The sequence below is a fragment of the Capnocytophaga canimorsus genome, from assembly GCF_002302565.1.
GTDB lineage: Bacteria > Bacteroidota > Bacteroidia > Flavobacteriales > Flavobacteriaceae > Capnocytophaga > Capnocytophaga canimorsus.
The window spans coordinates 2,325,001-2,382,671 of the sequence record NZ_CP022382.1 but is presented as its reverse complement, the minus strand read 5'-3'; the positions used below and the strand labels follow the sequence as shown (position 1 = coordinate 2,382,671).

Below are 57,671 nucleotides of genomic sequence, written 5' to 3'. Positions count from 1 at the left end.
GGTAAAACTGTACCACTTGATTTGTAATTTTATCTGTTAAATCCTGTGTCACTTTTTCAGGACGACACAAATTTTTATAATATTTTATATGATGGATAAAACTTTATCGATAAAATATATAATTAACTACTAATAAATTTTATACTTGTAAAAAACATTAGCATTTTATTCATAAATATCAATCTCTGTTATTCCATAATAATAATATGATATTGAAGAATCATCTTTAATATTTTTAAATATTAAAGCTTTTGCTTTAATAGCTACATTAAGATTTATAGCAACATCTCCATTGTCGGAAGTCTTCATTGTTGCTAATTTAACTTCTTGATCAAATTCGTTTATTACATAGACATCAATAGAAGTAAAATATCGTCTGTAGTCTAGTTTTTTAAATCTTCTTGCTATATTTATAGACTGAATATTTTTAGTACCTCCAAAATCTATTTTAATTTGATTTTCGGAAGATATAACTCCATAATTATTGCTTCTATAATTATTATCAATAAAACTTAATGGACTCCAAATAGGTTTTAATGTAGTTAATCTCATACCTGATTTAATTATAGGAGAACCTATAGGCTTTTGTCCTAAATATAAATTATTATCTTCTGAAAAGTCTGTATTCAGTACAACCAATATATTGTCTGGTAGTGTATAGCTTTTATCTCCTATTTTAGCCACTACCTGAAGAGGAATCTGATAATTTTGCCCCTCTGTCAAATTTATTGTATTTAGTTTCCAATTAAATTTTATTTCATCTTTTAGACTAAAATCAACATCCTTTGGTAATGTTCCCTCTACACTTTCAGGTGCCATATTGGGCACATTTAGGTCTGACCTTTGTAAAGACAACGTCAATTGATCTGCTAAAACTCTTGATATTGATAAAGGTATTTGTATATCGGTTGAATACATATCATTCCCTAATATTAGGTTTTTCGCAACCCTTGTAGGATATGTGAAAGATATTTCCTCATTGTACACTTTAAAGATCAATCTTTCTTTAGTATCTAATAATTTTACAGAATCATCACTTGTCTTTAAAGAAAAAGGGACAACTAATTTGCCCTTAAAAGTTGGATTATTTGCTACGGAAACAACAAACTTTACAGATGTTTCTCCTTTTGAAATTACTTTTGTTTTTTCAGTAAATGGAATAAGATCCTCTGTACCTAAATCATAACCTAAATAATCTTTTTTGATTGATTCGAATAATTCAGAATCATATTGGAGAGTTACATTTAAATCCTTTTCCAAAGGTTTAAGAATCTTAACTTCAATTTCCTGCTTATTTTCACCAGAAATAGGTAACCCCCCCAAAGACAACATTGGGAAATTTAATTCAGTAGTTTCAATTAAAGCATAATTAAAACGAGGATCATAACCTAAGCGATTACGAATATCTGCATCCTTAATTTTAGAATCTACCTCCCAAGATTTATCCAAATTTTTAACAACTTCAATATTGTCCTTTTGACAAGAAAACAGCATACCAAGGGAAGCTAATATAATTAATTTAATATTATTTTTCATTTGTATAAATTATTATGGTTCAACTTTTTGCAAGGTTTCAGAAGGAAAAATTACATTATGATGCCATTCATCAATACCGTATTCTTCTGGTTTTACAATTTTATGATAAGATTCTCCATCTTGAACTCCAAAAGGAGAATTCCTCGTAGCTTTATGTAGCTCTACAACATTTTCATATTTAGTAACATCATTATATTTATTTTCAAAATCAATAGGCAAATAAGCAACCAAACCATCGGAATCGGGATCTATAGGATTATACAAATCAGCATTAATTTGGGCTTCTGTTAAAGCTTTACTCCAAACACGTACCTCTCTTAAAATATGAGAGACAGAATAAGACATCTGAGGATTGAAAACGCTCATAGTGGTGTCTCCTTTTAGTTTAACATTTGGCATTATAAATGTACGCACGTGCTTACCATCAAGATATATTTTAACTCTATGATCTTTGGTTTTCACATAAGTAACCTGATACCATCTTTTAGTTTTAATCTCTAATCCGTCAGTTGCAAATTCTCTAACTTTGTCTGCCAAGTTAACATCTGTTGGATTGATACGGCTATACCAATTGTAACTCAACATAGACATGTTATAAATACTACCTTGATAGGCTCTAAAAAAGTCAAACATAAAAAGGCTTGGAGTGTAAACTCTTCAGATTCAGGTATTTTAGGATCAAATTTTATTTTAGGTGCATGTCCTTCCTTTATATGAGCTACTGAAGTAATTACAGGACGTTGCAACGCAACCAAAGTTTTATTGTTAGACAGAACTTGCTTTACCGAAGTTGAAACAATATTTAGTGGAATCGCATATTTCACTCCTAATGAATATGTTTTAGGATTTAAAACACCTATTTTAACTCCAACTTTAGAAGAGATTTTTCCTTCCTTGATAGTTATGGTAAGAGATCCGTTTTTTGAAAAATTTTTAGGATTCTCTACCTCATATAACTCCACTTCTGAGGCAGGAAGCATCTTAAAGTTAGTTGTATTTTCTTGATTATATTGCTTTAAAAAATCATCAATGCTTACAGTTATTTTCTCGTCTTTTTTTGCTACCAAAGCTAAACGAGGTTCTATTTCAACAGTTCCTCCTAATTTTCTGTCTACATTCATTGTTGCTTTTTCTAATGACATATAGGCAGAGTTATGAAACTTTATATCCGTAGATGTTTCATCAAGAGTTTCTTGACATCCTACACTTCCTAATAAAAGGGTTGTAAGTAATGTATTTAAAATAATCTTCTTCATATTTCAGTGATTTTAAGGAATTACAATTAATGGTTCAGATTCTTTGAAGTTTGAATATGATTCACGAGGATCAGCAATTCGAATAATCTCACGTGTAATAGCGTGATTATGATAGTTGCGAGTTTGGTTAATCATCTTTAAATAGTTTTTTAACTCAGGTGTTTTATTTCCACTATCATAATCTAACTCTCCGTGGTAGAATCCAAATCCCCATATTTTCTTTTCTTTAATAGCTTTTCCTTTCTCCCAAAATCTTTGAAACCCATCCGAGGAACGTTTGGTTTGGATGTCTAATCCTGCAGAGTTGTAATACACTCCTCCAAGTTGTTTTATATGTTCCCCAACACCAGCAACTTCATAATCTTGCATAAAGTGTTTGTCAAAATATTTTCTGAATTCATTATCATCTCCAAAAACAACTGGTGATGTACCACAGGGAACATCAGCACAAAAATAATAACGCTTTGTTAAGTAATCATTAGGTAGATAAGGCTTGAATCTGTCAATGAAATCTTTTTCATTTTCATGAAAACCTTGAGTTGAAGTTTCAAACAAAGCACGAATGTTATTTTCTCTATCTTGTTGAGTTTTTACAAAGAATTTATCTCCTACAGGACCAAAGTACTTCGCCATCTCACGAACAAACTTATTGATATTTTCATAATTATTGTCTGACACCATCAAGCTATGTCCTTGTTTTGTAACGGTTTTGTGATCGCCACAAGTCTCCCAATCCACATCGTAACCATCAAGCCCGCAAGCAATAATAAAACGAGACAAATCACGAGCATAAATTTCTGACCATTTCTCATATGAAGTATCGAAAGGATATTTTTTACGGAAATAATCCCAGCCATTAATTTTTCCCTCTTTATCACCTGGAATTCCTAAACCAGGACCTGATGTTTGCCAACATAGGAGAACAACGCTTCCTTTTTTATGAAACATTTCAAGATCTTTCTTCATATTTTCACTAATTTCTTGGGGACCTTTACTAAATCCTCCCCCCCAAAGCGAAATACAAGCAACAGTATCTGGGATAGCTTGAAGCCAAGATGAGGCAATCCCTGGAGTTGCCTGCCAGCGTCTAGAATCATACCAAAAATAAAACATAGGTTTTTGCCCTACAGCGTCTCCTCCATTAAGCCAAGCACGACGCTTATACTCTCTTAACTGAGCCCAATACTCCTCCAAAGCTAACTTAGCTTCATTTGTAATTTCAGCTTCTTTTTGCCATTTGAAATTATCCCTTACTTCTCGTAAATTACTTAAAGCAACCTCTTCAAATTTTTCAGCATTAGACTCTGTTTCTGTCCATTTACTACAAGCCATCAAAGACAGCAATGTAATGGTAATTAATATATACTTTTTCATAATTATTATTTTTTATTTTTTTTATCCCACCAAACATTAGTAGCTGAATCATCAGGGCCTTCTAAAAATGTTTTAGCTTGTGTTACATTATCATTATTCAATTCAAACTCTTTACGAGGAAACGGAAAGCGACGCATTCCTAAATCTTTTCCGTCTTCAGTAACATTTTTTGCATTTACATTACTCAAATTAAAAGGAACTTTGAACATCCTTGGATATCCTGTTCTTCTCCACTCTGTCCAAGCCTCAAATCCATTAGGGAAGATAGCTAAGTATTTTTGAGTGATGATTTTTTCTAATTTTTCTTCGTCATTAGCAGAATCATCCCAAGTTTTTGCAACTTTACTAACAGCAATTTGATTATAATCTGCATTTTTATAATCTACATAATCAGCAGGTTTTTCACTTCCCTGTAAATATTGCTGTGCTTGAGTTTGTGTAAGTCCATTTTCTAAGAAAGAAAGTTCAACTCCCTTTTTATAAAGACTTTCCACACTCCCTTTTGAATTAAAACCAGCCAAAGCAGCTTCTGCTAATAAAAAGTATACTTCTGACGCTTTAAACAAATAAGTAGGTGTGTCTGTTGAAACATTTGGAGTAGAATAATTTTCATAAACGTCAGCCCCTGTTTTATTATCAATACCTGAACGAACTGCATAGTAATTATCAGTAAAATCTTCATTACCTTTTGATTTTCCTTTTTTGAAATACTTTTCAATACGAGGATCGTTGTATCCTTTTAGGTATGAATAAATGGTAGCTCCCATTTTTAACTCTCCATATCCGTCCATAATCACTAAAGAATTATGTAAAGTATATTTTCCATTTGAAACAAGTTGAGCAACATCATCTACACTCTCTATAAGTCCAGCAGAACTATTAACTGCTTTTTCAACATACATTCTTGCCAAATTTTCATCAGCATATCGTACTCTCATAGCCAAACGAAGCATCAAAGAATTTCCTAATTTAGCCCATTTCGATAGATTCCCTTGGTAAAGAGGATCGAATCCTTCTAACACCTTATTCCCTAAACCAAAAGAAACCATTTGATTAACGGATTGGTCCAATTCTTTTAAGAACGTTTTATAAACAACCTCCTGAGTATCATATTTAGCCTGTTGCTTCCCTGGTTCTAAGTCATTATAAGGAATAGGACCGAACAAATCAGTTGCTCTATGCATACCCAATACTTTGACAACTCTTGCAACGGCATACATTGTTTTAGAAATTTCATCCTTTTCAGTATAGATTATTTTTCCATCAACTGCACTAACATTGTGAAGAGTACCCTTAATTTTAAAGTATTGGTTCATAATATCTACCATCAAAGCATCAAATGTACCATTAGCTCTTTTGTCACTTACATAAAAGCTTGTTTGATTTAATCCTCCATCCCAGTGATTTCTACCAGGAGAAAAATATCCTGCCCAGTTATCGGCAGACATATTCTGAACTACTTGATAGTTATTAGCAGGATCTACCCCAGTTCCTGTAGGTATAGGAGCTTGTATCAAATTTGCAAACAAACCAGCAGAGGCTAAACCATCCAATTGGGATTGTTCGTCATTAGGGAGTAATTTATTTGTATTTATTTCTTCAAAGTCTTTAATACAAGAAGATAAACCTAAAAGTACTCCAAAGGTTAAAAGAATATTTTTATTTATCATTTTCATCTTTGTAGGTTTTTAAATTAAAATTGAAGTTTCAAACTTAATCCGTAAGTTCTCATTGCGGGAGTCATAAAAAGCTCTGTTTGAGCATAAGTTCCCACTCCAAAAGAGAGTTGAGGGTCGAATGGGGCCTTATTGTAAATCATCCATAAGTTTGTTCCTATAAATCCAAAAGTAATTCGCTTAATTCCATTAGAAATTAACTTTCCATCAAAAGTATAACTTAAGGAAGCTTCTTGCAAACGAACATTTGTTGCATCATAAGAATAATAGCCTGGTAAATCTTTGATTGTACTATAATATTTTTCAGGGTCATATAATTTACCATTAACTAGTACTCCACCAGCATCTCGAGCGTCTGCCGAAGCTTTAGACACTCCATAAGCATCTAAATAAGGTTGAGTTCCTGAAAGTACTACCCCTCCAAAACTTCCGTTAAATAAAACACTTAAATCAAATCCTTTATAAGAGAATGTATTTTTCCATCCCATTTGAAAATCAGGAGTTGAACTTCCTATTTTTATTTCTTGTGTTTCATCAACTTTAAATGTTGCTGCTTCTTCTATAAGATCTCCATTTACATCTCTTGCAAGTACCTTTTTAACAATAATATCACTCATACTACCCCCTTCTCGAAGATTTCCTCTTTCTGTGATATCAAATCTCTCTCCAGTAAAAGGATTCAAATAACCTCTTACCAATTCTTTTATCTCATTTTTATTATGAGAATATGTAACCGTAGAATTCCAATTGAAATCTTTAAATAAGTCTTTTTGGAAACTAACAGCTAACTCAACTCCTCTATTTTCTACATTACCTGCTTGTAATAAAAAACTTGAATAGAGAGAAGTGGCTGATAATTTTTGTTCAAACAACTGATTGAATGTGTTTGATTTATAAAGAGTCAAATCCAATGAAAGAGCATTCTTAAATAATTTTGTATTCAAACCAAATTCAAAAGAACGTGTTCGCTCGGCCTTGAAATCTGGATAAGGATACACTCTATTAGCTCTTATACCACTAGTAGATAAGCTGTGTGTAATAGTACCAGGGGTAACACCTGTTTTGCTGATTGGTGAACCGACCTCGGTATAAGACCCTCTTACTTTTACAAAATCAACATAATCAGGCATTTTTAACATCTCAGAAAGCACTGCAGAAAGCCCAACAGAAGGATAGAAAAATGAGGGCTCAGAAGAATTTACCAATTGAGAAGACCAATCATTTCTTCCCGTAAGAGAAAGGTATAGCATACGTTTATAACCTATTTCAGCACTTCCAAATACCGCCACATTTTTGGTTCTTAAATAACCTTGCCCTACTCCTGTTTCTGCAACAAAATTTGCAGAAGAAAACAAATTCGGTATATTTAGTAACATTCCTCCACCGCTCAAACTAGTATTATATTGGTCATTATAACTAGCCCCTAAGTTAGCTGTTAAACTAAAATTCTCACCAAAATTTTTATTTGCATTAAACATAATATCTGCGTAGGTTTGCTCGTCTTTCCCATTACTTATAGAATAATGTCCTTTATTGTAAGGTCCTAATTCTGGTTTCCAACCTCCTACAAGAAAATTATTTGTACTAGCGTAAAGCTTTTTCTCATTAACGCTATTGTCGTTATCTAGACGAATACGCCCTGTAACATTCAGCCAATCAAAAATATCATATTTTAGAGAGGCTGCCATTATGTAACGCTTCTTATTAAGTAAAAATAACTGACGATTTACGACCCAATAGGGGTTTTCGGAGAAATAACTTTCTAATTGCTCTGGATAAGGTTGATATTTCTCATAAATGCCTCTTTGTGGATTAAATCTCTCATACACCTCAATATCACGATAATCAAGGCTGCGTGGCATTAGATAAAGAGCCACTAGCGGATTAAAATACCCTCCACCTGAAATCATATTCCTGTTACCTTGACGAATAAAACTACCGCTAATATCTAAATGTAATTTATCATTCAAAAAAGAAGATGTATTCCTTACACTTATATTTGTACGATAATAATCGCTATTAGGAATAACCCCTTTAGCGTCGGTTTGTGCGGCAGAAACAAAGGTTTGATTTTGTTTTGTCCCTGTTGAAAGAGTTATAGCATTGGTTATATTGGTACCTGTACGAAAAAATTTAGAAGGATCATAACCAGAAGGTTTACTAAGCTTTGGTCCCCAACTTTTTTGACCTACACTTCCATAAGTATCTTGAAATTGAGGTAATAAAGTAGGAGTTATCATTTCTAAGCTACTAGATATATTAACCTCCATCTTACCTTCTTTCCCTTTTTTTGTATTAATTAAGATGACCCCATTAGCCGCTTGACTCCCATAAAGAGCCGCAGCAGAAGGACCTGTAAGAACATTTATACTTTCTACATCTTCTGGATTGATATCTGAAATACTTTCTCCTCCGGAAGGTGAACCGAAATATCCAGCGCCATCTCTTTGCCTATTAAACATAGGTACACCATCAATTACATACAATACACCATTGTTTCCATCAATTGATTTCAAACCACGCATTACTACTTTGGTAGCACCTCCCACCCCTGAAGCACTTCTTTGAATATTCACTCCAGCAACTTTACCATTAAGACTATTTACAATGTTTGTTTCCTTCACTTTTGTAAGTTCTTCCGATTTTACTTGCTGAACATTGTAACTCAATGCCTTTTCTTGGCGTTTGATACCCAAAGCAGTTACCACTACTTGCTCTAATTGTTGTGTTTCTTCTTTTAAAGAAACATTGATTACTTGCTCATTTCCACCACTAGAAATGACTTTTTCTTGAGTAACAAACCCTACATAACTAAAAACAAGCACTTCTCCTTGTGAGGCTTGAATTTGGTAATTACCATCAAAATCAGTAGTAATCCCTCGCTGAGTCCCTTTAATGAAGACACTCACACCTGGCAAGGGTTGTCCAAATTCATCGGTTACCGTACCGCTTACCTTTTTGGTTTGTTGCTCTACAACTTCTCTGACTGATGTTATCTCTGCCTTGGCATAAATAGCATCTGCCCAAAGCCCACATACAAGAGCCATAAGCAAAAATTTACTTAATTTGCCCTTACTGTTAGATCTACTTAGCAAATCTATCATAACAATAATAAAATGAATTAGTTAATAATTATTCCAAAACAAACTAATGTTATAATAATAAACTATAGTCTGTATTTCGTTAAATTTATACTCACAAATATATGATATATTTACTTAATAAAAAACAAAAAAGTCTTTTTTTTGTTTTTGAACATATTCAACCTTAAAAATGAAAAAATCATTACTGTAAAAAACTATGCAAAATACATAATCAAGAAAAAATCATTCGAAAATAAAAAAACAGTACAACTTTGAAAGCTGTACTGTTTAATATATTCCTTAAAAGAGTAACCATTTATTTTTTAGGAGGATAGAAAATGTAATTCTTACCCTTATTATCATCAAAATTTGAATTACTAGGTTTTGTTAAATGAGCCTTACTAGAAGACCAATCCCATATTTTACTTTCATCTTCTGTGATTTCACCCGTTTCGTGATCATATTTCTTACCATTCATTGGATAATAGAAAAGCAATCCTTCTGCTTTTTTAGGATCAAGCACTTTCCAATAGTTTTCTTTTAGCTCCTTAGCAGGAACGGCTCTTTTCCAGAATCGAACTTCTCGAACTAATTCATTGGCCCCACCTATCCAAAGCCCATTTAACGTATATATCCCATCCCTAATTTCTCGGGAGACAACTTCTTCTCCATTAACAAAAACTCGTGTAGTTTTACCGTCGTATGTGAATGCCAAAGAATACCATTCATTAGGTTTAGCGGCTAATTTTTCTTTAGGAACATCTATTTGAGCAGCCCCTGTTTTGATTTGTAACTGATTAGGATCAATGGTAACATCACCAAAACGAGTAAAAATTTCGTTTTTCGGATTCCCATCGGCAGTTTTTGTTCCTGCTATTGAACGATTGTTTCGATTATAAGCTGACCGATTAACTGTAGCTTCTAATGTCCATTGAGCTACAGGGATATCATCTGCTCCAAAAGCATTACTTATACCTGCTTCATATCCTCCAAAGCGATATACTTTAGTTACAATAGGCTCTAATTCTTTTTCAATAATTAATATAGCACTATCGCGTCCTGATACTGAAGTGGGACTTGTAGAACTAATCTTTATAGGAAGAGCATAAGCTTCCTTATCTGAGAAATTAATTTGATTAACATTAAGAGTTATTTTACCAACAAGCTCACCTTTTTTCATTGTAACTTGTTTAGAAACATTGTACATAGAAGCAGGCAAAACTGTATATTCAGTGTTATACTTACTATTGTATTGTTCCAATTGAGTTTTATCGGCAGTCATAACAGTAATATGACTTTCAGAACTAACAGGTATAACGGAACGAATATCAACTGTAACCTCTTTGGATTCATTTTCTTTTAACGAGAATTTAATAGTAGGCTCATTAGTATTTAAGAACACAGCTTGTTTCGTTAAATGATCCTTTGTTTCGTTCTCGTATAATTCTTCTTGGCATGATGAAATCATTACTAAGCCAAGGCACCATATTATCTTTTTCATATGTAAACTCATTTATTGATGTTATTGAAAATTACCAGGAATTTTTTGATTACCATAATACAAAGCTTTACGTAGCCACTTATATTGTGGTTTGTTAGCATAATCGTACTCCATATGGTATGTTCCGATTCCGCCTATACGCTTTCCGCTTGGTAAATCTAAAGTAGCATAATCCAATATTTGTCTTCCTCCTCCATTACTTGGAAGCGCTCGAATTTCTGGTCTAACGCTATAATATCCACTTACACCACCTTGTTTCCAACCCTGCTCGAACTCAACAGTAATGATTGTTTTTCTTTCCCAATCTTGCAAATGTTCATTTTCAATCTTATAAATAACTGAACTTGTGCTGCTTTCCCAATAGGCTTGATAAATATAATGATCAACTAGTTTGGATGTTTCTGCTGAAAGTAAGTAGGGTTCTCCGTCCATTACTAGCATTCTACCCTTAGGACGAAGACGATTAGAAAGCGTTTCTATAAATACTTGCATAGGGTGATCACCTTGTATATCTTCTTGATTTGCTAAATCACCATCATGCCCATAACCAGGTTCGTAGTCAATATCAAAACCATCAAGGTTGTATTTCTCTATAGTGTCTGCAATGGCGTTAGCATAGGCTTTTACCCCTTCATTGAAAACTCCTCCTCCTTTTTCATTCACCCAGTATTGTATTCTATTTTTCCCTACAGGAGTTAAAGGTCCCCCCAAATCTTCTACGATCCAACATAAAAGTGCTTTACCTCCTTTTACGTCTTGAAAAAATTTAAGATCTTTTTTCTGTTCTATAGAAAGAGAACCTCTCGTTCCCCAAAGAGAAACAAAGTCAACACTATCAGGTAAAGCTCTTAAATAGTTTTGAGGATTATCTCCTTTACCTGACCAATTTCCGAACCATCCGAATCCTTTCACACGAGGTTTATTACGATACTCTTCACGTAACTTTTTATAGTATTCTCTTACGTGAGGGTTTAAATCTTCTTCTGTTTCGGCTTCCATCAAATGTACTACTTTATCAACGTTCTGATTATCAAAAGTAATACGCTCAGTTTCGGTCCACTTTTCACAGCTCATAATAGAGCCTGCAATAATGGCTGTTCCTAAAAATATTTTATGTATTTTCATATAACTTTCTTATTAGTTTTTTATTTTTGTTGTGGCCTATTTGGGCGTACCCACCACAGTTTCGTTCCCCCTTGATCTTCACCATTCAAAAGTGATGGTAATTGCGTTAAATTAGGATTTTTAAGATACTCATCTTCAGAATATTTAAAACGCTCAGGAACAAAACAATCAGGGCAGTTGATTCTTTTAGGTGCCTGTTCGTCTGCATACTTCATTATAAGAGGATATCCTGTTCTTCTATACTCTGTCCAAGCCTCTACAGCATTGGGGTACATTGCCAAATATTTTTGAGTAATAATTTTTTGAAGCTGTTGCTCTTGTAATGAACGATTCCCTGAGATATGGTTCCATTTAGGAGAAACATTGTTTTCTGATATATCATAGGAATAAAAATAGTCATATTCATTCTCTGTAACTGACTTATGCTCAGCCTCTCTTTTTAAATACGTTTCTGCATCAGCTATTGAAAGTCCATTTTCAATAAAAGACATTTTTACCCCTTGTTCATAAAAATCCTTAGCTTCTGACGAAGTAAGTCCTCCTAATCCATACAAAGCTGCTTCTGCTTTGAGTAACAATACTTCTGAAGTACGTAACCAATAAATGGGTGAGCTTTCATTCACATTGGGTTTGGAAGCAAATTCTGGAGTATCTATACCTGTATTTTTACCTCTTCTTGATGTAGGAACAACAGCAAAGAAACCTGATTCTCCATCATAAGTTCCTTTAGTGAAATATTTATCGGCTCTTGGGTCTTTATACACATCAAGATAATACCACATAGTAAGCCCCATACGAGTTTCACTATATTCATTTACTGATGCTATCATTGGATTCAATAGCTTCATTTTGCTGGTACTTCCCATTTTTGCTTCATCAGAGACATCTGTCATTACACCTCCTGCAATTGCTTTTGCTACATATTCAGATGCTTTCTGAGGATCATTAAAATGCATTCTTACAGCAATTCGTAACATCAAAGAGTTAGCAAATTTTGCCCATTTTGACAAATCTCCATTGTAAACATTATCATAAGAGGAGAGAATATTTCCCCCTGAGCTAATAACTGCCAATGATTTTTCCAAATCGGAAAGCATTGCATAGTAAACTTCTTTTTGGTTGTCCAATTTTGGTTTAATGTCACCATTTCCTGCTGAAGTGTAAGGAATAGGACCAAACACATCAGTCGCTCTAAGCCAAGCTGTTACCTTTAGTATTTCTGCTAATGCAACGATCTGTTTATCACGTAAAACTTCTGAATCACCAAGAGCTTTTTTTACCTCAACCCATTGTTGAAAGAAATTGGAATAAAAATTCTCATACGCATAATTCATCCTACCTTTTTCAAGGTTCCAAGAAGGTTCTAAGCGGAACCCCCAGTTATTATTATTTCCAAAATAACCAATGTAGTTACCCGATGAAATCAAATCTGTATTTTGCAAGGCATTACCTGGTCCAGTAGTCGCTTCAGGAGGTCCTATAGGAATTATTAATTGTTGCATTCTTACAAAAGGAGCTCCATATGAAATACCATCTTTTGCTTCATCAGATTTTGTGACTCCATAAGCATTTGTGTTTATTTCTTCAAAATCAGATGTACAACCAACTGCAACTGAAAGCAGTAAAGATGTGAATATTATTCTTTTCATTTTTATACTTTTATTAAATTAAAATCCGATTTTTACACTTAATCCATAGCTTCTTAAACTTGGAAGCATAAAATAGTCATATCCTTGACCGAATGTACCTGTTGTCGAAGTCAGTTCAGGATCGAAAGGGGCTTTGTTATAAATCATCCATAAATTATTCCCTATCAATGAAATGCTCAAATCAGAAAACGTCTTTCCTAATGCTTGTTTAGGGAAACTATATGTAAGGCTCACTTCTTGTAAGCGAACATTTGTTGCTGAATAGGTATAATAAGCATCTAAAGCATTGATTGCATTGTAATAAGCTCTTGGGTTCACTTTAAAACTTCCTAATTGAGCATATCCCAAATCACGTGCATCAGCACTCGCCTTTGAAACTCCATAATAATCTAAAATTTGCTGGGTTTTTGACACAACAACTCCACCCAATCTAGCTTTAAATAAAAAGTTTAAAGATAAATTTTTATATCCTAAGTTTCCTTGCCAACCCAATAGCCAATCAGGATTTACAGAACCTAGCATATAAGGCTCAGTTGCTTCAGTAGCAATTGTTCCACTGGAAATATCAACCAATCCATATTTATCTCTTTTAATCCAATTATTTGCATAAATATCCCCAATACTACCTCCTTCTCTCAAGTAGAAATTACCTACTGTCATTTCTTTTATATCAATAGGAGATGATGCATCAAATGGATTAGGTATTCCTGAAGCCAATCGAATGATTTTATTTTGGTTTGCTGTAGCTGTCAAACTTGTACCAAAATTGAAATCTGCTACTTCTTGGTTATACCCTAAAGCAACCTCTAAACCTTTGTTTTCTACATTTCCTGCTTGGACGTACATTGTCTGATATCCAGAACTTTTTGGTAATCCAGCTAATAATAACTGATTATAAGTGTTGGATTTATAAGCTGTTACATCTAAAGAAAGTCTATTTTTTAACCATTTAGTACTAATCCCTACTTCAAAAGAGCGAGTCCTTTCAGCTTTCAAAGGTGCTGTTAAAGGATAAAAATCATTTGCCTTTATACTTCCTCCTTCAATTTTTTTAGTTATTGTTCCTGGAGTAATCCCTGTTACGCTTATAGGAGAACCAACCTCTGTAAATGAAGCTCTAATTTTAGCAAAACCTAAGTATGGATACAATTTATTTTTAGTTTCAGGAGACAGTAACTCTGTAATGACAGCAGAAACACCTACTGATGGATAGAAAATGCTTTCTTCATCACTATTTACCAATTGAGAAGCCCAATCATTACGCCCTGTAAGCGTTAAATAAAGAGCTGATTTCCAACCTAATTCTGCAGATGCAAAAACAGCAATGTTTCTACGTCTATCATTTCCTCCTTCATCGGAAACTACTGCGGTACTTGCATCAGTATTAGAAATGAAGAATTTATTAGCAATATGTTTTATTTCACCTCTATATGATTTACCCTTATTATCGTAATCCTCAAATGAAGTACCCGCATTTACAACCAAGTTAAAATCATCTGCAAAACTTGTGTTGTAATTCATTATCAAGTCTGCATATTTTTGCTTAAATGTTCCTTGTGAATATGCATAACGCCCTTTCTCTTTGGCAAAAGCTCCCAAAGTACCTGCGTATCGTTTGTCTTCTGATTTTGAATACGTATTGTCCAAACGTACACGCCCAGCTATATTTAGGTTCTTAAATATATTATACTTCAATTGTCCTGAGAACATATAACGATCTCTAACTTTAGGACGAACATTCCTATACATTATCCAATAAGGATTTTGAATATCTTTTCCCAGATCTCCAGGGATACGATTCTGAATAGCGTTGTACCCTTTTTCCATATCGTACAATTCGAATGATTTCATCCAGTCAAAATTTTCTCCTCTAGGGAATAAATACACACCCACTATTGGGTTAAAATATTCTCCAAATGAAATCATATTTTTCTCAAATTGACGAACATAGCTCGCTGATACATCTAACTCTAATTTATCATCTAAAAAAGAAGAGGTATTACGAATAAGCACATTGTGTCTTCTGTACTGATTGTTGGAAACGATTCCTTCTGAAGTAATAGAAGCAGCAGAAACAAAAGTTTGATTTTGCTTATTTCCTACAGAGAAATTCAGAGCGTTATTGTAAGTTGTTCCTACATTAAAAAATTTCTTAGGATCAAGAGAAGAAGGAGTATCTAATTTATCACCCCAAGAGAAAAACAAATCGCTTGTTCCGTATGTATTCTGAAATTCAGGCAAAATCAATGGATTAGAAAACTCTACTGAAGAAGAAAGATTTACTTTCATTTTTCCTTCTTTTCCTTTTTTAGTGTTAATCAGAATAACACCGTTAGCGGCTGCAGCACCATACAAAGCAGCTGCCGAAGGTCCCGTAAGTACAGAAATACTTTCAATATCTTCAGAGTTGAAATCCGCAATTCCTTCAGAAGAAGCTGGAGTTCCAAACTTTTGATCACCACGCTCCCTGTTGGTATTTTCCCCCATTGGAACACCATCAATGACATAAAGAACATTATTTCCTCCTAAAATGGATTTTGCTCCTCGCATCACCACCTTAGTTTGCCCCCCTACTCCCGAAGAACTTTTTTGAATATTTACCCCAGCCACTTTTCCGTTAAGGCTATTAACAAAGTTAGCATCTTTTACACGAGTAAGTTCTTCTGACTTTACTTGTTGAACATTATAACTCAGTGCTTTTTCTTGGCGTTTAATACCTAAAGCAGTTACTACTACTTGTTCTAATTGCTGTGTTTCTTCTTTTAATGAAATATTAATTACGAGTTCGTTTCCAGTGCTAGAAACAATTTTTTCTTGAGTAACAAACCCTACATAACTGAAAACAAGCATTTCTCCTTGTGAAGCTTGAATCTGGTAGTTGCCATCAAAGTCAGTAGTAATCCCTCGCTGAGTTCCTTTAATAAAAACACTCACACCTGGCAAGGGCTGTCCAGACTCATCGGTTACCGTACCGCTTACTTTTTTGGTTTGTTGCTCTACAACTTCTCTGACCGATGTTATCTCTGCCTTGGCATAAACAGCATCTGCCCAAAGTCCGCACGCAAGAGCTATAAGTAAAAATTTACCCAATTTGCCCTTGCTGTTAGATCTACTTAGCAAATCTATCATAAGAATAATAAAATGAATTAGTTAATAATTATTTCAAAACAAACTAACGCGGCAATAATACAAACACATAGTTTGTCCTTCGTTAAATTTACATTTACAAATGTATAACATATTCAGTTAATAAAAAACCAAAAAATCTTTTTTTAAAGTATTACGAGAAAAGAGAAAGATGTGAAATTACTACTATCAATTGAGAAAAAAGCAACATATTTAACAAATACACATCAATAAATTAGTCACAATATATTTTTTTAAGAAATTAAACCAATCCCACACTTAAAATTACTGAACTGTTAAAAAAGCCTGCTTGAACTCTATTTTATAGTTATTCTAAATAACTACCTATTGTAGTACTCAAAAGCATCTAACACTACGTTTTCTTCTACATTACAATCTATCTTAGGGGTTGCTACTGTTTGTAAAAGCACGAAATTAACTTTTCCGTGTGAGTTTTTCTTGTCAAATCTTAATAAATTCAATATCTCTGTAATCTCTTGATTATGAATATTTATTTTAGGAAAATATTCTTCTAATACTAGTTTAACTTCTTCGAGAGTGGCTCTTGACAAACCACAAACTCTATAGGACAAGTAAGCCGCCAGTACCATACCAATGGCTATTGCCTCGCCGTGTAATAGTCGTTCTCTATGAGGAGCAGATAAAAAATAAGATTCTATGGCGTGACCTAAAGTATGCCCAAAGTTCAAGGTTTTACGCAGTCCCTTTTCGGTAGGGTCTTGTTTTACAATATTGTTTTTGATGATGACAGAATCGTAAATTAGGCTATCCAAATCTGAAATATCCAAATCTTTCAAGTTTCTCATCTTTTCCCAATATGAAACAGAGTGAATAAGCCCGTGTTTAAACATTTCTGCCATACCACTGCGTAATTCTTGAGCGGGAAGCGTCGCTAAAAAACGGCTATCAATAATCACCCCTAAAGGATTACTAATCACCCCTATTTGATTTTTTAAATTTCCTAAATCTACTCCTGTTTTTCCACCTACCGAAGCATCAACCATAGCTAATAACGAAGTAGGTATATTCACAAAATCAATACCTCTCATATAGGTTGCAGCTACAAATCCGCCCAAATCAGTAACCACTCCTCCTCCTAAATTAAGCAAAACACTTTTTCTGTCACCCCCCAAATCGGAAAGTGTCATCCAAACTTGCTGACAAGTTTCCAAATTTTTATACTCCTCTCCCGCCTCTATTTCAATGATTTCAAAAGGATAATCACCAACTATATCAGCAAGCAACACTGGTAAACAATAGGCATTGGTGTTGCTATCGGTCAGAATAAAAACTTTAGAATATTTTTTTTCTTTCAGCAATTCATTTAAAAAATCAAACCCTTTTTCGTTAAAATGTATTTGATAACTATCTGCAGGAATACTCTGTAATACCATATCTATAATAATATTAATGTGAAGCAATTTATTTGATTGGGTAAAAATAATCATAAAAAATTGAAATCGTACCAAAACTAATGTATATTTGTCTGCTTTAAAAAACACATTACTGATAATTATCACCCAAAAAGACTTTTTTATGAAATCGATTTTTAATGACACTAAAACGGCTTTTTCTTTAAAAAATAATTTTGAATTGGGCAGGGCATACTGGCTTTTCCGTTTTATGGGAAACAATACCTTGATTAGTATAGGAACTGCTTTGACTAATTTTTCGCTCAAAATGTACTTACCTGTAGAATGGCTTATCAAAAAAACTGTTTTCAACCAATTCTGTGGAGGAATCTCTCAACAAGATTGTGAGAAAGTCATTGAAAATATGTACGAAAAAGGGGTAAGTTCTGTTTTAGATTATTCGGTAGAAGGAAAAGCCGAAGAAAGTTCTTTTGATGACACCTTGAGCAAAACCTTAGAAACTATTGAGTTTTCTAAAAATCATTCGGGGGTTCCTTTCGCCGTTTTTAAACCTACTGGATTTGGAAAATTTGCTATCTTTCAGAAAATCACTGAAAAAAAACCACTTACTTTAGAAGAACAACAAGCTTGGGAACGCATCGTCGCCCGATTCGATAAAGCTTGCTCAAAAGCTGCCGAATTAGGTATCCCAATTATGATAGATGCCGAAGAAAGCTGGATGCAAACCGCCGCCGACGATTTAGCAGAGCAAATGATGCGCAAGTATAACAAAGAAAAAGCCATAGTTTACAACACTTTGCAAATGTATCGTCACGATAGGTTAGCTTACCTAAAACAGTTGCACGACCGTGCCATTGCTGATAATTTCTATATCGGACTAAAAATAGTACGTGGCGCATATATGGAAAAAGAAAACGAAAGAGCTAAGGAAAACAACTACCTCAGCCCTATTTGTGCCTCAAAACCAGCAACTGACGAAAACTACAATGCTGCCATACGCTACATTTTAGAACATATTGACCGCATTGCCCTTTTTGCAGGAACTCATAACGAAGATAGCTCAGCTTTAATCCTTAACCTAATGAAAGAAAAAGGTTTAAATACTCACGACTCTCGCATTTGGCTGGGGCAACTCTACGGAATGAGCGACCATATTAGCTTTAATGTTGCCAAGTTGGGGTACAACACCGCAAAATATCTTCCCTTTGGTCCAGTACGCGAAGTAATGCCTTATCTAATTCGTAGAGCTCAAGAAAATACCTCCGTAGCGGGACAAATGGGACGTGAGCTAACACTACTCAAAAAAGAATATAACCGCAGAAAAACAGAAAAATAAACGTAAACAACAACGTATGCAAAGGTCGTTTTTTGACTATATTTTAATCACACTAAAAGGATTAGCCATTGGGGCAGCCGACGTAGTTCCAGGAGTTTCTGGGGGTACCATTGCCTTTATTTCAGGAATTTACGAAGAATTATTAACCTCTATAAATAAAATAAATCTAAAGGCTTTAAAAACACTCGGCACCGAAGGTTTCTCTTCCTTTTGGAAAACAATCAATGGTAATTTTTTAATCGCTCTGTTTTTAGGCATTGGTGTTAGTATTTTTTCATTAGCCAAAGTAATTCGTTGGTTGTTAGAACATCATCCGTTATTATTGTGGGCATTTTTCTTCGGATTGATTTTGGCAAGTATCTATTTTTTAGGTAAGGACATTAAAAAATGGAATTTAGGAGTGGTTTCAGCCTTGCTCATTGGCTGTCTGCTGGCCTTTTGGATTACCTCATTACCTCCTTGGCAAGGCGAACACGGCTATTTATTTTTATTCTTATCAGGAGCTTTAGCCATTTGTGCTATGATTTTACCAGGAATCTCTGGAGCTTTTATTTTAGTGCTTTTAGGGGCTTATCACACCATACTTTCAGCAATCAGCGAATTGAATTTCAAAATATTAGCAACCGTAGGATGCGGAGCAATAGTTGGGCTGTTAAGTTTTGCCCGTTTACTAAAATGGATGTTTACTCACTACAAAAATACTACTGTTGCCTTAATGATGGGCTTTATCATCGGGTCGCTCAATAAAATTTGGCCTTGGAAACAAACTGTTTCCACTTATGTAGATGCTCACGGAAATCTTAAACCTTTTTTAGAAAAAAATGTATTGCCTTTCACCTACGAAGGAAATCCTAAAACCTTACAAGTCATTCTGATGACGCTTATTGGTTTTTTCATCATCTTTTTGTTAGAACGCTTTGCCGTTTCTTTAAAAAAAGCAAATACAAAATAAAAAATTATGGAAACTACAAGAACTTTAACTGATAAAATACTCCTTATTATTAAAGGATTGGCTATGGGAGCTGCCAATAAAGTTCCTGGAGTTTCAGGCGGAATTGTTGCTTTCGTTGCTGGATTTTATGAAGAGTTTATCTATTCCTTACAGAAAATCAACGGAAAAGCCTTTAAGTTGCTTTTCAATGGCAGATTCAAAAGTTTTTTACGCTACACCAATTTTCGTTTTTTAGGATTACTCATTTTGGGTATGGTTATTAGCTATTTCAGTGTTTCTCGCCTATTAGATTATTTTATGAAACACTGGGAATTGTACGTTTGGGCTACCTTTTTCGGAATGATTATTGGCTCTATTTATTACATTTCCAAGGATTTCAGTAATTGGAACCGCAAAACGGTCATCGCGATGATTATCGGTGCAGTAGTAGGCGTATCCATCAGTTTTTTAAGTCCCGCAAAGGAAAACGGCAATCTAATTTTCGTGTTCTTCTGTGGTATTATCAGCATTTCAGGAATGACCTTACCTGGACTTTCTGGCTCATTCATTCTGATTTTATTAGGAAATTACGTGTTGCTTTTGGTGGATTCAGTAAATGCTTTGGCTTATACCATAGGTGAACTATTTTCTGGGGATACCAGTTTCATTAACAACCCTGAACGCATCAGATTACTAAAAATTCTTGCTGTTTTTACTTTCGGTTCTTTGTTCGGATTAGTCACACTCTCGCATCTACTTTCTTATATTTTAAAACATTACAAAGACATCACTACTGCTACTATAATAGGCTTTATTACAGGCTCATTAGGAGTGGTTTGGCCTTGGAAAGAAACCATTTACGCCACCGATAGTTTGGGAAATGTTCTAACTGATTCCGCAGGAAATCAAATCGTAGCCAATTACAGCCGATTTTTACCCGACATTTCTCATAGTTCCACTTGGATTGCCTTAATTTACGTCATTTTCGGAATTTTAATCGTTTTAGGTTTGGAATGGTATGGAAAAAAACGACAAGAAAAACTTATTCGCTCTGATAGGTAAAAATATTGATTATTCATTTTCAAGAGCTTATTTCTCAAAGAAGTTTCAAGAAGAAGGCGTCAACGCCGAGTATGTAAATTTTGATTTAATGACTCTGGAAGAATTGCCTTCTCGGGTTGCTATGCACCCCAACTTAAAGGGAATGAATGTTACCATTCCTTACAAAGAAGCCATCATCTCGAAATTGGCGGCTTTAAATGAAACGGCAAAAATCATCGGAGCGGTTAATACCATAAAAGTTACTCCTTTGGGGTGGATTGGATTCAACACCGACTACTATGGTTTTTCCGAATCTATAAAGCCTTTTTTAAAACCACACCATACCAAAGCCTTAATTCTGGGTACAGGAGGAGCTTCAAAAGCGGTAGCTTATGCTCTAAAAACATTGTATATCAGCTACCGATTTGTATCTCGTACCCCAAAAATTGGGCAGTATGCTTACACGGATTTATCAGCAGAACTTTTATCCAAATATACGATTATTATAAACTGTACCCCTTTGGGTACATTTCCAAACGTTACCGATTGCCCCCCCATTCCGTATCAGTACATTACTTCACAACATTTGCTTTACGATTTGATTTACAATCCTGAAAAAACCCTTTTTTTGCAAAAAGGGAAACAAAAAAAAGCAACCATTTGCAACGGCGAGGCAATGTTACGCTTACAAGCCGAAAAAGCGTGGGAAATTTGGAATTGTTAAAAATAAATACAGATGCAAACTATCACATATACTTTAGAAAATATTGAGGAAACCGCTAAAAGATTACTCCCATTACTTTCCGAAAAAGTAGTTGTTTTTGAGGGAAGTATGGGAATGGGTAAAACCACGTTAATTAAAGCTTTGGTAGCTACCTTGGGTATTACGGATACTGTTGGAAGCCCTACTTATGGTTTAGTAAACGAATACGCCAACACACAACATACGGTTTATCATTTTGATTTTTACAGAATTACCAGTGAAGAAGAAGCTTTCGATATGGGAATAGAGGAGTATTTGTACTCTGGAAATTGGTGCTTTATCGAATGGGCAGAGCGCATCCCTTCCTATCTTCCTCAGACATATACAAAACTAATTATTGAGAAGACAGATGCTCTAACTCGGACCATAAAAATACTACATATCAGCAATCTATAAATTTCATTTTTCCAGTTTACTCTCCCACACTTTAATCTCGTCACGATATTGGGCAGCTTTGACAAAGTCTAGTTCTTTGGCGGCAGTTTCCATTAGTTTGCGAGTTTCTCGGATTTTTTTCTCAACTTCCTTTTGTGAAAGAAGTTCTGTTTGAACCTCTTTTTCCTTTTTGAATGAGGGGTCGTAATGAAATTCAGTAATTGGACTTTTGCTAAGCGTATTTTCGATTTTTTTATTTAATGGCTTGGGAGTGATTCCATTACGGAAATTGTAATTCATTTGTTTTTCACGCCGATAGTTGGTGTCATCAATGGTTACTTGCATACTTTGAGTAATTTTATCGGCATACATAATGGCTTTTCCGTTTACGTTTCGGGCAGCTCGTCCCACCGTTTGGGTCAGCGAACGTGTAGAACGCAAAAAGCCTTCTTTATCAGCATCTAAAATGGCAACAAGCGAAACTTCAGGTAAATCCAAACCTTCACGAAGCAGGTTTACGCCCACCAAAACATCGAACAATCCACGGCGTAAATCTTGCATAATTTCCACTCGTTCAAGGGTATCCACATCGCTGTGAATGTATCGGCAACGCACCCCAATTTTAGTCAAATATTTAGTAAGCTCTTCCGCCATTCGTTTGGTGAGAGTGGTTACCAAAACACGTTCGTCCTTTTCTACGCGGAGCTGAATTTCTTCTGCCAAATCGTCAATTTGGTTTTCACTCGGACGGATTTCGATTTCGGGGTCGAGCAATCCTGTCGGACGAATAATTTGCTCAACATAAACCCCTTGCGTTTTTTGAAGTTCATAATCGGCAGGTGTTGCACTTACGTAAATCACCTGATTTTGAAGGGCTTCGAATTCCTCAAATTTCAGCGGACGATTATCTAAAGCAGCGGGTAAACGAAAGCCGTATTCTACCAAATTTTCCTTTCGACTACGGTCGCCCCCATACATTGCGTGTACTTGCGGAATGGTTACGTGACTTTCGTCGATAACCATCAGAAAATCATCAGGAAAATAATCCAATAAGCAAAACGGACGTGAACCGGGCTCTCTTCCGTCCAAATAACGAGAATAATTTTCAATGCCCGAACAATATCCTAGCTCGCGAATCATCTCCAAATCGAAATTGGTGCGTTCTTCCAATCGTTTGGCTTCCAAATGCTTGCCGATTTCTTTAAAATATTCCACTTGTTTGGTCAAATCTTGCTGAATGTTCCAAATGGCTTTTTGTAACACGTCGGGCGAGGTTACGAACATATTGGCAGGATAGATATTCAAACTATCGTAACGTTCTAATACTTTGTTAGTTTGCGGGTCGAAAACCTCAATTTCTTCGATTTCATCTCCAAAGAAATGAATGCGGAAAGGCGTATCGGAATAGCCAGGGTAAACGTCCACTACATCGCCTTTCACTCGGAAATTTCCGTGAATGAAATCGGCAGTGGTTCGGGCATACAAACTTTGCACCAAACGATGCATAAATTTAGTTCGTGGAAGTACTTCGCCTCGCTTTATGGTGATTACATTCTTCTGAAATTCAATAGGATTTCCGATTCCATACAGACACGAAACGGAAGCCACAACCAACACATCACGTCGTCCTGAAAGCAAAGAAGAAGTAGCACTAAGCCGTAATTTTTCGATTTCTTCATTGATGGATAGGTCTTTTTCGATGTACGTTCCCGTAGTGGGAATGTAGGCTTCGGGTTGGTAATAATCGTAATACGATACGAAATATTCCACCGCATTGTTCGGAAAAAACGCTTTAAATTCGCTATATAATTGAGCAGCAAGGGTTTTGTTATGAGCCAAAACAAGAGTGGGGCGTTGTACATTCTGCACCACATTAGCTACAGTAAAGGTTTTCCCTGAGCCTGTCACACCGAGTAAAACCTGATATTTTTCCCCTTTTTCGATGCTTTGTGTGAGTTGCTTAATGGCTTGAGGTTGGTCGCCAGTAGGTTGAAAATCAGATTGTATAGAGAATTGCATAACTAAATTTACTTGTGAGGATTTGAAATGTAACGAAAGGCTAAGGTACGTATTGATTATCAAAAATCAAATCTCATCATTTTTAATTTGATGAAAGGTTGCTAATAAAAGTATTCACACTATAAAAAACGGCATCCGATTGTAAAAAAGGAAAATCCACTACACAACCCGAATATCCAATCTGCTTTAAATCAAGTATTTGTTTTGTGTTAAAAATTCCACCTTCTGCAATTTTTAAAGGAACCTCAGAGAGTTTGTCGTAAAAATAATTATATTTTTTAAAATCAACTTCTGAAGTAGAAAAACAACGACTACTTACCACCAAAACATCAAACGGACATAACAAGCATTTTTCAATATCTTGCATATCATTTATCTGTAAAAATACTTCCAAGCCTATGCGATGAGCTTCTTGAGTCAAATACTGAATTTGATCCAACTTTAAAATTGAAGCCATAAGCATTACAGCATCAGCTGCGTGAGCCTTACTTTCATAAATTTGATATACATCTACTATAAAATCATTACAAAGTAAAGGAAGTTGACAAGAGGCTTTTACCAACAACATATCATCAAGTGAGCCTCCAAAATACTTCGTATCGGTACATATTGAAATTCCCGCAAATCCTCCTTTTTCATAGGCTTGAGCTACCTCAAAAACATTCAAATGCAGATTTATTTCCGTTTGCCAAGGCGACCTACGATAAAATCCGCCAACAATTCCGTGAGAATTATTATTCAAAAATGTTGTAAAATAACGATTTGAAGTTTGGAATATAGGATTTTGCTCAAAAGCAGACATCGGTATTAGGCTTTTTTTCAAGGCTACTTCTTCAAATTTATGGACTAATAATCGGTCTAAAAGTGTCATATCTAATTTTCAAGCCAATTTTTAAGAATGGTTTTACCAAAAGAAGTCATTACCGACTCAGGATGATATTGTACCCCACGAACGTCATATATTTTATGCCTAAGCGACATAATATATCCATTTTCATCTACGGCAGTTGCCTCTAAAGAAGGAGGTAGCGGATTTTTCACCACCCAAGAGTGGTAACGTCCTACCTCAAAAACATTAGGTACACCATTATAGATAAAATCATTCGCCACAATAGTTATGGGAGTTGCCTTGCCGTGATACACCTGCTTTAAATTTTCAAGAGTTCCGCCAAAAACTTCTCCTATAGCCTGTTGCCCCAAACAAACCCCAAAAATACTTTTGATAGGAGCATACATTTCAATGAGTTTTTTCATTTTTCCAGCCTGATCAGGAATCCCAGGACCTGGCGACAACAATATCTTATGAAACTGATTTACCTCATCGAAAGTAAAAGCATCGTTCCTTTTAACGATTACCTCAACTCCCAATGCTTCCAAATAATGAACTAAATTAAAAACAAAGCTATCGTAATTATCAATAACCAAAACTTTCATATCCTCTCCTTTTTTATCAAATACGAACCTCTATTTTTTTTTTAGGTTTTTCGTTAGTTTATCTTTAAAATCAATACCATAGAATTGAAAAACTTAAATTCCATTATTAAATGTAATTTTGGGTATCATTTTTCTCTCTTTTTTGGAGTTAGCCCAAAGAAAAAAGAGATATAATCCGAAAGACCAAATGTACCAAAATTCAAAATCAAATATACATTTTTTGAGGATTTTATTATCAAGATCAAAAACATTGATAATTAGAGACATAAAGCAATTTTAATATCAATTTTTAAAACTTAATAGGATTTTGCATTGTGTCCATTCTTTCGATTAAAGCTCGTCCTAATTTTTCTTTTATTTTTTTCGGAGTCATCGTTTCTGAAAGCCGTAAATTCTCATTAGAGAATGTGAATACAAACGATGATTTTTCTTTTGGATCGCTTTTATAAACAATATAAGGTAGTTGATTTGATGGTATATCTTTATCCACTACCCAATTTGGAGAGCTTGCTCTTGAAAGTAATACCGCTATTTTATTTTTTTCATCATATATTCCTAAAACTATAATCCGCAAAACCAAATGTACCAAAATTCAAAATGAAATGTACATTTTTTGAGGATTTCATCATCAAGCACAAAGGGTACCTCATAATAGTAGTTACGGCAAATTATATGGTAATTTCGGGCTTTTTAAATGGTAATTAAATGGTAGTTAATAGTAATTATTGCACATTTGGTTTTGGTTGCATTTTCGGGCTTTTTTTGCTGTAACTCCCTTATTTTTAGAGCTTTTTCAGGCTTTTTTTGTTAGTGTTTTTTGTACATTACATTTTAACCCCCATAAAACTCTATCGCTTTCTTTAAATGTTTTCGATATATTTACAGAATCTGTTTTGACATAAAGGATACAGTAGTATCCAAAGTCCTCAGGGACATCTACTTTAAAAACTTGTCCAGATATATAAAACTCCGTATTTTCTCTGTAAATTCGATATGTTTCATTATTCTGTATGCTTTTTTTTATACTTATATAAAATTCACTACCAATAATAAAAATCATACTGAGCATAATCAATGTTCCTAAAAAAAACAAACTTTCTCATAATCAATATGATATTACAAATTTTATATCAATTTTTGATATTTCTCATTGGGTTAGTTAAACTCTAAAACTTAATCAGATTTTGGATTATAACCATATTTTCTGATGAAAATTAAAAAGAGTTACAAAGCATTGAACCTCGTAACTCTTTTATTTTAAAGCGATTTGTCAAAATAATGATTTTCTAAATGTATTCATCTTCTCGATTAGTAATCAGTCGGAAACCTTCTCCGTGAATGTTTACGATTTCCACTCGTTCATCATCTTTAAGGTATTTCCTTAATTTCGCAATATAAACGTCCATACTTCTGGAAGTGAAATAATTATCATCTTTCCAAATTTTATTAAGAGCCAAATCACGAGGCATCAAGTCGTTTTCGTGTAAAGCTAAAAGACGCAAAAGCTCATTTTCTTTGGGTGAAAGTTTGATAGGCTCTTCATCTTTATATTTCAAAAAACGAAGTTTGGAATTCAAGAAGAAATCCCCTATTTCAAATTCAAATTTTTTACTATCGGCTATGGTTTCAACATTTTTTCGTTGTAGCATAGAACGTATTTTCATCAGTAGAATTTCGGAGTCAAAAGGTTTATTCAAATAATCATCAGCACCTACTTTGTATCCTTTAAGTACATCCTCACGCATTGTTCTTGCCGTTAGGAAAATGATTGGAATTTTTTCATTCTTCTCACGAATTTCTTTAGCCAGAGTAAAGCCGTCCTTGTAAGGCATCATAACATCTAAGATGCACAAATCGAAAGGTTCTTTACGAAAGCGCTCAAAGCCCTCCATACCATTTTTAGCAAGGGCAACATCAAAACCGCTCATTACCAAGTAGTCTTTAAGGACTGTTCCAAAGTTTGGGTCATCCTCTACTAATAAAATTTTTTTACTGACCGTTGTATCCATATAAACCTAATTTTAATTGTTATTCGTATTTTTCATTTTGTTTTACTTCACTAAATTACAGGCATTTTTATGATAAATGAGCTTCCTTTGCCTTTTTCACTTTCAGCATAAACCATTCCGTTGTGGTTTTTTACAATGCTTTTAACGTAAGCCAAGCCCAAACCGTGTCCTTTTACATTATGTAAATCGCCTGTATGCTCTCGATAGAATTTATCGAAAACTTTTTTAAGAACGGCTTTGCTCATTCCTTGCCCCTTATCTTGAATACGTATAATGATTTGATTATTCACGTTTTGAGTGTAAATATCAATTTCTGGGGCGTTAGGCGAATACTTTATGGCATTTTCCATAATATTAACCAACACATTGGTAAAATGAGACTCATTTGCCGAAATATCCGAATTTTCAGCCTCTAAATGCGTACGTATATTGCCTTGACGATCTTCAATCATCAAATGTACGTGTGCAATTGCGTTTTCAATCAAATCGTGAGCGTCTAAAGGCTCTTTTTCTATGTTGAGTTCGCCTTTTTCAAGTTTCGAAATTTGGAGGATATTCTCCACGTGTGAGTGCATCCGTTTGTTTTCGTCACGCAACATATAGACATATCGGAGTACTTTTTCTGGGTCATTCAAATTCATCGGATTTTTAAGTGTGTCCAAAACCAAATTGATTACAGCTATTGGGGTTTTGAACTCGTGAGTCATATTATTGATAAAATCCGTTTTAATTTGAGAAATTTTACGTTGTGTAATTAGTTGATTTACTGTAATAGAAAATGTTACAATGATAATTACGGTAAAAACGATAGACAGCGAAGCAATTCCGATAACTGATGACAATAAAAACTGTTCTCTTTCAGGAAAAATCACTGACAATTCATATACAGGCTCGCCCATATTGTCAAAAAACAAAGGCATTTTATACTCTTTCTTCTCATTGAAATTAAAATATTTTGAACGAACATTTGAAAGAATTCCTTTGCGGTAGATGGCATACTCAAAATCAATATCCAATTTCCGAAGCAATAATTCTTGACGTATTAACAAATCCAACTGCAAAGGCGTGATGCGGTCGTTAATGGGTTTAAGGTCAATAGTGCTACGGAACATTTCCTCAATGGCAATTTTGTCCAATGCTGAGAGCCTCCCTATTTTTTCAAACATTCCTACCGAAGGGTGCATTTGATTGTCCATAGCTACGCCTCCTTCCCAAGTATTCTGCATTGATTGCTTGCTGGTGTAGTTTTTAATGGTAGTGGAATCAGCTCCGTCGAAGCCCGTAAAACTCTTTGATGGAACGGAATAATCTTCCTCTAAAATGCCGTGTTTGTAAATGAACGTTTCTTTAGTGTTTTTGTTTTCCTGCACGAACATAAATTCGTGCCATTGAGAGCCTTTGAGCGTGAATAAACTGTCTTTTTCTTTGAGTTCAGCAATACCTAAGGCAAAACGATTGATTTCGTGCTGCTCCAAAACTGTGGTAACATTGCTCAGTGCCTGACGCACACTATGCGAAAAAGCCTCCTCTTTATCCTCAATGGCAGTCTTAATCCAATACCCTTGAATCAGAACAATCCCCACTAAGGCGAAACTCATTAAGATGATTAATATGATAAATAATTTCCTATTCACTATACAAAACTAATGCAAAAAAGAATTAGCTGTTAATTTTTTAACTTTAAATTAACTATTTGATTAAATAAATTACGTTTACTGAACTTTTTTCATTAAATTATGATGTATTTCTTTTGCTTTTAACGTTGCTTCACTTATGTTTTTATTCAAAATAATAAAATCGGATAACGCTCGGCGTTGGCTATCGCTCCATTGATTTTTTATCCGTGACTCAACCCACTCCCTTGTACATCCCTCTCGTTGTATTACGCGTTCAATACGCTCTTGTTCAGGAGCTTCAATAGCGATAATAGAATCACAATGTCGATAAAGACCGCTTTCAAAAAGAATGGCAGACTCTATCAAAACGTAAGGTGCCTTTTGATTAGCTTTCCAATCTTGGAAATGTCGGGCTACCGCAGGATGTACTATTGCATTGAGTTTCGATAACAAACCCTTGTCTTTAAACACAATTTCAGCGATGTATTTGCGATTATATTTTCCTTGCGTGTAGGCGACTTCTCCAAATAATGCTTTAATTTGACCAATAACTTCTTTGTCGCTCTCAACGATTTTATGAGCTTGATTATCAGATAAAAAAACAGGAATACCGAAGCCTTCAAAAACTTTGGCAATTGTTGTTTTTCCGCTACCGATTCCTCCTGTTAAACCCACAATCATAGTTTACGAATTAAAAAATCGACTTTATTTTCCTTTAAAAAGCTAAATTTTATACCTTTTATTTCGGTTTTCACTTTTAAATATAGTGAAGAACCTTGCTCATTTTTGTTTTCATAATCCGCCTCAACACGCACGTTAGCTGGGTTCAATTCCTTTAAGGTTTCAAAATTTCCTACGCAAAGTACACTCACTTGGGTTGGAAAAACTTTAACCTGTGTGTTTTCTGGGGCATTTATCACATAAATAGGCACTTGTAAAATGCGTTCACTTACTTTCTCTACAATGGTTTTAACTTTAACTTTTGGTGTTAAGTAATGTACAGAATCCGAATTTTTTAGCGTAAAACTTTGCTCAAATGTTTCGTTTATACTCTTTTTCTTATGAATCTGTAAATTGATTTGAGTAATAGTATCTAACACTGATTTGACACCTGTAACTAGCACCGAATCAGGCTGAAGTTGAAATTCGCGCAGTTGAAATTCCTTTTCAAAATTCAATTGAGAATGAACTTGTACTGGAATCTTTTTAGTAAAACGTGGTTCAAGAGTAAGGAAAATGCTATCGGAATACGTGCTCTGGATTTTAAACTCCGAAAGATATTTTGATTTTAACTTTCCTCCAATATTTTCTGTGAGTTGATAGGCGTTTTTGCCAATTTTTTTCAAATCTTGAAAATTAAGAATTTCGGTAACTTTTTTATTCTGAAAATTTAGTAGTGAAAAACCTGTTCCCTCCGCTAATAATTTTATATGATTGGATTGATTATCAATTAAAAACAAATCATCTGGAACGTTGGTAACATTTATAGCAACGGTTAGCTCTTTCCGAGTTGTTTTTGAAAGCTTTGCCAAAACCCACAACGACAAGGCTACCATAAAACAAATGGTAAAACGCAGTGTTTTTTTATTTAGAAAAAATACCTTTATTCGTTGCATCAATGCTATCTTTTACTTTTTAGTTACATCTTAAACAAACTTGATTACAAATTTTACAAGAATAACATTCTTTAATTCGCTTTCAAAATTAACATTATATTTTGAAATAAAAAAGTGTTTTTGTGAAAATGTAGTCAAAAAGAACCTCAAAATCGTTTCTTAACAGAAAAAAAATAGCGAAAAATATTGCTTTAACTTTTGTTTTGCGTTTGATTTTAAAGTTTAAATGTTAAAAAAAACATAAAACAACTTTGTTCTTTTGAATGAAAACTTAAATACGCGTATTTTTAGCCGCAATAATAAAATAACAATTTAATTTTTAATGATGAAAAAGATTTTTACACTCATTATGACGTTCTTTGTTGGATTACCAATAATGCGTGCCGACGAAGGAATGTGGTTTTTGATGTTTGTTGAGCGTCTCAATCAGCGAGATATGCAAAAAATGGGACTTCAACTCACTGCCCAAGAAATTTACAGTATCAATAAAAACAGTTTAAAAGATGCCATCGTGCAATTTAATGGCGGTTGTACAGCAAGTATCATCTCCAGAGATGGTTTGGTACTTACCAATCACCACTGCGGTTATGGGCAAATTGCGGAGGTATCTTCTCCCGAAAATAACTACCTACGTGACGGATTTTGGGCTGCAACGCATAAAGACGAAATCAAACCTCAGTCGCTTTTTGTGCGTTTCTTTGTGCGTATGGATAATGTAACGGAGCGTATGCTTGGTGTGGTAAACGACCAAATGACAGAAAAAGAACGCGAAGCTGCGCTAAACAGAGAAATGGCGAAAATTCAAAAAGAGAATGACGGAGGTGGAAAATACGTAGTTTCCGTGCGTCCTTTCTTCCAAGGCAGTGAATATTATTACTTTGTTTATCAAGATTTTAAAGATGTTCGATTGGTAGGTACCCCAACCGAAAGCATCGGGAAATTCGGTGGAGATACTGACAATTGGGAATGGCCTCGCCAAACTGGTGATTTTTCTCTATTCCGTGTATATACCGACAAAAACGGAAATGCAGCAGAATATTCACCTGAAAACATTCCTTTAAGGACTGAAAATTATTTAAAAATCAACATCGGAGGAGTTAAAGAAAATGATTTTGCAATGATTTTGGGCTATCCTGGGCGTACTAACCGTTGGGTTCCTTCGTTTTGGGTGGATCAAAATGTAAAATATGCTTATCCGGCTTGGGTTGAAGCCTCAAAAACAGCAATGGATGCTATGAAACCGTTTATGGATGCCGACCCTGCCATCCGCTTAATGTATGCTTCTAAATATGCTCAAATTGCCAATTATTGGAAAAACAGACAAGGTATGATAGAGGCACTCACAGCACATAAAACCGCCGAAACCAAACGCAAATACGAGAAAAAGTTTGCTAAGTGGGCCAATAGAAAGAAAAATCGTGACCAATATGCACAGGTTTTACCCACTATGCAGAATTATTTTGAGAAAACGAATCAATATTCGGCAGACCGAAATTATCTGATGTCTCTATTACGTGCTACTAATTTTGCTACTGTACCCAATACCATTGCTTTACAATTGCAACGCTTAGAGCAACTCCCCAAAGAGCAACAAACAGCCCTACTTGAACGCTTCAAAAACCTCAGTGCTATTTATGACGAAATGCATATCCCTACGGAAAAAGCCATTTTAACAGATGGACTTACATTGTATGCATCAAAAGCAGCAAATGTATCGCAGTATGTAAAACAAATTTACACTGATTATCAAGGTGATTTCAAAAAATTTGTAGAAGAAGCCTTTGGAAAAAGTATTTTTGCTTCCAAAGAAAAGTATATCCAATTTTTGGAAAATCCTGATGCAAAAATATTGGAAAACGACCCGCTTACACAACTTTCTAAGGCGTTAATGACTGCATACAACCAGAAATCAGAAAGCATTACTTCACTTGAAGATGGCTATCAAAAAGCATATCGTAAATTTGTTCAAGGAATGCGTAAATCTGGGGTAAGTCGTATTCAATACCCCGACGCCAACTCTACATTACGATTGACTTACGGTACAGTTAAAGCCCTGCCCAATGACGAACGTAATGCAGATGCAAGCATTAACAACTATACTACTTTCAAGTCAATGGTTGCCAAATATAAACCTAATGACCCCGAATTCGATATGCCTAAACGTATGGTCGAGATGTACGAAAAAAATGATTTTGGAAGATATTTGGATAAAGACGGAACAATGCACGTTAATTTCCTTACCAATAACGATATTACGGGCGGAAATTCAGGTTCGCCGGTAATGAATGGAAAAGGAGAACTTATCGGTTTGGCTTTTGATGGTAACATTGAAGCGATGGCTGGAGACGTTATTTTTGATGCGAAACTACAACGTACCATCAACGTAGATATTCGTTATGTGCTTTGGGTAATTGATAAATTTTCTGGAGCCAAACATATTGTTGATGAAATGACTTTGGTAGAATAGTCATCTTATCAAAAATATATTTTAGTCTGAAAAAAACGGCTTGTTTTAAAAAAAACAAGCCGTTTTTTATATTCTTATTGTCTTATCCTGAAATATCGATACAAAAAAAATCGTTATTATGGATAAATATGTAAAACGCACTCAACGAGATTACAGTATGAGTTTTAAACTCAATATTGTAAAAGAGATTGAATCAGGCAGCTTATCGACCTGTGGTGCCTGTAAAAAATATGGCATTCAGTCACGAAGTACAGTTATGAATTGGTTGAGAAAATTTGGTAACTTTGACTGGGAAAATCAAACCCCATCAAATATGCCTAAATCACCAGAACAAAGGATAATGGAGCTTGAAGCAGAAGTAAAACTCCTAAAAAAACAAAAAGCACTGCTCGAAAGACAAGCCTATGTATCGGATAAGAAATCAATTATTTTCGATATGATGATTGACCTTGCCCAACAAGAATATCAAATTGATATACGAAATGTGAAACATTCAGTGAGTCCTATTGAAAAAAATAAAATACACGAACTAAAAAACTCACCCCCCGAACTATCGAAACTTTCCGAGAAAAAGAACAAGAAACAGTAAGTTTTGCCTGTCAGCTGTTCGGGGTGGATAGACAGGTTTATTATCGCAATTTAAAGCGTAGAGATACGCGTAAAAACAACGCAAAACAAGTAGTGGCAATGGTAGCAGAAATAAGAAAACACAGTCCCAAAATGGGCGGAAGAAAACTTTATTCTCTTTTAAAAGAGGAATTGAAAATGTTAAAAATAGGTAGAGATAAATTTTTTAATATACTAAGAGCTAATCATTTACTTATTATTCCTAAAAGAAGTTATCATAAAACGACCAACTCGTTACATCGTTTTAGGAAACACACTAATTTGATAAAAGATTATCAAGTAAAAGCTCCTAACCGACTTTGGGTAGCAGACATTACTTACTTGGGTAACAGAGAAAATCCTGCTTATTTGAGTTTGATTACAGATGCTTATTCGAAGAAAATTGTAGGCTATGATGTGTCGGACTCTTTGGCTAGTACTTCCAGTTTAAAAGCCTTAAAATCCGCTTTGAAAAAGGAAAAAATAGAGGAATTAATTCATCATTCAGATAGAGGGTTGCAATATTGTTCAGATGATTATCAAAAGGTTTTAAATCAGTATAATATCCGATGTAGTATGACTCAAGAGTCTGATCCTTACGAGAATGCGATTGCGGAAAGAATCAATGGAATTTTGAAACAAGAGTATGATATTGACAAATTTAATGTAAATTTGCAATGTAGAAAGAAGTTGGTAGCTGATGTGATTAAAATATACAACGAAAAGAGACCTCATTTTTCGAATCATTTTTTAACCCCAAAACAGATGCATACCCAACAGGAATTAGTTCCTAAATTGTATAAAAGAAAAAGTGATACAGTTGGTAAGACTGTACCACTTGATTAATAATTTTTTAGTTGTTTAATCCTGTATCATTTTTTCAGGACGAGACATATTTATATTCCACTTAGCTTTAACATTAAGATTATTAAGCTAATAGAACACCTTTTAAGTTGAAAACTCTCGCCCCACTTTATTGTTCCACTCAAACAAAGGATGGGGCAATGGAGCCAAAGCTGGGGGGGGATAGGTATGTAAATTTTAAAGTACATCCTATACTTCGGTCTAATAAGAGTAATGTAATAATTACCAACTATTTTTTTCAGTACATTACCTTTTTTAAAAAATAAAAAAATCCCTGACAAAAATCAGAGATTTTATAATGAATTAGCTTAAAATTTTAATTTTATATATTGTTGTTAAGCATAATAGGCATTGCCAACATAAGCACTTTTTCACCAGGGTCTAATCCATCAATGGGGGTTAAAATCCCAGCCCGATTTGGCATTGACATTTCAAGCATTACCTCATCGGCATCTAAATTATTAAGCATTTCTACCAAAAATCTAGAATTAAAGCCGATTTCCATATCATCACCCTGATAATCACACGTTAATCGTTCTTCTGCCTTATTGCTATAATCTACATCTTCTGCCGAAATTTGTAGGTCAGCCCCAGCAATTTTAAGTCGGATTTGGTGTGTCGTTTTATTTGAGAATATCGCTACCCGACGTGCCGAACTTAAAAATTGTGTACGATTAATAGTAAGTTTATTCGGATTTTCTTTCGGAATAACAGCATCATAATTTGGGTATTTTCCATCTATCAAACGACAGATAAACTCCATATTATCGAACGAAAACTTTGCATTACTTTCGTTATATTCAATAGTTACTTCGCTTTCACTTCCTGCTAAAATTCCTTTCAAGAGGTTCAAAGGTTTTTTAGGCATAATAAATTCCGAAGTTTCGTTAGCTTTAATGTCTGAACGGTGATATTTGACTAATTTATGCGCATCTGTACCTACGAAAGTTAATCCTTCAGTGCTAAATTCGAAGAAAATTCCGCTCATTACTGGGCGTAAATCATCGTTTCCTACAGCGAAAATGGTTTTTTGTATGGCTGTCGCCAAAACATCACCCAAAATGCTTACCTTGTTAGCCTCAGGCAAATTTACAGGGCTCGGAAATTCTTCACCATTCAAATACGCTAAGGAATATTTACCGTGTGTAGAACTAATTTCAATAGTGTTGTTGTCTTTAACGATAAAAGTCAAAGGTTGTTCCGCAAAAGTTTTAAGGATATCCACCAATAATTTGGCAGGAACAGCTATGCTTCCTTCACTGTCAGATTCTACTTCCAAAACTCCTCTTACAGTGGTTTCTAAATCTGAAGCTGAAATGGTTAAAGCGTTGGTAGTCAATTCAAACAAAAAATTGTCAAGAATCGGCATTGTGTTACTATTATTGATAACCCCACCGATGACTTGTAATTTTTTTAGTAATAACGAACTTGATACAATAAACTTCATCTTATTTATGCGTGTTTCTTTTTTAATACTTCTCTTTCAACTTGACAAAGATATTTTAATTTTACGTTAGAGAAAAATATTTTTGAAAAATAATTACCTTGAATATGTTTTTTTGTGATAGATTTTAACTAAAAACGATAATATTAACACAATAAGCAAAGGCAATAAGATACTTTTTAGTTGCCAAGCCTTTTGGTTGTCTTCTATTTTGGATTTATCTAAAAAAGCAAGTTGTACCTTTTTGTTACGTAAGGTAAGCAAATCATTTTCATCTAGAAGATAGTTTAAAGCATTCATTAAGAATGATTTATTATCATAGAATTTATGCGTCCATTTGTCGTAACCCAATTCTAAAGGGGTATTGGAGGCAATTTCATTTTTAATAAAATCACCATCTGAAATCACCATCATTTTGGTGTAAGAACTAACTTCTTTTTGGTCTTTCATTTCAATGGGAGGAATTCGATTTTTGTAAACCGAATTAAATTGCCCTTCCAAAAGTACTGATACAGGAAAGTTTCCTTGGTTATAACCTGCTTTATCCATCTTCTTAGGATCAATTTTCAAACTGATTTCTCGAGGAGTGCCCTCAACTTTCGATAGAGCTGAGCTACTAAGTAAAATGGTTTTTTGAATACCGTTTTGTAAAGTGTCAATACTATTGGCAAATTGTAAACGTGTGGCATCGAGGTTTTTATTGATGAGATGATTGTTTTTGGAAATCACCATTGGGTGATATAACCAAGGTAAAGGTAAATAGCGTGATTGGTTGCCTTGACCACTAGCAATAACAATTTCTGTAAAATACAAATCGTTGATTAGGTTGTAGTTTAACCGAAATCCGTATTGAAAAAACATATCACCTAAATTCAAATCTACAGGCATTGCCATAGCTGTTCCTTGAGCATTGTATAAGTCTTCTATACCAATATTTACTTGTTCCACCATCCAAAGCGTTTTTCCGCCTTGCATAATAAATTGATCAACAACTTGCTTTTGGACATCGGTAAAAGGCTGGGTAGGCTTTGCAATCAATAACAAATCAAATTCATTGAGCTGTTGTAGTGTTTTTTCGGGGTTTACCGCCACCGAATCCAAAGAAAAAGGAGCAATACGATAATAATTTCCAGCCGTTTTCAAAAAATCAGCAATATAGAGATCTTCCAGAGTGCCATTACTTTTTAAAACCGCTATTTTCTTTTGTTTTTCAAGGGTGAGTTTGTGCAGTGCATCGGTAAAATTATATTCCAAACGCTGTACCGAACGTTGTACTTGTTCTTGGTCGGTTGCCCCAATACTGTTGGTAAAAAGTGCGACTTTTTCTGTGTGAATTCCATCGTTGATAATCGCCCACGGGAAAATATGAGCAATGGAAGATTTACCTGCCTCTGATTGTGTGATTTGCAATGGGGTAAGCCCCATTTGAGTTAGCTCATTGAGGGTTTGTTCAGGATTAGATTCTCCTTCTAACGGATTGATAAATTGTACACGGATGTGATTATTTTCTGAAACGTATTCTTCCAACAGTTGCATTGTTTCGGTTTGAAGTTTTTTGAATGTAGGCGGAATGTCACCTTTCAAAAGTACTTCAATGAGAATAGGAGTTTCTATCTTTTTTAGGGTCCGGCGAGAAGTTTCAGAAAGCGTATAGCGTTTATCTTCTGTAATATCCCATCTGAAAAAGAAGAAATTGGCTAACAGATTGATAGCTAAAAGTCCTAAAAAGGCAAAAATGGCTTGTACGGCTAAATCCTTAGTATTTTTCATCTTTTATACGATTTTATAAAAAGTGAAGTGATGATAATAAAAAATACAGATACTGATATAAAATACAGCAGATTACGACTATCAATCACTCCTCGACTAATAGCATCAAAATGAGATTGAAAGCCCAAACCATACATTACATTTGGAAAAATCATTTGAACAATAGCGTCTAACCCAAAAAACAAGAAAAAACATAAAAATGTAGCGATTACAAATGATACAATTTGGTTGTTACTTACCGCCGAAGCCCACAAACCTACCGCCGCAAAGGTGGAGGCTAGTAGAAAAAGGGCTATGTATGAACCTATGGTAGTAGCAACATCTAAATTGCCAACAGGGTTGCCCAACTGCCAAAGCATATATACATATAACAATGAAGGGATTAAAAGAATTAGTATCAGAAATAAAATTCCTAAATATTTTCCAAAAACCAAGGCTATGGTACTTATCGGCTTGGTCAGCAATAATCCTAACATTCCGTTTTTCTTTTCTTCTGAAATGCTACGCATAGTCAGTGCAGGAATTAAAAAAACAAACATCCAAGATGAAAGTTTGAAAAAAGGTAACAAATCAGCAAAACCATTATTGAAAATATTGTAATCTGTTTGTAAAATCCATAAAAACAATCCATTGAGGATTACCGATATGGCTACAACTGTCCACCCAATGGGCGAAGTAAAAAAATAACGGATTTCTTTTTTACATAAAGCGAACATAGTTTTTAGGTAAATAAGTTATTTAATTTCAATCTTTTCTCCTAAAAATTTGGGCTGAACTGAAAAAATCAAATCAAAAAATACTTTAGTTCGCGCTAAATACTCCCGAATTTGCGTTTTAATTCCTAAATGCGAAGGCAAGTCTGTGGCGTTAAATCCAACGGCTTGTATATTTTTTTGACGTGCGATAAAAACAGCCCTTTGGTTGTGAAATTTTTGGGAAATTACGGTAAATTTTTCTTGTCCGAATACTTCATAAGCTCGAATCATTGAATCCAAAGTCCTAAATCCAGCATAATCCAAGAAAATTTTCTCTTTAGGAATCCCTTTGTTGATTAAAGCTTTCTTAAAAGCCTTAGGTTCATTGTATTGTACCGTAGCATTATCACCACTAACTAAGATAAAATCAATCTTTTGAGCGTTGAATAAAGCCACGGCAGCATCAATCCGATATTGAAAATAAGGATTGGCAGCCCCACTTTTCAGATAAGGAGAAGTGCCAAGAACCACCCCTACTTTATTGTGCGGTACTTCAGAAATATGGTCGTATGTAGTGCCTTGAGTATGCCATTCGATATATTGGTAGCTACCCACAACCAAGAGCAACACTACAATGAAAAATCCGATGCCCCAGCGTAGAAATTTGAGTCCTCTTTTTCTCATAATTACTTACCTGCAAATGCTTTAACATCATCTTCTGAAATTTCTTTTCCTCCTAAAATGATGAGGCGTTCGGTAACATTTCTCAATTCGCGGATATTCCCCGTCCAATCATATTGTTGTAATAATTTTATTGCTTTATCGCTGAATTTTTTCGGACTGATACCTTGTTCCTCTGCAATTTTTTTTGAGAAATGTTCAATAAGAAGCGGAATATCTTCTCTACGTTCGTTCAAAGCAGGTACTTTAATGAGAATTACCGCCAAACGATGATATAAATCTTCACGGAAACGCCCCTCTGCAATTTCTTTTTTCAAATCTTTATTGGTAGCTGCAACCACCCGTACATCTACCTCAATATCTTTATCGCTTCCTACTCGAGCAATTTTATTTTCTTGTAAGGCGCGTAATACTTTGGCTTGTGCCGACAGGCTCATATCACCAATTTCATCTAAAAATATAGTCCCTTTATTGGCTGCTTCAAATTTTCCAGCACGATCTTTAACTGCCGAAGTAAAAGCGCCTTTGATATGTCCAAAAAGCTCACTTTCTATTAGTTCGGAAGGAATAGCAGCGCAGTTGACTTCAATCATAGGGGCATCGGCACGTTCACTTTGGTTATGCAAGGCGTGAGCCACCAGTTCTTTACCTGTACCGTTTGAACCTGTAATGAGCACTCTTGCCTCTGTTGGTGCTACTTTTTGTATGATTTGGCGTATTTGCTCTAAGGCAGGGCTTTGCCCTATCATTTGATAATTTTTTCCGATTTTCTTTTTAAGGCGTTTATTTTCAACAACTAACTCTTTGCGGTCTAAGGCATTTCGAACAGTATTTAGCAATCGATTCAAATCAGGGGGTTTCGATATATAATCGTAAGCCCCTAAACGCATTGTATTAACGGCTGTTTCCAAATCACCGTGTCCTGAAATCATCACGATAGGAATTTCAGGTTTGATTTTTTTGGCAGATTCGAGTACCTCCATACCGTCTGATTTTGGCATTTTGATATCACACAATATCAGGTCATAATCTTCTTTTTTTATCTTTTCGATGCCCTCTAAACCGTCGATAGCTTCATCAATTTCATAATTTTTATTCTCTTCGGTGAGAATTTTTGCCAACACTCGGCGGATGGCAGCTTCGTCTTCAATGATTAAAATTTTAGGCATAGTTTCGCTTTATATCAACTAAAAATCGGCTAAATATACGCAAATAAAACAAAAAATGACAGAAATATTGCTTTTTACACGTTTAATTTCTGTCAAAGCGTTGATTTTTAGATAAATAAAATAAGCTCAATATAAACTATTGAGCTTATTTTTAATGTTTTAAGAGAGAGTTATTTACCTACAACTACTTTTAGGTCTGCTGTTTTTTGTGTTTTTTGGTCTCTCACTTGAATTGTGGTTTCTCCGGAGGCTTTTCCAGTAACGACCAAATAGTTTTCTTTATCAATATGAGCGTGTACAAAATCGGTGTATTGTTTGGCGTAGATAAGCTCATAAAAACCGCTTCCTGCTTTAATTTTAACCTTTTCCGATTTGCCTATACCTAAACTAATTTTAGTTTCAGCAAGTTCGATATCTGCATAAACTACAGTTACATCTACTGATTTTTTTTGATTTGTTTTCACGTCAGTAATTTCAATGGCAACTGGTCCTCCTACGGCAACTCCTTCAAGCATCACTTGATTGGCTTTAATATTTACCTTAACTCTTGAAGCATCAGGTGAAAATACCTTATAATTGCCACTTCCTGCTTGAATGCTTACCATTTTGGCACTACCTAACACTACCTCAACTTGCTCGGTATCCACCTTGAGGTCATCATGCTTTTCGGACTCCTCCTTTTTACAATGTGTGAGGGAAGCAACTATTGCCAATCCCAAAACTAAATTTAAAAGTTTTTTCATAATGAATTCGTTTTTTGATTCTCAGCAAATTTAATTTTTTACTCTACATAAAACATCTAAATAAAAGTTAAAATACTATTAAAAATCACATAACAAAAAAATGAATTTTACTTTTTAGGTTATTGCTTTTAAGTTTTGAAAAGTATCTCTTTAATGAAATCTGCTATGGTAATCAAAATAATTCACATTTTTTCGAAATAAAAACTCTTAGGTTAGCAAATATTAAAAAAAATAGTATTTTCGCCCATAGAATAATATAAAAAATGATATTATAATGCAGTTACCAATTGCTAATGATGCCGTTGTATTGGGATTACTAATGGTTTGTTTAGGATTTGTATTTTATACTTCCTCTCAAAAAACAAAATTCTGGAAAGTATTTTACACTATTTTTCCAGCATTGCTGATTTGCTATATGTTACCAGCAATTTTAAATTCAATGGGTATTATTTCTAACAAAACTTCAAATTTATATTTTGTATCCAGTAGATATTTGTTACCTGCTGCGCTGATTTTGATAACTTTAAGCATTGACCTACGAGCTGTTTTTAACTTAGGGGCTAAAGCATTGATTATGTTTTTTGCAGGAACTTTCGGAATTATCATTGGCGGTCCACTTGCCATACTCATTGTTTCAACTTTTATGCCCGAAGCCGTTGGTGGTATAGGACCTGATGCCGTTTGGCGGGGGCTTTCCACCGTAGCCGGAAGCTGGATAGGTGGAGGGGCTAACCAAGCCGCAATGTTAGAAATTTACAAATATAACCCCGAAAAATACGGAGCAATGGTAATTGTAGACATTGTGGTGGCTAACATTTGGATGGCTTTTTTACTCTTTGGCATTGGTAAATCGGATAAAATTGACCGATGGCTAAAAGCCGATAACTCATCTATTGAAGATTTAAAAAATCGGGTAATTTCCTTTTCTGAAAAGACGAAAAAACAACCTACTTTGGTCGATTACAAGGTAATGTTAGCATTAGCCTTTGGAGGAGTAGGACTATCACATTTCGGTGCAGACATCATCACTGACTTTCTCAAATCCAATTTCGAATCGATACGTAATGCACAAAGTGCTACTTCCTTTTTTGGTGATACATTCTTTTGGTTAGTTACCTTTGCTACGCTCATCGGCATTTTGCTTTCTTTTACCAAAGCTCGTAATTATGAGGGTGCCGGAGCCAGCAAACTCGGTAGTGTGTTTATCTACGTATTGGTGGCAACTATCGGTATGAAAATGAACCTTACGCAAGTTTTTGATAATCCAGGTTTGCTTTTAGTGGGGCTGATTTGGATGGCTATTCACGTGTTGGTGATGTTTTTGGTAGCCAAAATTATCCGTGCGCCCTATTTCTTTTTGGCAGTAGGTAGTAAAGCCAACGTAGGAGGGGCTGCTTCAGCACCAGTAGTAGCTTCTGCTTTCCATCCTTCACTAGCAACCGTGGGCGTACTTTTAGCTGTTTTAGGCTATGTAGTAGGTACTTACGGAGCAATGCTATCGGCATATTTGATGGAAATAGCTTCTCAAATGCAATAAACACACTTTTTACGAGTAAATATGTAATAAAAAAACTATTTTTGACGATAATTTTAGTAACCGATTTTTTATGAAGAAGATAATTTTGACATTTTTAGTGCCATTCGCTTTTTTTGCCTGTGCCGATGATAGCCAACAAATGATTGTAGAAGGAAATATTGAAGGACTAAAAAAAGGAACTGTTTTTTTACAACGCTACGATGAAGGAAAATTAGTCAATTTAGATTCAATGGTAGCCAAAGGCGAAGGGAAATTTCGTTTTGTAACTCCTCTTGAAAGTCCAGAAATTTTCTATATCTATTTAGATTTAAACAAACAAGAAGGGACAGATTTTGGTGATCGTTTACTTTTCTTTGGCGAACCTACCAAAATTACCATCGAAAGTACGCACAAAATGTTCGATATCAATGCAAAAGTAAGTGGCTCGGAATCGCAAAAAATATTGGAGCAATACAATAAGATGATGCGCAAATTTGGTACTCGAAATATGGAATTACTCGAACAACAAATTAATGCTGTTAAAGAAGGACAATCTCAAAAGGTGGATTCTCTCAAAGAATTATCTGAAAAGAATACGCTTCGCAAATATTTATTCTCAGTAAATTACGCGATAAATCATTCCGATTCGTACGTAGCGCCTTACATTGCCCTAACGGATATTTTTGATGCCAATGTAAAATATTTGGATTCGGTGTATAATAAGCTCTCACCTGAAGTTGCCAAATCCAAATACGGAAAGGAGCTCCAAGTACACATTGAAGAGGTTAAAAAAGCCCAAGCCAAAAATGACAACCCATAGCCCAATATTAGAGCAAACCCAAACAAGCGGTATAAATTACCACCTGCTTTGGTTTTATGATGTTTTGTAAATCCAATAAAAAGAGGGCTATCCGAAAAAAAATGGAATGTTTTTAGAGATAAAGTATGCTGAGGTTAATTTTATTCATTCTGATTTTTAGTTAATTATAAAAATGAATAAAAAAATATCATTTTTTATTTGGAAGTTTGGGAAAAACCCTATATATTTGCACTCGTAAAATTGAAAAGGCGGGAGTAGCTCAGTTGGTAGAGCGTCAGCCTTCCAAGCTGAATGTCGCGAGTTCGAACCTCGTCTCCCGCTCTGAAAAGATTATCTAGAATTAGATAATCTTTTTTGTTTTATACCTACTTTAAAGAAATAGGAATATAATTCAGAAAGCACTAATGAAGCAGGTTAAACGCGCAAAAAATATCAAACTTTAATTTGGGCATAATACTGAAAAAATCAGTCAAAGCTTTTGAAACATAAGCTACTAGCCACAATGTGCTGGGGGTGACCAATATTTCTATCGAATTTTGTCTTCTACAAGAGCTGCTACTTTTGGGATAACTTCCTGTTTTCTATAATCCGCAAAACCAAATGTACCAAAATTCAAAATGAAATGTACATTTTTTGAGGATTTCATCATCGAGCACAAAGGTATTACAAAAACACAAAACCACGGCGTTTTAACCGTGGTTTTTTGATGTTGGCGACATCAATATCGCCGACATATTACGTGCTTTCCCCCGCAAACTGCTCCAACATCAGTAAGTCGAACTTGTAGACGTCTTTCACGTTGGTATCGGGTTCAAAGGTTGAGAAGCGTTTGTCCTGTGGCGTTCGCTTGATCTGATGTCCTTTCTGAGACGCTCAATTGCTCATCAATAAATTTTTGTGATATTGCATTTAAGATATGTTTTTATTTCGTATCCTTGTTCCAACGTTAAATATTTATACCTCATTGTCTTATATGGCTACTTGACGAAGAAATAACATTTTTTTGAAGGGAGAAAGTTTTTTTACTTTCTCTCTTTTTTCTTTGGGTTAGCCCAAAGAAAAAAGAGAGAAAAACTATCCTAAAAAATTGCACTTACTAATGGAACCTAAGCATTTTTTACTGTGCAAAGGTCTCATTTATTTTATAAATTCGTGAAATAAAAAATTACTCTTGGGAGTTGAATATGCTAAAATCATTTTTTTCAAAAATCATTAGGCTACATATTGTATTTTACTTATATTTGCCAACTCAAAATCGGGATGTGGCGCAGTTGGTAGCGTACACGTATGGGGTGCGTGTGGTCGCTGGTTCGAGTCCAGTCATCCCGACATTTTTTTTCCGCCTAAAATGGGCGGTTTTTTTTATAATTTAATACCTTTTCGTTGACGTTTGGCTTCAAAAATCAGAATCGCTGCCGCAACCGACACATTCATAGAATCAATAACCCCTTCCATCGGAATGATGATGTTTTGAGAACTGTTTTCAAGCCATTGCTGAGTTAACCCCTCATCTTCTGTACCTACCACAATAGCACACCCTTGACTAAAATCAACCTCAGTATAAGACTTTGAAGCTGAAAGTGCTGCGCAAAAAATATTTAATTTATTTTGTTTCAAAAAATGGATAATTTGCTGGGTTGTACCACAAGCTATTTGATTGGTAAACACACACCCAACGCTGGAACGAATAATATTAGGGTTATATAAATCTGTTTTCGGATTGGCAATTAGTACGGCATCAACCCCAGCGGCATCTGCCGTTCTTAAAATAGCGCCAATATTCCCAGGTTTTTCAGGAGCTTCGGCTACTAAAATAAGTGGATTATTACTCTGAAAAACTACATTCTCCAACTGGTGTTTTTTAGCTTGGGCTATTGCTAAAACTCCCTCAGTAGAACTTCTGTAACTAAGTTTAGCGTAAACCTCTTTAGAAATTTCAATGACCTCTACCCTATCTCCAATTTGTTGTAATAAAGTTGACAGATTCTCTTTTAGGAAAATCTCTTTTTGATAAAAAATAGTCGTAAGCTGATATCCTCCTTGCAATGCTAAAGAAATTTCACGCACTCCTTCAATTAGAAAAAGTCCTGTTTTTTTCCGATTTCTCGACTTTTCCACTAAAGATATACTTTGTTTAACCAGAGGATTTTGTGTACTTAAAATTTGCTTCATCACAATAAAACCATTTATCAATTTTGAATACATACGATGTTAAAGCATCCTTACAATCTGAAAACTCTACTTTTAAATAAATTTCCCATTGTATTCCAACTTCAACCCATTTCCATAGAATAACGGCAAAAGTAAGAAAACTTTATCATATTGCCCTTTACCGAGTATTTCATCAATAAAAAAATCCCGAGAAATGAACATTCTCGGGAAAGGGTAAAAGATCAAAAAAACATTTCTAATTTTCTATGCAAACCAGACATTCCATCAATTCTGGTTTATTTTCTGTGTAAGTACTGAGCCATACCTTCAGCTCATCAACCTCATAAGGTAAAAGTTTGTCTATCGCCTTTTTAAGTTCTTTACAAAACAATTCTGGATCGAAACTCACCTTTACCAAAATCATTTTTGTGTACTCAAATATAGGACGTCCCATAGTAGTTTTGTTTTATACGTTTCCTAAACCAAAGATACTGCTTCTTTTCTTAAAAAAAAACTAACAAAACGATGTTCTTTGTTAATTTAGTTATGTATTTGAAAACTAAAAATATCCGCTTTTTTTTCTGTCTTCCATTGCAGCTTCGGAGATTCGGTCGTCAATTCGGGTTTCTCCTCGCTCACTGGTTCGGGTGGCGGTAATTTCGTTGATAATATCATCAATCTGATAGGCTTCGGACTCTACCGCTGCCGTACAGGTCATATCCCCAACGGTTCGGTAACGTACTTTACGTTTTACTATCACGTCATTTTCGTCAATCTGAATATATGGCGAAACAGCAATCAGCTGTCCGTTGTGGTCAATTACTTCGCGTTCGTGCGAGAAATACACACTCGGTAGTTCTATTTTTTCACGACGAATGTAGTTCCAAACGTCCAACTCCGTCCAATTGCTAATAGGAAACACACGCACGTTTTCGCCTTTGTGTATCTTTCCGTTATAGGTGTGCCAAAGCTCGGGGCGTTGTAATTTCGGGTCCCAACCGCCAAAGTCGTCACGCACGGAAAAAATTCGTTCCTTGGCACGAGCTTTCTCCTCATCGCGTCTTGCTCCACCGATACAAGCATCAAACTCAAATTCTTCGATGGTATCCAACAAAGTGTAAGATTGTAAGGCATTACGACTTGCAAACTTTCCTTTGGGTTCGGTCAAGCCCTTTGCTTTAATGGTGTCTTCTACCTTGCGGACGATGAGTCGCTCACCGAGTTTCTTCACTAAATTATCACGAAAATCCAACGCTTCTTGGAAATTATGCCCCGTATCGATATGCACAAGCGGAAACGGAAACTTACACGGACGAAACGCCTTCAGAGCCAAGTGTACCAACACGATGGAGTCTTTCCCACCACTGAAAAGCAACGCTGGTTTCTCGAACTGACCACCAACCTCGCGGAATATATGTATGGCTTCTGCCTCCAATTGTTCTAAATAATCCATATCTGAATGTTCAATATTTATGGTTTAATGTTTAAATTTATAATTCAATATTATTTTCTTGCAAAAAATCCTCTAATTCAGAAAAAATATCAATGGGATACGACGAACCTCCCTTTTGAGTATTCACTTTTTTAGCGGTTTTACTGACTATATCTAACGCATACATATAGTCTTTGTATTTCAGCCCTAACAAACCACTTGCAAAGTTACTAATTCTCTGTCAGTAAAAGAACAAAAAACAGAATTACTTAGTTATAACAGCTATAGAAAAGACAAATAATCTTCTAATCATTTGATAGCCAAAAAGAAGCAAACTATGAGAATTACAATAAAAAACACGGCAATTCAGCCGTGTTTGTATTTTATTGAGTGTCCAAAAAAATCAATCCAATTTATGATAAATGATTGAGTTTTTTAAGCTTTTCTTCTGCGTATGTTTTAGTAATAGTCAAATGATTTTCCTGAGAACTTGGCATTTCAAACATAGCATCGGTTAAGATATTCTCACAAAGTGAACGAAGCCCACGAGCCCCTAACTTATATTCCATTGCTTTTTCAACGATAAAATCCAAAGCTTCATCGGTAATTTCAAAGGCAATCCCGTCCATCTCAAACAACTTTGTATATTGCTTGATAATAGCATTTTTGGGCTGGGTAAGTATCATACGTAGTGTTTCCTTGTCCAGTGGATTCATATAGGTCAAGACCGGCAAACGCCCGATAATTTCAGGGATTAAACCAAAGTCTTTTAAATCTTTAGGAATCAAGTACTGCATCAAGTTTTTAGTATCAATCTGTGCCGACTTTGAACTATTATATCCAACAGCTTGCATATTTAACCGCTTAGATATGATACGTTCGATACCATCAAAAGCTCCCCCAGCGATAAAAAGAATATGCTCGGTATTCACTTCAATATATTTTTGATCGGGGTGCTTTCGTCCTCCTTTGGGTGGAACGTTTACTACTGAACCCTCCAATAATTTCAAAAGAGCTTGTTGTACCCCTTCACCCGATACATCTCTGGTAATAGATGGATTGTCACTTTTTCTAGCAATTTTATCAATTTCATCAATAAAAACAATCCCCTTTTCTGCCTTTGCTACATCATAATCAGCGGCTTGTAGCAGTCGAGTTAATATGCTCTCAACATCTTCGCCCACGTAACCCGCTTCGGTAAGTACTGTAGCATCTACAATGGCTAACGGAACGTTTAACATCTTAGCTATCGTTTTAGCTATAAGCGTTTTACCTGTTCCTGTTTGCCCTACAATTACAATATTACTTTTCTGAATTTCAACATCATCTTCACCGTTTTGTTGTTGTAAACGCTTGTAGTGATTATAAACCGCCACAGAAAGCACTTTTTTGGTGAAATCTTGCCCAATGACATATTGGTCTAAAAAAGCCTTAATTTCTTTAGGCTTTTTCAATGTAATTTCATTATCCGAAAAGGCTTTATCTTTGCTTTGATAACCTGCTTCAACCATTAGCAATTCGTGAGCTTGTTCTACACAATAATTGCATATTTTTGCTTCCAATCCATTGATAATCATTTCAGTTTCTGACTCTGGACGACCACAAAAAAAGCAGTATTCTTCAGTTCTTTTTTTTGCCATATTTTGTAAAGTTTCAAGAAACTTTTAGTGAGATAGATTTTTGTTCTTAATTTTCAATTATTTTCTAACTAAAACTTCATCAATCATACCATAGGCTTTTGCTTCCTCGGCTTTCATCCAATAATCACGTTCAGAGTCTTTATATACTTTATCAAAAGGTTGCCCTGAATGATTAGCTATAATCTGATAAAGTTCATCTTTAAGTTTTAACATCTCTTTTAAGTTGATTTCCATATCAGTAGCCACTCCTTGTGCCCCTCCTGAAGGCTGATGAATCATCACTCGTGAGTGCGGTAGAGCAGAACGTTTTCCTGCTGCACCAGCACAAAGCAAAACCGCTCCCATTGAGGCCGCCATACCTGTACAAATGGTAGCTACATCAGGCTTTATGAATTGCATTGTGTCATAAATTCCAAGTCCAGCATAAACACTTCCTCCAGGGGAATTGATGTAGATTTGAATATCTTTAGCATTATCAACACTCTCCAAAAACAACAATTGAGCTTGAATAATGTTCGCCATATGGTCGTTCACATCTGTTCCTAGAAAAATGATTCTGTCCATCATCAATCTTGAAAAAACGTCCATTTGAGCAACATTAAGTTGGCGTTCTTCCACAATATAGGGTGTCATACTGCTTACCACTTTATCAAAATATAAGCTATTGATCCCCCTATGTTTGGTAGCGTATTTTTTAAATTCTTTTCCGTAATTCATAGCTATTAAATTAGTTAAAAAAAGGCGCTAAATTGTATTTAACGCCTCAAAGATAGTATTTTTTAGTTAACAAATATGTAATTTGTCGAACGTTTCTTTATCGTTTCAAATTACTCTTTACCGTAAACTTCCTTTACAAATTCGTCAAAATTTACTTTTTTAGTGTTTAAAGTAACGTTTTCTTTGTAGAAGTTCAATAATTTATTGTGTACCAATTGTTGGTTCAATCGCATAACTTCATCTTTGTTAGAAAGTACGCGTTTTACGATGTCGTTAACATAATGTTCATCACTGTTATACATCCCGTATTGCGTCATTTGATTTCGAATGTAATCTTCTGTATATTTTTTGAGTTCCTCAAAAGTTGGAGTCAAATTATTATCAGTCAACAACTTGGTTTCTATAAGTTGATAGCGCAATCCTTTTTCTGATTGTTCATATTCAACTTCTGCTTCTTCGGCAGAAAGCTCTTTTTCACCAGCGGTGCGCAACCATTTTTTAAGAAATTCGCTTGGCAAGTCAAACTTGGTATTTTCAACCAAATAATCGGTAACCTCATTAAACAATTGTTGGTCGGCTTGTTCTGCGTACTGAAACTCAGCATTTTCTTTTATCTTTTCACGTAATTCTTTCTCAGAGGTTACTGTTCCTTCGGGAAACAATTTATCGAAAAGTTCTTCATTTAGGGTAGCTTTTTCACGAATATTTACCTCTTCTAGGGTGAAAGTTAATTCCACATCTAAATGATGAGCTTCATCGTGCGAAACTTTCAAGAAGTGCATTAAATCGTGTGAATCCTTGAAAAGTTGTTTAGATTGTAATTGAAATTGGTCTCCTATTTTTTTACCTATAAAGGTCTCTGCGTTTTTCTCCGAAAGTTTTTCTAAAGCAAAGGTAGCTTTATTGTCGATATTTTTAGCTTCATTGAAGAATGTTCCTGTAATTTCAATATCTTTTTCTTGAGTTACTTCTCCTTTACTTACTAATTTTCCAAATTGTTTTGCGATACGCTCCACTTGATTGTCTATGGTTTTGTCATCGGCAGAAATTTCGTAATGTGTAATACCTTGTTTAGGTTTCAAATCAATTTCAAAAGCTGGTGCCAATCCGACTTCAAATTCAAATGTAAAGGTATCGGCATCCCAATTAAAATCGTCTTGATTTTTGGGTAGCGGATTTCCTAAAATATCTAATTTTTCGTCGGTAAGATATTTGTTTAAAGCCTCTTGCAATAATTTATTTACTTCATCTACCAATACGGCTTTTCCGTATTGTTTTTTTATCATTCCCAAAGGCACGTGTCCTTTACGAAACCCTGGAACATTAGCTGTTTTTTTGTAGTTGGTAAGTACTTTTTCTACTTTTTCGCTATAATCTGCACGATCAATCGTTACTGTAATTACAGCATTTAAGGCATCTATTTGCTCTTTCGTGATATTCATTTTCTTATCTTTTTTGTGTATGAAAAATTAAGTCCGCAAAGGTAATATATTATGGTGTAATTTAAAAAAATAAAGGATAAAAAATACTTTGGGCACATTCACCCCCCACCCTTGAAAATTCTAAATTCAAGACAAAACAACGGATAATTTTTTATAAAAAATCAGCTACTTAATATTTTCTGTAAACAATATCTTTTACTTTGAAAACACTTATTTCTCCACCATTTTGGTTAGTGATGTATAGCTTATCTTGGGTAAAAACAAATCGTTGTACTTGTAAAGGATTGTTATTGTGAGATTTATACTGATATTCAATATTCGCCTTTTCATCAAGTTTACCCAATCCTTTTTCTTTCAAACTGGAATAAAGATGATTTCGGAATGAAAATAACTGCTCTTGATATGAAGCTACTGAAAAGAAATTAGTACGAAGCTGATTTTCAGAAATAAATCCTTTTTCATTCAAATCAAAAAAGTCAATAGTTTTGTTTCCGTTCAAATCACGTAGCATAAAAAGTTTATTGTTGTGGATTGTTATGGAGGACACATTACCACTATACACTTCCGTTTTTAAAAAGGTAGGCACTTTTTTTGTATTCGATGCAGTAATATCTGCCAAGTTAAAAAAACGAATACGTTTTTCGTCTCTAACCAATAAATGCGAATTGGTAAGAAATAAAGCCTGTGTATTAAACATCCCGAAATTTTGGTCGTTTTGGTTACCATTCCCAATAATTACTTCTAACTCGTAAGTATTTTTATTATAAGCTCTTACGGTTTTATTTTGGGTTACAAAAATGAATTTATCCGAAATAGCTATATCCTTTATGTGAGATAAATCGGTAATAATTTGGGTCAAATTCCCGTTTTGAGTATCCAATTTTTGTATTGAATAACTTTTTTTATCCTCTGTGGTTGTTTCTACCCCTAAAAAAATAGAATTATCATATTGACTAATAGCAATAAAACGTTCATCTGATTTTTTAAGCGCTAATATCGGTTTATCTTCTTCCAAATAATAAGAAACAGAATTCTCCTCAACAGCTTTTGGGTATTTTTCTATAATATTTTCAACGATTTCTTCGTTTACTTTGGTACAGCCCATTACGGCTAACGTTAGGAATGATATAATTATTTTTTTCATCGAGACTAATATGGATATTCGTTAAACGGAAGTTCTTTTGCTAATAGCATTTTTTGATACAAAGCCATCGTAATAGGGACTAATCCTTGGGCATCAGCTCCTTTTCCTGCAAAATAGGTCATATTACCATCGTGACCATACCCAGCAACGTGACCAAATTCGTGTATCCAAACGTTAGTTACTAAGCCACTTCCCCATCGGTCGTTTAAATTGATTTCTTTATAAAAGGCATTTTTCGGATTATTGATATACTCTCTTCGCACACCAAAAGTACTTCCTCCGCCCAAGCCACCTGTTCCTGGCTCAATAATAATACCAAGTATTTGCCTCGGTGGGGTTCTTAAACTTTTTATAACTTGCTTTCGGTCTAATACTTTTTTGTTATCTGTAAAATCATAAGGAGCTTCCAATATAGCCTTTTCAAAAGCATCAGAACTAAAAACATACGCCATATTCAGTACTAAGGGTAGGTAATTTTTGGCATCATCTACCGTAACTTTATCCCATTTTCCGGGTTGTTTATAATCAGCAAAGGTATAAAACGTTTCCAAGCGAATGCTCTTAATTTTGGCAAACATTGGGTCATTGGTTTCAAAATACAAGTTTAAATCGGATATTGGTATATTTTGAAAATTTTCAACAGAAACTTTTTCCCCTTTTTTATCTATAAAAAAAGTTTCTTTTTCAGAAAAAGGAAGCACTCCTTCATATTCGTACAATGCTGGAAATTCATCAAATGAAGCAATTGGAATAGGCGATGAAAAACTGTCATTACTAATGATAAGTTCCAGATTTTTAAATGTATGGGGTAAAAAATTACGGATACGATATTTATTATTGCCCAGCAATTTAATTTCCAACATTTCATTTATTTTGAAACCTCTCAAATCTTTGTTGTAAAGTATTTTTTGGTCATCAATTATTTCTTCGTCCTTTTTAGTAAACATTTCATTACCCAATTTTTGAATGTCTGAAATGTTTATTTTTTGAACTTCGGTGATAGGATATTCTATTAACTTTTCAACATCCTTGTATTTAATTTCTGTTTTCGTACAAGAAAACACGAAAACAACCACAGCTAATAATTTTAATTTTCGTAGCATTATTATACATTTTTTTGAGTTGGGTACAAAAGTACTATTTTTTCAGTTAAAATAAGAAGTGAATTTTATTTCAGATAAATAATTAGTAAAACCATTCTATTGAGGTAGTAAACTTAAAGCAAATGAAAAACAGCCATCTAATTGAAGGCTGTTTTTCTCTAGGACTGATTCAAAATTATTTGATAAACAAATTTTTATATTTTCAAAAATTGAGAAGAATATTTATGATTATCCCCCCCAACGCATTCCTATTGAGAAAGGATATTCATTGGTAGGGTTATTTCTAAACAAGGGCACTAAGCTGTATCGAGCATAAAAAACACCACTTCCTATCCCAATATGTGCTGATACTCCATAAATCCATTCATTTACATTCATTCTATTGAAATTTAATTCTTTATGCGTGCTACCCGATGCTCTGTATTTTACTTTTTGCTTACTGTTTAATAATAACCCAGCGTACGCACCTACGCCTACTCTGAAACTTTTATGAATTGGATAATATTTTTTATCTTCATAGGTGCAAATAGGTGTAAAATCAAGCTCCAAATTCATAGGCAAAATCAGATAATGTGTTTTGAATTTTGACTTAATAACAGGCACTTTATAAGGTTGAATTTCAGTAATTCCGTTATTGTTTACAAAATAATCACTATCCTTCATTTTTAATTTATTCATCATCCAGGAAAGCCCGTAATTCAGATGTAATAAATTATTATCTTTCAATAATCTTACGTTGTTATAATAACCGATTTCCACCGATTTTGAACCCCAAATGCGAAATTTATCATTACTAAAATGCTCATTACTACGCATATTGTGAAACGCCAAAGCGAAATTCAGTCCACCACGAATTCTTTTTAAGTCTCTTTTATCGCATTTTTTCAGATTCTTTTCATCACAACCGATGTTAATATTTATTGATTTTAGCACTTTCTGTGTGCTTTCATATATGGGCTTCTGCTGTGGCTTTTCGTTAAATAGCGAATCGAGTTTTTTCATTGCTTGTTCATATTCTAGAGAAAGTTCCTCTTGCGAATGATTGGCTGTTTTTGCTTTTTGTGGTTGATTGCTAGTAAACTGTCTGTCATTATCCGCTTTTTGGCGTATTGCTTCTGTAATTTTTTGAGTTTCAGGACGGATTTTATTCTGAATAGTGCTTCGTGTCGCATTGGTAGCCTCTTTTTTCATTCGCTGGGCAGTTTCTTTGCTGATTTCTTTGCTGTCCAGCATCTGATCAATCGCTTTGAATTTATCTTTTAAAATTGACTTTTCGGCTTCCATAATGGAGTCAATCGCTCTTTTAGAGGCTTTAATCACTTGTTCGTAATCGGTTTGGGCTATAATATTTCCTGAAAATAAAAGGAAAAAGACCCATAAAAATCTACTTTTCATATTTATTATCATTTTTGGTTTATTATTCTTTTTTTTCGTTTAGCGCAAGGCGCAGTCGGTCATATTCATTAACAATTTTGTTTAAAATGTTTTGCATACGTTCTTTAAAAGTTTCTTTTTCAACTTCTGCAAAAATTTTTTCGGTATCGTACTTATGTTCTAAATAGGCTTCCAATCGAGCTTCGGTAGTTGCCATTTGAAGAAGTTCTTGCGGCGATAAATTATCCAAGCCCATAGCAACATAGAGGCTATCTATCTGATATTCTGATTTTATAGTAACTTGCAATTTTTTCCAAATTTCAGCTAAGTCGTCTTTAAACAGTTCATCTACATATTTGTCGTAATCAATTTCTGGTTCACTTGTTGGTTGGATTTGTTTTTTGTTAGCAATTCTGTTTTTATTTTCTATTTTTTTTGTTTTTGTAGGATTTTCAGATAAAAATGTATCCTTAACGATGGTTGTTTTTTTGTTATTTTTCTCAGAGGGAATATGTACCGTAACCCGTTCATTTGTAATTATTTCATCAGAAGAAGGAAACGAATAAAACACGCCAAAAACTACCGCAGCTGCTACACTTATCCCGATGAGATAGTATAACCATTTTGATTTCAATGATTTATTTTCGTTCTGTTGGAGTTGTTGCTCTAAATTGTCCCACAAGTTAGTTGAGGGCTGTATTTCTCTGTTACGAAATTTATTTTTGATGTTGGTTTTCCAGTTCATAGCGTTTTATTTTTAAGCGTTTGTTGTTTTTCTATTTTTTGTTTTAGTATTTTTTTTGCGTACGAAAGTTGTGATTTTGAAGTACCCAAAGAGATATTTAACTCCTCACAGATTTGGTTATGACTATAATCTTCAAATACATAGAGATTAAATACGGCTCGGCAACCTTCGGGAAGTTCGTCGATGAGACTTTGTAATTCATCTTCTTTTAAAAGTTCATCTTCGTACCACAGGTCTGCTTCATCATAATCGTTTTTTAGTTCTGAAAAAGACATTTTTTGCATCTTACTTTTCAGAAAATCAATACATTCATTTACCACGATTCTTCGTATCCACGCATAAAAATGATGCTGCTCTTGATAATTCTTCAAATGAGTAAAAATCTTGAAAAACGATTTGAGTAACACATCTTCTGCAAAATGTAAGTCATTGATATACAATCTACAAACACTTAACATCGCAGGAGCATACGACTCGTAGAGTTGTTTTTGAGCCAAACGGTCGTTTTGTTTGGCTTTCTCTATAATTTTCTGATTTTCAAAATGTATTTTGATTACTTTTTTCACGGTAAATGATTACATTCGGTTTTTAATTTTCTGTCTTTGCTTATATAAACGATATTTTTTTAGAAAGGTTGGAAAGTAATAAAAAAATAATTAAAAATCCGATAATATAAGTAAGCAGATATGTTCTTTCTCTTTTTTATTGCTAAAAATATGATTATTTTTGCTCTCTAAAAAATTTAAAATGAGTAAGCAAACAGAATTACTTCAACAGCAACTTTTAGGGAAAAATGAGATAGAATCTTTACAATTTTTGGCTTCCTATTTCCCTGATGAAGTCGTTTTTTCTACCAGCTTCGGAATGGAAGACCAAGTAATCACCCATCTGATACGAAATAACCATATTCCAATAAAAATCTTTACACTCGATACAGGGCGAATGTTTCCTGAAACGTATGCCACGTGGGACAAAACCGATATGAGCTATCAAACCACCACAATTCCGTATTATCCTGATGCGGCATCTATTGAAAGTTACGTGAAAGCACACGGCATCAATGCGTTTTACAATTCTCCCGAACTTCGGAAAGAATGCTGCCATATTCGGAAGGTTGAACCTTTAAAAAGGGCTCTGGCAGGAAATAAAGTATGGATTACAGGGCTTCGGGCAGAGCAATCTCCTAATCGGGAACAAATGTCACAGGTGGAATGGGACGAAGGTAACCAGATTATTAAATTCCACCCGATTTTACATTGGAAAACCATTGAAGTTCTGGATTTTTTACGCACCAACGGAGTGCCGTACAATCCGCTACACGATAAAGGTTTCATAAGTATTGGCTGTCAGCCTTGTACACGAGCCGTTAAAGAAGGAGAAGACTTTCGTGCGGGTCGCTGGTGGTGGGAGGATAAAAGTAAAAAAGAGTGCGGATTGCATTCCACAAAGTAAATCAGCAAACATCAGTGCAGAAAAATGATGAGAAAGTTTATTTCACTATTACTACTTCTCCCTTTGGTGGGTTGTCAATTTTTTGAAAAGAAAAACGCCTCGCAGAAAAGCGACAAGCCAGAAGTTGTCGCAGATACAATCCCTCAGAATGGAGAGAGCAATTCTCCCAAAATAGTAAAATACGTCATCGAACGGCAGGGGACTTGGTTCAAAGAAAAGCCCGAGGAAAGTTCCGAAAACCAAAATGCGATGCAATATGGCTATAGGATTGAAGTCGAAGGCGAACAAGGCGACTATTACAAAGCAATGAACTACGAAACGGGGAATTATGCCTACGTACTGAAGAGCAAAGTAGGAGATTTGAACCAAATTTCGCTCATTGCTTCCGATTTGGATAAAATTTCACTTATCCAGAAAGGAGAACAACACGAACCTGTTTTCTATGAAGAAGCCATTGCTTTAGATACGCTCATTAGCTTTGAATTGATTGATAAATCTTCGTATGAAAAAGCAAAGAAATCGGCGGTTGATTTTCTTTTGCGAGATACGCTATCAATCGTGAAGAAGAACAATGTAATTACGCTTCCGTGCTTGGATTCCATAGTGACTTTTAAGGATATTAACCCTAATTCGGACTTGGACAATCAGCAGGTGTATGAATACAAAGGGCAAATCAAGTTTATGAATCAGTTTGTAGTTTCGGGTAGCTATTGGGAGGCTTACGATTATAAATGGATTGATAAAAAGACAGGAAAGGAAATCTCTTTTTCGGATTTTCCTTATATCTCTCCCGATAAGAAGCACATAATTTCCGTATATACAAATCCGTACGATGA

At 34.7% G+C, this 57,671-nt stretch carries 49 protein-coding genes and 2 tRNA genes (1 of these 51 running past the window's edge); 14 read left to right on the top strand and 37 right to left on the bottom strand.

What is annotated here, in order from left to right; genetic code table 11:
- Positions 1 to 165: 165 nt before the first annotated feature.
- The 11 genes from CGC47_RS10550 to aroB form a co-directional block, all read right to left on the bottom strand.
- Positions 166 to 1,536 (bottom strand): hypothetical protein, encoded by a 1,371-nt coding sequence (locus CGC47_RS10550; protein ID WP_095900328.1) that lies wholly within the window; start codon positions 1,534 to 1,536, stop codon positions 166 to 168.
- A 12-nt stretch (positions 1,537 to 1,548) separates the two neighbouring features.
- The gene (locus CGC47_RS10545) at positions 1,549 to 2,118 is read right to left on the bottom strand and encodes a LamG-like jellyroll fold domain-containing protein (RefSeq protein WP_157799876.1); all 570 of its coding nucleotides are present in this window, start codon (positions 2,116 to 2,118) and stop codon (positions 1,549 to 1,551) included.
- Positions 2,115 to 2,792, bottom strand: coding sequence for a DUF1735 domain-containing protein (locus CGC47_RS10540; protein ID WP_095900327.1), 678 nt, complete (start codon positions 2,790 to 2,792; stop codon positions 2,115 to 2,117). Before CGC47_RS10540 ends, CGC47_RS10545 begins: the two co-directional genes overlap by 4 nt.
- A 12-nt stretch (positions 2,793 to 2,804) precedes the next feature.
- The gene (locus CGC47_RS10535; RefSeq protein WP_042000484.1) at positions 2,805 to 4,166 is read right to left on the bottom strand and encodes a glycoside hydrolase family 18 protein; all 1,362 of its coding nucleotides are present in this window, start codon (positions 4,164 to 4,166) and stop codon (positions 2,805 to 2,807) included.
- A gap of 5 nt (positions 4,167 to 4,171) precedes the next feature.
- Positions 4,172 to 5,842, bottom strand: a complete 1,671-nt coding sequence (locus tag CGC47_RS10530; protein WP_095900326.1) for a SusD/RagB family nutrient-binding outer membrane lipoprotein — start codon at positions 5,840 to 5,842, stop codon at positions 4,172 to 4,174.
- A 17-nt stretch (positions 5,843 to 5,859) separates the two neighbouring features.
- A complete protein-coding gene (locus CGC47_RS10525) occupies positions 5,860 to 8,889 on the bottom strand; it encodes a SusC/RagA family TonB-linked outer membrane protein (RefSeq protein WP_232779664.1) in 3,030 nt (1,009 codons plus the stop codon).
- 352 nt (positions 8,890 to 9,241) lie between these two features.
- Positions 9,242 to 10,426, bottom strand: coding sequence for a DUF1735 and LamG domain-containing protein (locus tag CGC47_RS10520; RefSeq protein ID WP_041986355.1), 1,185 nt, complete (start codon positions 10,424 to 10,426; stop codon positions 9,242 to 9,244).
- A gap of 21 nt (positions 10,427 to 10,447) precedes the next feature.
- Positions 10,448 to 11,551, bottom strand: coding sequence for an endo-beta-N-acetylglucosaminidase family protein (locus CGC47_RS10515; protein ID WP_042000410.1), 1,104 nt, complete (start codon positions 11,549 to 11,551; stop codon positions 10,448 to 10,450).
- Positions 11,552 to 11,571: 20 nt separating this feature from the next.
- Positions 11,572 to 13,200, bottom strand: coding sequence for a SusD/RagB family nutrient-binding outer membrane lipoprotein (locus tag CGC47_RS10510; RefSeq protein ID WP_042000407.1), 1,629 nt, complete (start codon positions 13,198 to 13,200; stop codon positions 11,572 to 11,574).
- 18 nt (positions 13,201 to 13,218) lie between these two features.
- Positions 13,219 to 16,329, bottom strand: coding sequence for a SusC/RagA family TonB-linked outer membrane protein (locus CGC47_RS10505; protein ID WP_082025303.1), 3,111 nt, complete (start codon positions 16,327 to 16,329; stop codon positions 13,219 to 13,221).
- Between the two features lie 338 nt (positions 16,330 to 16,667).
- Positions 16,668 to 17,741 carry a 3-dehydroquinate synthase gene (gene aroB / locus CGC47_RS10500; protein WP_042000477.1) on the bottom strand — a complete coding sequence of 358 codons (1,074 nt, stop codon included), beginning with the start codon at positions 17,739 to 17,741 and terminating at the stop codon, positions 16,668 to 16,670.
- 142 nt (positions 17,742 to 17,883) lie between these two features.
- On the opposite strand from aroB, the gene CGC47_RS10495 reads away from it, so the two are divergent.
- From CGC47_RS10495 to tsaE, 5 genes are read left to right on the top strand one after another with little or no spacing between them, the layout of a single operon-like run.
- A complete protein-coding gene (locus CGC47_RS10495) occupies positions 17,884 to 19,056 on the top strand; it encodes a proline dehydrogenase family protein (protein ID WP_042000404.1) in 1,173 nt (390 codons plus the stop codon).
- A gap of 16 nt (positions 19,057 to 19,072) precedes the next feature.
- Positions 19,073 to 20,008, top strand: coding sequence for a DUF368 domain-containing protein (locus CGC47_RS10490; protein ID WP_095900324.1), 936 nt, complete (start codon positions 19,073 to 19,075; stop codon positions 20,006 to 20,008).
- Positions 20,009 to 20,014: 6 nt separating this feature from the next.
- On the top strand, positions 20,015 to 21,049 hold the full coding sequence (locus tag CGC47_RS10485) for a DUF368 domain-containing protein (protein ID WP_095900323.1): 1,035 nt from the start codon (positions 20,015 to 20,017) through the stop codon (positions 21,047 to 21,049).
- Positions 21,006 to 21,752 carry a shikimate dehydrogenase family protein gene (locus tag CGC47_RS10480; RefSeq protein ID WP_042000401.1) on the top strand — a complete coding sequence of 249 codons (747 nt, stop codon included), beginning with the start codon at positions 21,006 to 21,008 and terminating at the stop codon, positions 21,750 to 21,752. The genes CGC47_RS10485 and CGC47_RS10480 overlap by 44 nt, the downstream gene beginning before the upstream one ends.
- Before the next feature lie 12 nt (positions 21,753 to 21,764).
- Entirely contained in the window at positions 21,765 to 22,187 is a 423-nt protein-coding gene (gene tsaE, locus CGC47_RS10475) for a tRNA (adenosine(37)-N6)-threonylcarbamoyltransferase complex ATPase subunit type 1 TsaE (RefSeq protein ID WP_095900322.1), read from the top strand.
- 3 nt (positions 22,188 to 22,190) lie between these two features.
- On the opposite strand, the gene uvrB is transcribed toward tsaE, so the two are convergent.
- From uvrB to CGC47_RS10430, 8 genes are all read right to left on the bottom strand, one after another.
- Entirely contained in the window at positions 22,191 to 24,185 is a 1,995-nt protein-coding gene (gene uvrB, locus CGC47_RS10470; RefSeq protein WP_042000398.1) for an excinuclease ABC subunit UvrB, read from the bottom strand.
- Between the two features lie 82 nt (positions 24,186 to 24,267).
- The gene (locus tag CGC47_RS10465; protein WP_042000396.1) at positions 24,268 to 25,056 is read right to left on the bottom strand and encodes an indole-3-glycerol phosphate synthase TrpC; all 789 of its coding nucleotides are present in this window, start codon (positions 25,054 to 25,056) and stop codon (positions 24,268 to 24,270) included.
- A 2-nt stretch (positions 25,057 to 25,058) separates the two neighbouring features.
- Entirely contained in the window at positions 25,059 to 25,619 is a 561-nt protein-coding gene (locus tag CGC47_RS10460) for an anthranilate synthase component II (protein WP_013996969.1), read from the bottom strand.
- A gap of 289 nt (positions 25,620 to 25,908) precedes the next feature.
- Positions 25,909 to 26,208: a hypothetical protein gene (locus CGC47_RS10455; RefSeq protein ID WP_041998788.1), complete on the bottom strand. Its 300-nt coding sequence runs from the start codon at positions 26,206 to 26,208 to the stop codon at positions 25,909 to 25,911.
- A gap of 697 nt (positions 26,209 to 26,905) precedes the next feature.
- Positions 26,906 to 27,628 (bottom strand): response regulator transcription factor, encoded by a 723-nt coding sequence (locus CGC47_RS10445; protein ID WP_013996966.1) that lies wholly within the window; start codon positions 27,626 to 27,628, stop codon positions 26,906 to 26,908.
- Positions 27,629 to 27,678: 50 nt separating this feature from the next.
- Entirely contained in the window at positions 27,679 to 29,262 is a 1,584-nt protein-coding gene (locus CGC47_RS10440) for a sensor histidine kinase (protein ID WP_172458719.1), read from the bottom strand.
- 78 nt (positions 29,263 to 29,340) lie between these two features.
- Positions 29,341 to 29,925, bottom strand: coding sequence for a dephospho-CoA kinase (coaE, locus tag CGC47_RS10435; RefSeq protein ID WP_041998782.1), 585 nt, complete (start codon positions 29,923 to 29,925; stop codon positions 29,341 to 29,343).
- On the bottom strand, positions 29,922 to 30,860 hold the full coding sequence (locus CGC47_RS10430; RefSeq protein WP_041998779.1) for a CdaR family protein: 939 nt from the start codon (positions 30,858 to 30,860) through the stop codon (positions 29,922 to 29,924). Before CGC47_RS10430 ends, coaE begins: the two co-directional genes overlap by 4 nt.
- A gap of 322 nt (positions 30,861 to 31,182) precedes the next feature.
- Here CGC47_RS10430 and CGC47_RS10425 point away from each other — a divergent pair, with 322 nt between their 5' ends.
- From CGC47_RS10425 to CGC47_RS10420, 3 genes are all read left to right on the top strand, one after another.
- On the top strand, positions 31,183 to 33,327 hold the full coding sequence (locus CGC47_RS10425) for a S46 family peptidase (protein WP_370444589.1): 2,145 nt from the start codon (positions 31,183 to 31,185) through the stop codon (positions 33,325 to 33,327).
- Positions 33,328 to 33,445: 118 nt separating this feature from the next.
- Positions 33,446 to 33,916, top strand: coding sequence for a transposase (locus tag CGC47_RS10840; protein ID WP_109862012.1), 471 nt, complete (start codon positions 33,446 to 33,448; stop codon positions 33,914 to 33,916).
- A 23-nt stretch (positions 33,917 to 33,939) separates the two neighbouring features.
- Complete coding sequence (locus CGC47_RS10420) at positions 33,940 to 34,779, top strand: IS3 family transposase (RefSeq protein WP_232779663.1); 840 nt, start codon at positions 33,940 to 33,942, stop codon at positions 34,777 to 34,779.
- Positions 34,780 to 35,119: 340 nt separating this feature from the next.
- On the opposite strand, the gene dnaN is transcribed toward CGC47_RS10420, so the two are convergent.
- From dnaN to CGC47_RS10390, 6 genes are all read right to left on the bottom strand, one after another.
- Positions 35,120 to 36,244 carry a DNA polymerase III subunit beta gene (gene dnaN, locus CGC47_RS10415; protein ID WP_013996872.1) on the bottom strand — a complete coding sequence of 375 codons (1,125 nt, stop codon included), beginning with the start codon at positions 36,242 to 36,244 and terminating at the stop codon, positions 35,120 to 35,122.
- Between the two features lie 93 nt (positions 36,245 to 36,337).
- Complete coding sequence (gldG, locus tag CGC47_RS10410; protein WP_042000976.1) at positions 36,338 to 38,011, bottom strand: gliding motility-associated ABC transporter substrate-binding protein GldG; 1,674 nt, start codon at positions 38,009 to 38,011, stop codon at positions 36,338 to 36,340.
- Complete coding sequence (gene gldF, locus CGC47_RS10405; protein WP_042000972.1) at positions 38,008 to 38,727, bottom strand: gliding motility-associated ABC transporter permease subunit GldF; 720 nt, start codon at positions 38,725 to 38,727, stop codon at positions 38,008 to 38,010. Before gldF ends, gldG begins: the two co-directional genes overlap by 4 nt.
- 18 nt (positions 38,728 to 38,745) lie before the next feature.
- A complete protein-coding gene (locus CGC47_RS10400; protein WP_013996876.1) occupies positions 38,746 to 39,390 on the bottom strand; it encodes a SanA/YdcF family protein in 645 nt (214 codons plus the stop codon).
- A 2-nt stretch (positions 39,391 to 39,392) separates the two neighbouring features.
- On the bottom strand, positions 39,393 to 40,556 hold the full coding sequence (locus CGC47_RS10395; protein ID WP_013996877.1) for a sigma-54-dependent transcriptional regulator: 1,164 nt from the start codon (positions 40,554 to 40,556) through the stop codon (positions 39,393 to 39,395).
- Positions 40,557 to 40,726: 170 nt separating this feature from the next.
- Positions 40,727 to 41,299: a hypothetical protein gene (locus tag CGC47_RS10390; protein WP_095900320.1), complete on the bottom strand. Its 573-nt coding sequence runs from the start codon at positions 41,297 to 41,299 to the stop codon at positions 40,727 to 40,729.
- Between the two features lie 274 nt (positions 41,300 to 41,573).
- Between CGC47_RS10390 and CGC47_RS10385 the strand changes: the two genes are divergently transcribed.
- From CGC47_RS10385 to CGC47_RS10370, 4 genes are all read left to right on the top strand, one after another.
- The gene (locus CGC47_RS10385; RefSeq protein ID WP_042000967.1) at positions 41,574 to 42,836 is read left to right on the top strand and encodes a DUF819 family protein; all 1,263 of its coding nucleotides are present in this window, start codon (positions 41,574 to 41,576) and stop codon (positions 42,834 to 42,836) included.
- Between the two features lie 70 nt (positions 42,837 to 42,906).
- Complete coding sequence (locus CGC47_RS10380) at positions 42,907 to 43,635, top strand: DUF4369 domain-containing protein (RefSeq protein WP_042000964.1); 729 nt, start codon at positions 42,907 to 42,909, stop codon at positions 43,633 to 43,635.
- Between the two features lie 248 nt (positions 43,636 to 43,883).
- Positions 43,884 to 43,956, top strand: a tRNA-Gly gene (locus tag CGC47_RS10375).
- Between the two features lie 935 nt (positions 43,957 to 44,891).
- Positions 44,892 to 44,964: transfer RNA gene (locus tag CGC47_RS10370), tRNA-Pro, on the top strand.
- 33 nt (positions 44,965 to 44,997) lie between these two features.
- Here the strand turns inward: CGC47_RS10370 and CGC47_RS10365 are convergent.
- From CGC47_RS10365 to CGC47_RS10315, 12 genes are all read right to left on the bottom strand, one after another.
- On the bottom strand, positions 44,998 to 45,840 hold the full coding sequence (locus CGC47_RS10365) for a TrmH family RNA methyltransferase (protein ID WP_082025322.1): 843 nt from the start codon (positions 45,838 to 45,840) through the stop codon (positions 44,998 to 45,000).
- 202 nt (positions 45,841 to 46,042) lie between these two features.
- Positions 46,043 to 46,240, bottom strand: coding sequence for a hypothetical protein (locus tag CGC47_RS10360; RefSeq protein ID WP_013996865.1), 198 nt, complete (start codon positions 46,238 to 46,240; stop codon positions 46,043 to 46,045).
- 105 nt (positions 46,241 to 46,345) lie between these two features.
- Positions 46,346 to 47,239: a sulfate adenylyltransferase subunit CysD gene (gene cysD / locus CGC47_RS10355; RefSeq protein WP_013996864.1), complete on the bottom strand. Its 894-nt coding sequence runs from the start codon at positions 47,237 to 47,239 to the stop codon at positions 46,346 to 46,348.
- Positions 47,240 to 47,276: 37 nt separating this feature from the next.
- On the bottom strand, positions 47,277 to 47,405 hold the full coding sequence (locus tag CGC47_RS10960; RefSeq protein ID WP_256593376.1) for a hypothetical protein: 129 nt from the start codon (positions 47,403 to 47,405) through the stop codon (positions 47,277 to 47,279).
- A 226-nt stretch (positions 47,406 to 47,631) separates the two neighbouring features.
- Entirely contained in the window at positions 47,632 to 48,858 is a 1,227-nt protein-coding gene (gene clpX / locus CGC47_RS10350) for an ATP-dependent Clp protease ATP-binding subunit ClpX (protein WP_041984864.1), read from the bottom strand.
- 57 nt (positions 48,859 to 48,915) lie between these two features.
- Positions 48,916 to 49,575: an ATP-dependent Clp endopeptidase proteolytic subunit ClpP gene (gene clpP / locus CGC47_RS10345; protein ID WP_013996861.1), complete on the bottom strand. Its 660-nt coding sequence runs from the start codon at positions 49,573 to 49,575 to the stop codon at positions 48,916 to 48,918.
- A gap of 110 nt (positions 49,576 to 49,685) precedes the next feature.
- Positions 49,686 to 51,017: a trigger factor gene (gene tig / locus CGC47_RS10340; protein WP_042000961.1), complete on the bottom strand. Its 1,332-nt coding sequence runs from the start codon at positions 51,015 to 51,017 to the stop codon at positions 49,686 to 49,688.
- A gap of 169 nt (positions 51,018 to 51,186) precedes the next feature.
- A complete protein-coding gene (locus CGC47_RS10335) occupies positions 51,187 to 52,161 on the bottom strand; it encodes a hypothetical protein (protein WP_147269761.1) in 975 nt (324 codons plus the stop codon).
- Between the two features lie 5 nt (positions 52,162 to 52,166).
- Positions 52,167 to 53,264: a hypothetical protein gene (locus CGC47_RS10330; RefSeq protein ID WP_095900318.1), complete on the bottom strand. Its 1,098-nt coding sequence runs from the start codon at positions 53,262 to 53,264 to the stop codon at positions 52,167 to 52,169.
- Between the two features lie 228 nt (positions 53,265 to 53,492).
- Entirely contained in the window at positions 53,493 to 54,659 is a 1,167-nt protein-coding gene (locus CGC47_RS10325) for a hypothetical protein (RefSeq protein WP_095900317.1), read from the bottom strand.
- A gap of 22 nt (positions 54,660 to 54,681) precedes the next feature.
- Positions 54,682 to 55,383: a hypothetical protein gene (locus CGC47_RS10320; RefSeq protein WP_095900316.1), complete on the bottom strand. Its 702-nt coding sequence runs from the start codon at positions 55,381 to 55,383 to the stop codon at positions 54,682 to 54,684.
- Complete coding sequence (locus CGC47_RS10315) at positions 55,380 to 55,949, bottom strand: RNA polymerase sigma factor (protein ID WP_013996855.1); 570 nt, start codon at positions 55,947 to 55,949, stop codon at positions 55,380 to 55,382. The genes CGC47_RS10320 and CGC47_RS10315 overlap by 4 nt, the downstream gene beginning before the upstream one ends.
- A 181-nt stretch (positions 55,950 to 56,130) precedes the next feature.
- Between CGC47_RS10315 and CGC47_RS10310 the strand changes: the two genes are divergently transcribed.
- Both CGC47_RS10310 and CGC47_RS10305 read left to right on the top strand, forming a co-directional pair.
- On the top strand, positions 56,131 to 56,835 hold the full coding sequence (locus tag CGC47_RS10310) for a phosphoadenylyl-sulfate reductase (RefSeq protein WP_042000942.1): 705 nt from the start codon (positions 56,131 to 56,133) through the stop codon (positions 56,833 to 56,835).
- A gap of 24 nt (positions 56,836 to 56,859) precedes the next feature.
- Positions 56,860 to 57,671: the 5' portion of a hypothetical protein gene (locus CGC47_RS10305; RefSeq protein ID WP_042000940.1), read on the top strand. The gene runs 223 nt beyond the window's last position; 812 of the gene's 1,035 nt are visible here — the first part of the coding sequence; the start codon lies at positions 56,860 to 56,862; its stop codon lies beyond the right edge, outside the window.

Excerpts from the sequence above, each read along its gene's own strand:
- CGC47_RS10520 (WP_041986355.1), bottom strand. The coding sequence starts at position 10,426 with ATGAAAAAGATAATATGGTGCCTTGGCTTAGTAATGATTTCATCATGC.
- dnaN (WP_013996872.1), bottom strand. The coding sequence starts at position 36,244 with ATGAAGTTTATTGTATCAAGTTCGTTATTACTAAAAAAATTACAAGTC.
- CGC47_RS10360 (WP_013996865.1), bottom strand. The coding sequence starts at position 46,240 with ATGGGACGTCCTATATTTGAGTACACAAAAATGATTTTGGTAAAGGTG.
- CGC47_RS10365 (WP_082025322.1), bottom strand. The coding sequence starts at position 45,840 with ATGTATTCAAAATTGATAAATGGTTTTATTGTGATGAAGCAAATTTTA.
- CGC47_RS10495 (WP_042000404.1), top strand. The coding sequence starts at position 17,884 with ATGAAATCGATTTTTAATGACACTAAAACGGCTTTTTCTTTAAAAAAT.
- CGC47_RS10320 (WP_095900316.1), bottom strand. The coding sequence starts at position 55,383 with ATGAACTGGAAAACCAACATCAAAAATAAATTTCGTAACAGAGAAATA.
- CGC47_RS10510 (WP_042000407.1), bottom strand. The coding sequence starts at position 13,200 with ATGAAAAGAATAATATTCACATCTTTACTGCTTTCAGTTGCAGTTGGT.
- gldG (WP_042000976.1), bottom strand. The coding sequence starts at position 38,011 with ATGAAAAATACTAAGGATTTAGCCGTACAAGCCATTTTTGCCTTTTTA.
- uvrB (WP_042000398.1), bottom strand. The coding sequence starts at position 24,185 with ATGCAATTCTCTATACAATCTGATTTTCAACCTACTGGCGACCAACCT.
- CGC47_RS10550 (WP_095900328.1), bottom strand. The coding sequence starts at position 1,536 with ATGAAAAATAATATTAAATTAATTATATTAGCTTCCCTTGGTATGCTG.
- CGC47_RS10490 (WP_095900324.1), top strand. The coding sequence starts at position 19,073 with ATGCAAAGGTCGTTTTTTGACTATATTTTAATCACACTAAAAGGATTA.
- gldF (WP_042000972.1), bottom strand. The coding sequence starts at position 38,727 with ATGTTCGCTTTATGTAAAAAAGAAATCCGTTATTTTTTTACTTCGCCC.
- CGC47_RS10395 (WP_013996877.1), bottom strand. The coding sequence starts at position 40,556 with ATGCCTAAAATTTTAATCATTGAAGACGAAGCTGCCATCCGCCGAGTG.
- CGC47_RS10465 (WP_042000396.1), bottom strand. The coding sequence starts at position 25,056 with ATGACACTTTTAGACCGATTATTAGTCCATAAATTTGAAGAAGTAGCC.
- CGC47_RS10425 (WP_370444589.1), top strand. The coding sequence starts at position 31,183 with ATGATGAAAAAGATTTTTACACTCATTATGACGTTCTTTGTTGGATTA.
- clpP (WP_013996861.1), bottom strand. The coding sequence starts at position 49,575 with ATGAATTACGGAAAAGAATTTAAAAAATACGCTACCAAACATAGGGGG.
- CGC47_RS10480 (WP_042000401.1), top strand. The coding sequence starts at position 21,006 with ATGGAAAAAAACGACAAGAAAAACTTATTCGCTCTGATAGGTAAAAAT.
- CGC47_RS10485 (WP_095900323.1), top strand. The coding sequence starts at position 20,015 with ATGGAAACTACAAGAACTTTAACTGATAAAATACTCCTTATTATTAAA.
- CGC47_RS10840 (WP_109862012.1), top strand. The coding sequence starts at position 33,446 with ATGGATAAATATGTAAAACGCACTCAACGAGATTACAGTATGAGTTTT.
- CGC47_RS10445 (WP_013996966.1), bottom strand. The coding sequence starts at position 27,628 with ATGGATACAACGGTCAGTAAAAAAATTTTATTAGTAGAGGATGACCCA.
- CGC47_RS10335 (WP_147269761.1), bottom strand. The coding sequence starts at position 52,161 with ATGAAAAAAATAATTATATCATTCCTAACGTTAGCCGTAATGGGCTGT.
- CGC47_RS10400 (WP_013996876.1), bottom strand. The coding sequence starts at position 39,390 with ATGAGAAAAAGAGGACTCAAATTTCTACGCTGGGGCATCGGATTTTTC.
- CGC47_RS10325 (WP_095900317.1), bottom strand. The coding sequence starts at position 54,659 with ATGAAAAGTAGATTTTTATGGGTCTTTTTCCTTTTATTTTCAGGAAAT.
- cysD (WP_013996864.1), bottom strand. The coding sequence starts at position 47,239 with ATGGATTATTTAGAACAATTGGAGGCAGAAGCCATACATATATTCCGC.
- CGC47_RS10385 (WP_042000967.1), top strand. The coding sequence starts at position 41,574 with ATGCAGTTACCAATTGCTAATGATGCCGTTGTATTGGGATTACTAATG.
- tsaE (WP_095900322.1), top strand. The coding sequence starts at position 21,765 with ATGCAAACTATCACATATACTTTAGAAAATATTGAGGAAACCGCTAAA.
- CGC47_RS10525 (WP_232779664.1), bottom strand. The coding sequence starts at position 8,889 with ATGGCTCTTGTATGTGGGCTTTGGGCAGATGCTATTTATGCCAAGGCA.
- CGC47_RS10330 (WP_095900318.1), bottom strand. The coding sequence starts at position 53,264 with ATGCTACGAAAATTAAAATTATTAGCTGTGGTTGTTTTCGTGTTTTCT.
- CGC47_RS10960 (WP_256593376.1), bottom strand. The coding sequence starts at position 47,405 with ATGTATGCGTTAGATATAGTCAGTAAAACCGCTAAAAAAGTGAATACT.
- aroB (WP_042000477.1), bottom strand. The coding sequence starts at position 17,741 with ATGGTATTACAGAGTATTCCTGCAGATAGTTATCAAATACATTTTAAC.
- CGC47_RS10310 (WP_042000942.1), top strand. The coding sequence starts at position 56,131 with ATGAGTAAGCAAACAGAATTACTTCAACAGCAACTTTTAGGGAAAAAT.
- clpX (WP_041984864.1), bottom strand. The coding sequence starts at position 48,858 with ATGGCAAAAAAAAGAACTGAAGAATACTGCTTTTTTTGTGGTCGTCCA.
- CGC47_RS10505 (WP_082025303.1), bottom strand. The coding sequence starts at position 16,329 with ATGATAGATTTGCTAAGTAGATCTAACAGCAAGGGCAAATTGGGTAAA.
- CGC47_RS10535 (WP_042000484.1), bottom strand. The coding sequence starts at position 4,166 with ATGAAAAAGTATATATTAATTACCATTACATTGCTGTCTTTGATGGCT.
- CGC47_RS10430 (WP_041998779.1), bottom strand. The coding sequence starts at position 30,860 with ATGCAACGAATAAAGGTATTTTTTCTAAATAAAAAAACACTGCGTTTT.
- CGC47_RS10515 (WP_042000410.1), bottom strand. The coding sequence starts at position 11,551 with ATGAAAATACATAAAATATTTTTAGGAACAGCCATTATTGCAGGCTCT.
- CGC47_RS10530 (WP_095900326.1), bottom strand. The coding sequence starts at position 5,842 with ATGAAAATGATAAATAAAAATATTCTTTTAACCTTTGGAGTACTTTTA.
- CGC47_RS10390 (WP_095900320.1), bottom strand. The coding sequence starts at position 41,299 with ATGAAAAAACTTTTAAATTTAGTTTTGGGATTGGCAATAGTTGCTTCC.
- tig (WP_042000961.1), bottom strand. The coding sequence starts at position 51,017 with ATGAATATCACGAAAGAGCAAATAGATGCCTTAAATGCTGTAATTACA.
- CGC47_RS10460 (WP_013996969.1), bottom strand. The coding sequence starts at position 25,619 with ATGAAAGTTTTGGTTATTGATAATTACGATAGCTTTGTTTTTAATTTA.
- coaE (WP_041998782.1), bottom strand. The coding sequence starts at position 29,925 with ATGATTGTGGGTTTAACAGGAGGAATCGGTAGCGGAAAAACAACAATT.
- CGC47_RS10540 (WP_095900327.1), bottom strand. The coding sequence starts at position 2,792 with ATGAAGAAGATTATTTTAAATACATTACTTACAACCCTTTTATTAGGA.
- CGC47_RS10380 (WP_042000964.1), top strand. The coding sequence starts at position 42,907 with ATGAAGAAGATAATTTTGACATTTTTAGTGCCATTCGCTTTTTTTGCC.